Origin of the sequence: Halomonas elongata (genome assembly GCF_029081005.1) — a bacterium.
Lineage (GTDB): Bacteria > Pseudomonadota > Gammaproteobacteria > Pseudomonadales > Halomonadaceae > Halomonas > Halomonas elongata_B.
On the sequence record NZ_JAJQTQ010000001.1, the window covers coordinates 283,159 to 324,588 of the forward strand.

Consider the following 41,430-nt stretch of genomic DNA (forward strand, 5'->3'; position numbering starts at 1 on the left):
CCTGTTACAGCGGCGGATTTTGAAGCCGACGCATACTCATATAAATCAATGTTTTGCGGAGAAAATTGGCGAAAAACCCAATACCCGTCCCAATACCCGAAATGCGCTTGGATGCATCCGGATGCGACTTTTTGCCGGGGGCAGACCCCCCACTTAGGGGGCATGGTGCGTCAGGTCGTGGAAGTGAATACCGGTCGCCTTGATGACGGCGGTCATGGTGCTCAGGGTTGGATTGCCCTTCGGGGACAGCGCCCGGTACAGGCTTTCGCGCGACACCTGGGCCCGTTCGGCCACAGCCGCCATGCCGCCCCTGGCCTCCACCACATGGCGAAGCGCCATCAGAAAGGCCGATTCGCCGCCCTCCTCGTCCAGCTCGTCAAAGGCGGTGCGCAGGTAATCAAGCGCCATGTCCGGCTCATCGCGCAGCATTTGGGTTACAGCATCGTCATGACTTTTCATGTGCGGGCTCTCCTTCGGTGGTCTGCCAGAAACGCTTTCGCCTGCTCTATGTCGGCTTGCTGGCGCTTCTTTGTACCGCCGATCAACAACATCACCAGGCGCTGGCCTACCTTGGCGTAGTAAACGCGATAGCCAGGTCCGTAGTCGATGCGCAGCTCGAGCACCCCGTTACCCACGGCCTTGGTATCACCGGCATTGCCTGCCGCCAGTCGGTTGAGGCGAGTCAGCACCCGCATGGCGGCCTGACGATCCTTGATCTTGGTCGCATCCAGCCAGGCCTGAAATGGATCATGGCCGTCAGCGGTCAGGTAGTGCGTCAGCTCCATCATGGAGCTATTGTAGCTTAAAAGCTACGAAAAGGGGCCGGCTTATCGTCCGATACCAGAATATCCGGCTTCGAATGGGCACAACTCAAGTTCGCACCAAAGCTCCATTGACATGATGTTGACACTGGAGGGAGTTCCAAATGAACCAAGACGCAAGAGGAAGGGAAAGTAAGCGCTTGATGTAAAGTGGTGCCGGTGGTCGGACTCGAACCGACACGCCTGTTACAGCGGCGGATTTTGAATCCGCTGCGTCTACCAATTCCGCCACACCGGCAACGGCGTTGCATTATACGGAGCCAGCGAGGCAGGTCAATCTCCACCCTGACTTCGCTGTCGCGAAGCGGTATCCTATGCGGCTTGCCAGCCTGGCTGGTGGTTCCGTCCATGCTTCATCCTGATCAACCGAGTCACGCCATGCAGCGCGCCGATTTCCATTACGAGCTTCCCGAGGCGCTGATCGCCCGTTACCCCTCCGAGCAACGCAGCGACTGTCGCCTGCTGTGCGTCGACGGCGCCAGTGGTGCACTCGATCATCGTCGTTTCCCCGAGCTGGTCGACAAGCTCGAGCCCGGCGATCTGCTGATCTTCAACGACACCCGCGTGATCCCGGCACGGCTGCATGGCCACAAGGCCAGTGGCGGCCGCGTGGAGATGCTGCTCGAGCGCCCTCTGGATGCCCACCGTGGCCTGGCCCACCTGCGCTCGAGCAAATCGCCCGGGGTAGGCACCGAGCTGACCTTCGAGGGCGGTATCCAGGCCGTGGTCGAAGGCCGGCGCGAGGCGCTGTTCGAGCTGCGTTTCCTCGGCGAGACGCCATTGATCGCGCTGCTGGAGCGTCACGGCCACATGCCGTTGCCGCCCTACATCACCCGAGAAGATGAGCTTTCCGATCGAGACCGCTATCAGACCGTCTACGCCAGGCGCGATGGGGCCGTGGCCGCTCCCACCGCCGGCTTGCATTTCGATGAGCCGCTGCTGGAACGTCTCGCCGCCAACGGTATCGAGAGCGCCTTCGTGACCCTGCATGTGGGCGCCGGCACCTTCCAGCCGGTGCGCGTCGACGACATCCGCGAGCACGAGATGCACAGCGAATGGATCGAGGTCTCCGAGGCGGTCTGTGAGCAGGTGCGGGCCACTCGCGCCCGGGGCAATCGCATCATCGCCGTTGGCACCACCAGCGTGCGCTGCCTGGAAAGCGCCTGCCTGAAGAGTGACGATGGCGAGATCGCGCCCTACAGCGGCGAGACCGATATCTTCATTTACCCGGGCTATGAATGGCGCGTGGTCGACGCCCTGGTCACCAACTTCCACCTGCCGGAGTCGACCCTGCTGATGCTGGTGTCCTCATTTGCCGGCTACGACACGGTAATGAACGCCTATCGAGAGGCGGTGCGCGAAGCGTACGCCTTCTTCAGCTATGGCGATGCCATGTTCCTTACACGCAAGACGCCTTGAGGTCGGCCATGCTGCGTTAAACGCTGTCTCAAAACCCTCATTTACTTCCGTAAACTCCGAGTTTTTCGACAGCGTCTGCCTTGCCTGACCTTCCTCAGGGCGCCTTGTCACAGCGTTGAGATCTTCCATGCGAGACGAATGCTTCATGAACTTCGAACGCCTGGCCAGCGATGGTCGGGCGCGCCGCGGCCGGCTGACCTTCCCCAGAGGGACAGTCGAGACGCCCGCTTTCATGCCGGTCGGGACCTATGGCACCGTCAAGGGCATGACGCCCCAGTCAGTGAAGGAGATCGGTGCCGAGATCATCCTCGGCAATACCTTCCACCTGTGGCTGCGCCCGGGCACCGAGGTCATCGAGGCCCACGGCGATCTGCACGACTTCGCCCAGTGGGACAAGCCGATTCTCACCGACTCGGGCGGTTTCCAGGTGTTCTCGCTCGGCGAGATGCGCAAGATCACCGAGCAGGGCGTGCATTTCCGTTCGCCGGTGGATGGCGCCAAGGTCTTCATGGGCCCGGAGGAGTCCATGGCAGTGCAGCGTTCGCTCGGGTCCGACATCGTGATGATCTTCGATGAATGCACGCCCTATCCCGCAACCTTCGAGGACGCCAGGCGCTCCATGGAAATGTCGCTGCGCTGGGCACAACGCTCGCGCGATGCGCACGGGGACTCGCCCTCGGCGCTGTTCGGTATCATTCAGGGCGGCATGTACCCGGCACTGCGCGAGGCCTCCCTGAAGGGGCTCGATGACATCGGTTTCGACGGCTATGCCATCGGCGGCCTGTCGGTGGGCGAGCCCAAGGAAGAAATGCTCGAGGTGCTCGACTACCTGCCGGAATGGATGCCGGACGACAAGCCACGCTACCTGATGGGCGTCGGCAAGCCGGAAGACCTGGTCGAAGGCGTGCGTCGCGGGGTCGACATGTTCGACTGCGTGATGCCGACCCGCAACGCCCGCAACGGTCACCTCTTCACGGCCAAAGGCACCGTCAAGATCCGCAACGCCAGGCATCGTCACGACACCGGGCCTCTGGAAGAGGGGTGCGATTGCCATACATGCCAGAACTTCTCGCGCGCCTACCTGCATCATCTGGATCGCTGCGGCGAAATGCTCGGCTCGATGCTCAATACTGTCCATAACCTGCGCCATTATCAGCGCCTGATGGCTGGTTTGCGCGGTGCCATCGAAGCGGGTACATTGGCCAACTTCGTGGAAGGGTTCTACGCGCAGCGCGGCCTGCCGGTACCTCCCGCACCGAATTGACGGTTGGCCGGCCCCGGAGGCCAGCCGCCGGGCGCCGCCACGGCGCCACTTTGTTTACCACGACTCAGGAGATTGTCGTAAATGCTGGACTTCTTCATTTCCCCGGCCCTGGCCCAGGACGCCGGTGGCGCGCCGGGCGGTGGCATCGCCCAGATCGTGATGCTGGTCGGCTTCGTGCTGATCTTCTACTTCCTGCTGTGGCGCCCCCAGGCCAAGCGGGCCAAGCAGCACAAGAAGTTGATCTCCGGCCTCTCCAAGGGTGACGAGATCGTCATCGGCGGTGGCATGCTGGGCCGTATCACCAAGGTCAGCGAGGACAGCGAGTTCCTGTCCATGGAAATCGCCGAGGGCACCGAGGTCAGCGTGCAGAAGAACGCCGTGGCCACCGTCCTGCCCAAGGGCACGCTCAAGTCCATCTGATCGGACATGCCCGCGCCGCCATGCTGCGCGGGCTGCCCTGCGACCACCGAGGCGGGGCCCGGCCGACCGGCTCCGCCCGGTGCTCGTGATGACGCAACGCCCGTCTCCATCATCAGCAACCTGAGGGCAGGGCCCCCATGCTCAACCGTTACCCCCTGTGGAAGTATCTGCTGATACTCCTCGTCCTCGTCGTCGGCCTGATCTACGCCCTTCCCAACCTCTTCCCCGAGGATCCGGCGGTGCAGATCAGCAGTGACAGCGGCGAATTCACGCTCGACGAACGACGACTCGATCGTCTCGAGACCTCCCTGGAGGAATCGGGCATCGCCATCCAGTCCGCCGAACGCCAGCCCAAGAGTGTCCTGATCCGGATCAAGAACGCCGACGACCAGGCCAGAGCACGTGACCTGCTCAGCGACTCGCTCGGTGAAGACTATGTGGTGGCGCTGAACCTCGCCGAATCCACGCCTTCCTGGCTGGAGTCGCTGTCCGCCTCGCCCATGACACTCGGCCTCGACCTGCGCGGCGGCGTCCACTTCCTGCTCGAAGTCGACATGGATGCCGCCATCACCCAGCGCCTGGAATCCGACGCCAGCGCCATGCGCACCACCTTGCGCGACGAGCGGCTGCGTTATCGCAATACCGATCTCGGCGAGCGTTCGATCAGCATGGACTTCATGAACGCCGAAGACCGCGACGAGGCGCGCCGGTTGATCGCGCCCGAATATCCCGAGTTCGATTACAGCAACGTCGAGCGGACGCGTGGTGCCGGCCTGGAGATGACCCTGACCGACGCCTCCATCGACGAGATCCAGGACTACGCGGTCAACCAGAACCTGACCACACTGCGCAACCGGGTCAACGAGCTGGGCGTTTCCGAGCCGCTGGTGCAGCGCCAGGGACCGAATCGCATCGTCGTCGAACTTCCCGGGGTTCAGGATACAGCCGCCGCCAAGCGCATCATCGGTGCCACGGCCAACCTGGAGTTCCGCCTCGAGGCAAGACCCGACACCCCGGAGCCCGAAACCGAGACCTTCCCGTTCCGCAATAATGAGGCGCGCACCGCGACCCTGATGCAGGACGTGATCATTACCGGCGACCGGGTCTCGAACGCCAACCGCAGCTTCGATGAAAATGGTCGCCCCCAGGTCAACATCGACCTCGACGGCACGGGTGGCACCCTGATGAACCGCGCCACCCGCACCAACATCGGGCGCAACATGGCGGTGCTGTTCATCGAGCACAATTCCCGCGAGCGCACGGTGATGGAGAACGGCGAGGCAACCACCGTTCGCACGCAGAGCACCGATCGCGGCATCATCAGCCTGGCCACCATCCAGAGCGCACTGGGCAACAGCTTCCGCATCACCGGCCTGGAATCGCCCACCGAGGCGGCCGACCTGGCGCTGCTGCTGCGCTCCGGCTCGCTGGCCGCGCCGATGTACTTTGCACAGGAACGCACCATCGGCCCGAGCCTCGGCGCCAAGAACATCGAACGCGGCATCCTGTCCGTTCAGGTCGGCCTGCTGCTGGTGGTGCTGTTCATGCTGGTGCGTTACCGGGTGTTCGGGGTGTTCGCCAATATCGCCCTGGCGCTCAACCTGACCTTGCTCGTCGCCGCCATGTCACTGCTCGGCGCCACCCTGACCCTGCCGGGCATCGCCGGTATCGTGCTGACGCTCGGCATGGCAGTGGACGCCAACGTCTTGATCTTCGAGCGTATCCGCGAGGAATTGCGCAACGGACTCTCGGTGCAGCAAGCCATTCACGCCGGTTACGAGCGCGCCTTCTCGTCGATCGTCGACGCCAACATCACCACCCTGCTGGTGGCGTTGATCCTGTTCTCGATCGGCACCGGGCCGGTCAAGGGCTTCGCCGTGACCCTGTCACTGGGCATTCTGACCTCGCTGTTCACCGCACTGCTGGTGACCCGCGCCATGGTCAACCTGTGCTACGGCGGCAAACCGCTCAAGAAGCTCTGGATATAAGAGGTGGTCATGCAATCCCTCATCAATCGACAGTTCGACTTCATGGGCAAGCGCCGCTATGCCTTCATCGTCTCGGCGGCACTGCTGCTGGTGTCGGTGGTCGCGATGCTGCTTCAGGGCCTCAACCTGGGGCTCGACTTCACCGGCGGCACTCTGGTCGAGGTCCGCTACGCCACGGCACCGGCGCTGAACGCCGTACGTGAAACCCTGGAGGCCGCCGGCTTCCAGGACGTTGCCGTGCAGACCTTCGGCGCCTCCACCGAGGTACTGATTCGCCTGCAGCAAGCCTTCGATGCCGGCGTCGGCGACCAGGTCGTCGAACTGCTCCGCCAGGGCGGCAGCAACGTGGACCTGGTACGCGCCGAGTTCGTCGGCGCCCAGGTCGGCGACCAGTTGCGCGACCAGAGCGGCATGGGCATGCTGGTGGCACTGGGCATCGTCATGCTCTACGTGGCCTTCCGCTTCCAGTACAAGTTCGCCATCGGCGCCCTGCTGGCCCTGGTGCACGATGTCATCATCGTGGTCGGCGCCTTTGCACTGTTCGGCTTCGAGTTCGATCTGACGGTACTGGCCGCGATATTGGCGGTGATCGGTTACTCGCTCAACGACACCATCGTGGTCTACGACCGCATCCGCGAGAACATCCGCAAGTCGCGTATCGACGACATGCCGGCGATCTTCAACGAGTCCATCAACCAGACCCTGTCTCGCACCCTCGCGACATCCGGCACCACCCTGCTGGTGCTGCTGGCCCTGGTGTTCCTGGGCGGCGACATGATCCACTTCTTCGCCGTGGCCCTGCTCATCGGCATCACGGTCGGGACCTTCTCGTCCATCTATGTCTCCGCCGCCCTGCTGCTGCCGCTCAAGCTGCAGCGCGTGGACCTGATGCCGGCGCAGAAGGAAGACACGGAAGCCGAGGAAGAGCTGCCCTGATCGATCTCTCGCGGACGGCCTGACGAAAAAGAGCCACCCGGCATGCTGCCGGGTGGCTCTTTTTTCATCTCGATATCTCGACGGTGGCGCCGGGGCGCCACCGCGCGACCCTAGGCGACGCCCTGGGCGTCGGCATCGGGACGAAACACTTCCCGGGCATGGTGGTACAGCACACCGGCATAGCCATTGCGCTGCATCACCTTGAGGATCTTGGCGGGGTTCTCGTCATCGAGGGCGCGACGCAGCTTGTCCCGCTGCTCGTCATCGAGGGCCTCGTGCCAATGGTACGGCTCGCCATTCGCGCTGGCCGCCTCGGCACGACGCATCAAGTCCATCTCGACGCGTCCACCGTAGCGGTACAGGAGGTCATAGCCTTCCTGGAGGTGCAGAGCAGGCACATCACAGGGCTTGTCCAGGCTTTCCAGCACGTTGTAGTAGTAATAGCTGAGCGGTTGCATCGTCACTCCTCTCGCGGGTGGTGTTCATGATCCGGCGAGGCCGGGGGGCATGAAACCGACGACCCGAAAGGTCGCCGGATACCTTCAACGTACACCGACTCACCGATCTCGAACAGTCTCGAGAACGTTACGAGATGTTGTCACGACGCCCTGCCCCGACAGAGGCCAATCAGAAATGAGGCTTGAGCTGTTTCACCAGCGCCTTGTAAAGGCGCGGACCGGCCGCCATCAGCGGCTGGCTGGCCGACACCGACGGCTGACCGTCCGGCGTTCCCATCAAGGCGCCGGCTTCCTTGAGCAGCAGCGAGCCGACCTGCAGGTCCTGCTCATCGAGGCCGAGAACGAAGGCAGCATCGGCGCGTCCCGACGCCAGCTCGGCCATATCCAGCAGGCCACTGCCGGACGCCCGCATCTGCTCGACGCGGGGCGCCAACTGCTGTGTCAGGGTCAGGTGAGCAGGCAGCAGCCGGGAGCGCAGCTCGCTCTCGGGCAGCCCCATGGCGATGCGCGCACCGTCGATCGTGTAATGCTTGGGGACACGAATACGCTTGCCATTGAGCTGGGCACCACGCCCACGGCTCATCAGGTATTCGTCATCGCTGAAGGGACAGATCACCACCGCATGCTCCGGACGGCCCTTGACCAGGCATACCAACGACAGAGCGAAGCCGGGGGCGGCAACCGTGAGGTTGGAATATCCATGGACGGGTTCGATGCGCCACAACACGTCGCGGCCTTCGCCCTCGCCTTCGCGATGCGGCGTATAGCGGCCAACGACACCGTGTTGTGGATAGCCTCGCGCCAGCTGACGCAGGATCAGCGTCTCGGCATTACGGGCCGTATCCTCGAGCAACTTGTCGAGATTGTGTTCTTCATGAGCGTTTTCGATGCGCTCGCGAATGCGCAGGAATTGCTCGCCGGCACTGCGCGAGGCACGCAGTGCGAATTGGACCATCGGATGCATGATCGGGCCTTGGGGAGTCTCGGTGATGTTAAAGAACGGATCGGCGCGCATCCTAGCAGAAGCACGAGTCCTGCGCCACGCGCTCGAAGCTCGAAGCTCGAAGCCAACATGCTAGACTGCGGCTTCTCCGACCTTCAACAGCCCCAACCGGAAGTTCCCCATGCTCGAGCGCATACGCATCGTCCTGATCGGCACCAGCCACCCCGGCAACATCGGCGGCACCGCGCGTGCCATGCACAACATGGGACTCGAGGACCTGGCCCTGGTCGCGCCGCGCTGCGAACCGCTCACGGCGGACACCGTCTCCAGAGCCTCCGGCGCCGACACTCTGGTCCATGGCGCCAGAGTGGTCGACAACCTGGAAGATGCGGTCGGCGACTGCACCCTGGTGGTAGGCGCCAGCGCTCGCTCGCGCACCCTCCCCTGGCCGATGATCACCCCGCGCGAGTTGGGCGAACGCTTGCCGACCGAACTCGCAGCAACACAGGGTCGGGTCGCCCTGGTCTTCGGTCGCGAGGACAGCGGCCTGACCAACACCGAGATGCAGCGCTGCCATGCCCATGTGCACATCCCCACCAATCCGGACTTCAGCTCCTTGAACCTGGCCGCCGCCGTCCAGGTGCTGACCTATGAATGCCGCCTGGCCTGTCAGGCCGAGGCGCCCGATACAGCCGAACCGGATCCGGCTCCACTGGCGACCCACGAGGAGCTCGAGCACTACTTCACGCACCTGGAACGCACCCTGATCGCCATCGGCTTTCACGATCCGGCCATGCCCCGCCAGTTGATGGCGCGGCTGCGTCGCTTCACCCTGCGGGCTCGCCCGGAACGCATGGAGCTCAATATCCTGCGCGGCGTCCTCTCCGCCACGGAGCGCCAGGTCGAACATCGCAAGGACGAGTGAACCACTGCTTGAACCCCGCTCGAGCGGCCCTCACTATGAAAGACAACGACTCGCCCCTACCCAAGGATCGCCGCATGTTTCAACGTCTGCGCGAGGACATCAACAGCGTATTCGCCCGTGACCCGGCGGCACGCAACTTTCTGGAAGTGCTGACCAACTACCCGGGCCTGCATGCGCTGCTGCTCCACCGCCTGAGCCATTGGCTCTGGCACCGTGACCTCAAGTGGCTGGCCCGCACCCTCTCGACCCTGGGACGCTGGTTGACCGGCATCGAGATCCACCCGGGGGCCAGCATCGGCCGACGCTTCTTCATCGACCATGGCATGGGGGTGGTGATCGGTGAAACCGCCGATGTCGGCGACGATGTCACCCTCTATCAGGGCGTGACCCTGGGGGGAACCAGCTGGAACCATGGCAAGCGCCACCCGACCCTGGGTGACGGCGTGATCGTCGGCGCCGGCGCCAAGATCCTCGGCCCCTTCACCGTGGGTGCCGGTGCCAAGGTCGGCTCCAACGCCGTGATCACCAAGGAGGTGCCGGCCGGCGCCACCGTGGTGGGCATTCCCGGCAAGGTGGTGCAACGCAGCGACCCCGACCAGGATGAAGCCCTCCAGGTCGACCCCGAGCGCCGCGAAGCCATGTGCCGCAAGTTCGGCTTCGACGCCTATGGTGTCAGCCAGGACATGCCCGACCCCGTGGCGCGCTCCATGCAGGCGATGCTCGACCACATGCATGCCGTGGACGAGCGCATCGAGCGCATGTGCTCCACCCTGCACCAGATCGACGCCAGCTTCCGCGACGGCCGGCTGCCGGAACTGCGTGACGAGGATTTCGCCGACATCCTCGACGACGTCGACAGCTGCTGCCCACCGCCCGAGAAGGATACAGACGCCGACACGCCACACCGCGAGAAAGACACGGCGAGTGATCGCCATGGCAATGGTTGACCACAACACTGGGTCTTTATCATAATGCCCTATCCACCCGGCGCCTTCATCGGCGCCGGGACGATCAACGACCACCGACGTCCGCACCGGTGCCGAGGTGAATGCCCCATGCGCCTGACCACCAAGGGACGCTACGCCGTCACCGCCATGCTCGACCTGGCGATGCATGCCGACGAGGGGCCGATCTGCCTCGCCGATATCGCCAGGCGTCAGGACATCTCGCTGTCCTATCTCGAGCAGCTGTTTGCTCGGCTACGGCGCAACGGCCTGGTGGACAGCGTGCGAGGCCCCGGCGGCGGTTACCTGCTGACCCTGTCGCCGGAAGCCATCTCGGTGGCACAGGTGATCGACGCCGTGGACGAGTCGGTGGATGCCACCCGTTGCGGCGGCCTGTCGGATTGCCAGCAGGGCGACACCTGTCTCACCCACCACCTGTGGAACGAGCTGTCCGAACAGATCCACGGATTCCTCGACGGCGTCACCCTGGGCCACCTGGCCCGTCGCGACGAATTCCGGGCCATCGCCACGCGCCAACGCCGCGTCGCCGATGATCAGATCCCGGCCTCATCGCCCTGAGCCGACGGCCCGGCCGTCTCCGATTCGCTATCACCGTTCCGAGCCCATGAGCGCACCCATCTATCTCGATTATGCCGCCACCACCCCCGTCGACCCCCGAGTCGCCGAGGTCATGAGCCGTCACCTCACGCTCGACGGTGTCTTCGCCAATCCGGCCTCGCGCAGTCACATGCCCGGCTGGCAGGCCGAGCAGGCCGTCGAGAGCGCACGGCGCCAGGTCGCCGACCTGATCGGCGCCGATCCCCGCGAGATCGTCTGGACCAGCGGTGCCACCGAGGCCGACAACCTGGCGCTGACCGGCATCATGCGCGCCAACAGGGAAAAGGGCCGCCACCTGGTGACCTCGACCGTCGAACACAAGGCGATCATCGACACGGCCCGGACCCTGGAATCGGAAGGCGTCGAGGTCACCTGGCTGACGCCCGGAGAGGACGGCCGCATCGCCCCCTCGGCACTGCATGACGCCCTGCGCGACGACACCGTACTGGTCTCGCTGATGGCGGTGAACAACGAACTGGGCACGATCAACGACCTGGCGGACCTGGCCGAAGTGACGCATGCTGCAGGCGCCCTCTTTCACACCGACGCCGCCCAGGCGGTGGGGCGCCTGCCGCTGGATGTGGCGCAGACCGGCACCGACCTGATGTCGCTCTCCGGCCACAAGGCCTATGGCCCCAAGGGCATCGGGGCGCTCTACGTGAAGCGCGACCCGGACATCCGCGTGGAAGCACTGATCCATGGCGGCGGGCATGAACGCGGCATGCGTTCAGGCACGCTGCCGACTCATCAGATCGCCGGCATGGGGGAGGCCTTCGCCATTGCCGGACGCGAGGGCAAGACCGACCAGGCACGCATCCAGGCCCTGCGCAGTCGCCTTCTCGCCGGGATCGACGACCTCGACGGCATCCGGCTCAATGGCGCCGGAGAGGTCTCGGTGCCCAACATCCTCAACCTGGCCTTCACCGGAGTCGACGGCGAATCGCTGTTGATGGCACTGCGCGACATCGCCGTGTCCACCGGCTCGGCCTGCAACTCTGCCAGCGTCGAGCCATCCTATGTATTGAAGGCGATCGGCGTTCCCCGGCAGCTGGCGCTGGCCTCATTGCGTTTCAGCCTCGGCCGCTTCACCACCGAAGACGATATCGACCGTACCATCGCCACTCTGCGGCATGCCCTGACCGGGCTACGCCGCTAACTCATCGAGCAGGAGGCCACCATGGCGAACCTTTCCATCACTACCGCCGCCGCCGAACAGATCCACCGAGTGCTCGACGAGCGTGGACACGGCCTGGGCCTGCGCGTCACCGTCAAGCCCAGTGGCTGCTCGGGCTACAGCTATGTACTCGACTTCGCCGACGAGGCATCGAACGATGACGTGGCCTTCGAGGAACACGGCGTCAAGGTCTTCGTCGCGCCGGACGCCCTGGAAATGCTCGATGGCAGCGAGGTCGACTATGTTTCGGAAGGCCTCAACCGCTTCTTCCGCTTCAACAACCCCAACGTCAAGGATGAATGCGGCTGCGGCGAGAGCTTCAGCGTCTGAGCGCACCATGTGACGCGAATTGTCCATCACCACCTCGGGGCGGTATACTCTGCGCCCATTCGGCTTCGGCGCATGGCGCCGAACCGCACGAACCACAAGCCCAGCGCCGCCCTGGTTCCCCCGGGGCGGCGCTGGGCTATCACTGCCTGATACCCAGACTGGAGAGCACGCCACATGGCCACTGAACGCACCCTGTCCATCATCAAGCCCGACGCCGTCGCCAAGAACGTCATCGGCGAGATCGAAAGCCGTTTCGAGAAGGCCGGCCTGCAGATCGTCGCCGCCAAGATGCTTCACCTCTCCCGGGAGCAGGCCGAGGGCTTCTACGCCGAGCACAAGGAGCGTCCCTTCTTCGGTGACCTGGTCGGCTTCATGACCTCCGGTCCGGTCGTGGTTCAGGTGCTCGAAGGCGAGAACGCCATCGCCGCCAATCGCGACCTGATGGGGGCCACCAACCCCAAGGAAGCCGAGGCCGGCACCATTCGCGCCGACTATGCTCAGTCCATCGACGCCAACGCCGTCCATGGCTCCGACTCGCCGGAGTCCGCGGCACGCGAAATCGCCTACTTCTTTGAAGACGGCGAGATCTGCTCCCGCTGAGGGAAGGCTGATTTATTGCTGCGCTCCGGCGGTGGCCAACCCGGCATCGCTTGCGACATGAATCAGCAGTTCCCTTGTGGAATGGCAGGTATTCTGCCGAGCGGGGGCGAAGCGCCCCCGCACCTTGCCCCAACGACCCGCTGACTGCCCATGACCGCTGATACCGTCCCACAACGCCTCAACCTGCTCGGCATGACGCGCGAGGAAATGGAAGCCTTCTTCCTTTCCATCGGCGAGAAGAAGTTCCGCGCCGCCCAGGTGATGAAATGGATTCACCAGGAGGGCTGCAGCGACTTCGCGTCCATGACCAACCTGTCCAAGGCCCTGCGTACGCACCTTTCCGAGGTCGCCGAAATACGCGGACCGGGCGTGGTCTACGAAGGCACCTCCACTGACGGAACCCGCAAGTGGGTCCTGGAAGTCGAGGATGGCAGCTACGTCGAGACGGTGCTGATCCCGGCCGATAACGGTAAGCGCCGCACGCTGTGCGTCTCTTCCCAGGTCGGCTGCTCGCTGGACTGCAGCTTCTGCTCCACGGGCAAGCAGGGCTTCCAGCGCAATCTCACCGCCGCCGAGATCATCGGTCAGGTGTGGGTCGCCAGCAACAGCTTCGGGCCGCGCCACGATACGGCCAATCGTCCCGTCACCAATGTGGTGATGATGGGCATGGGCGAGCCGCTGCTGAATTACGACAACGTCGTGCCGGCGATGAAGCTGATGCTCGACGACAACGGCTACAGCCTCTCCAAGCGCCGCGTCACCCTTTCCACCTCCGGGGTGGTGCCGATGCTCGATCGCCTGGGCGACGAGCTCGACGTGAGCCTGGCCATTTCTCTGCATGCCGCCAACGACGAGCTGCGCAGCGAACTGGTGCCGCTCAACCGCAAGTACAACATTCGCACCCTGCTCGATGCCTGCCAGCGTTACCTGGCCAAGTGCGATGACACCCGAATGGTCACCATCGAGTACACCCTGATCAAGGACGTCAACGATCAGCAGGAACATGCCCGCCAGCTCGCCGAGCTGCTGCAGGAGCTGCCCAGCAAGATCAACCTGATCCCGTTCAACCCTTTCCCGCATTCAGGGTACGAGACACCGTCGCGCAACCAGGTGAAGCGCTTCCAGCAATGGCTCGCCGATCTCGGTTACACCGCACCGATCCGTTCCACCCGTGGCGACGACATCGACGCGGCCTGCGGACAGTTGGTGGGGCGCGTCAAGGACCGTACGCGTCGCCACGAGCGCTACATCCAGTCGATCCAGCTCGACGCCGATTGAGCCGGGTCACGTCTTGACTTCAATCGGGCACGACGCTTTGATGGTCAAGCTTTTTTCACCATCGGCCAGGCGTCGTGCCGCCCGCCGCCACGACGCCCCAACGAGGATGCCATGACGGGTCGCCCGAGTCTCGCCGGCTACCGACAGTACCGCATCGCGGTCCTCTTGATCGGCGCTCTCTGGTTGAGTGGTTGCGCCATGCGCGCCGACCAGCCCCCGCGAGATGCCGACCCGGCCGGTGCCTACACGCGTCTCGGCGAGGCCTATCTGGCCCGTGGCGATCTGCCGCGCGCCTCCGAGGCTCTCGGTCGTGCCCTGGAACTGGCACCCGGCGACGCCGAAGCGCGACAGGCGATGGCCATCGTGCATCAGCGCCGGGGCGACGACGCCCTGGCCGACGAAAGTTTTCGTGCGGCGCTGCGCGATGCTCCCGATCTTGCCCGGGCACGCAACAACTACGCCGCCTTCCTGTATGATCAGGGACGTATTCGAGAGGCGTGTCATCAGTTACAACGCGCGAGCGAGGACAACCACTACGCCAACCGGGCCCAATTGCTCGTCAATCTGGGGCGCTGCCAGCACGCGGCCGGCGACGAAGCGGCGGCACGAGCCAGCTTCGAACATGCCTTGCGCCTCGACCCCGGCCGGCCCGACGGTCATCTGCGCCTCGCCGAGCTCGATGTCGCGCAAGGGCGATTCGCGAGCGCCGAACGGCACCTGGAACGTTATCGGCGCCAAGCGGGATCGGACGCGGCATCGGCTCGTCTGGCCGACGATATCGCTCGCGCCCATGGCGAGCATGATCGGCCGGCAATCTCGCGAGGCACGCCCTGAGCCCTGTTTTCCAATGAAGGATGCCACGCCATGAGCGACACACCCCTCCAGGAACCCGACGCTGTCACGCCCCAGGCCTCGCCTGGCGAGCTGTTGCGTCGGGAGCGGGATACCCTGGAACTATCGCGCGAGGAGGTCGCCGCGGCCCTCAACCTGCGCCCGGCCGTGATCGATGGCCTGGAGCGCGACAGTTACGAGGAGATCCCGATCGCCACCTACCGGCGCGGCTACCTGCGTAGCTACGCCAATCTGCTCGGCCTCGACGAGGAGCGGGTACTGGCGGCCTACAAGGCACACTTCGGGAAGGATGACCTCGAGCAGAAAGTCACTCCCGTGCACATCGTCAACAAGCCCCCCTCACGGATCGGGGCCTGGCTGTTTCGCCTCGCCACCCTGGTGGTCATCGCCGGCCTGATCGGCCTGACGCTGATGTGGTGGCAGAGTCGTGGCGGCAGTCAGCCGCCGTCGCCCAGCGACAGCGCGCCGGTCGCCGTCGACGGCCTCGACGGCAGCTCCGCCGTCACCGAGAGCGGTACCAGTGGCACGACGCCCCCGGCTCCCGAGGAAACCACCGAGGCGTCGCCCCCCACTCAGGCGCCGGCCGAGGACGAGACCGATGCCTCGGAGGCACCGACGGACGGCGAGCCGAATCTGCTGGGAACAACCGACCAGGCAGCGGTCGCCGAGGCACCGTCCGAAGCCACGACGGCTGACGCGTCAACGACAGAGGAAGAGGATGCAACGGCGGAGGGCGACGACACCTCTGCCGGCGATGCCGCCACCGACGATGCCTCCGCCGACGACGAAGGCACGGACGTTGCCGAGTCCGACCAGGCGACGCAGGCCGATCCTCGGGTGCTGAACCTGACCTTCAACGAACAGTCCTGGACCGAGATCTTCGACGCCAACGAGCAGCGTGTCTTCGTCGGTCTGCAGGAACCCGGCACCACGGCACGGGTCGAGGGCGATCCGCCCTTTCGCCTGACCGTGGGCAATGCGACCGGCGTCGAACTCAGCTGGGGTGGCGAAACCGTCGACCTGAGCGAGCGCGCCGGGGCCAACAATGTCGCTCGCTTCACCCTGGGAGAGTGAGTCTCATGCACGCACCATCGCCCATCCAACGACGTCAATCTCGCCGCATCCATGTCGGTGACGTACCGGTCGGAGGCGGCGCCCCCATCTCCGTGCAGAGCATGACCAATACCGACACGCTCGATGTGGACGCCACCGTGGCGCAGATCCAGCAACTGGAGAACGCCGGCGCCGATATCGTGCGCGTCTCGGTGCCGACCATGGACGCCGCCGAAGCCTTCGGGCGCATCAAGCGCGCCTCGCAGGTTCCCCTGGTGGCCGATATCCACTTCGACTACCGGATCGCCCTGCGCGTTGCCGAGCTCGGTGTCGACTGCCTGCGCATCAACCCGGGCAACATCGGCCGCGAAGATCGTGTCGCCGCGGTGGTCGGCGCCGCCCGCGACAACGGCATCCCGATTCGCATCGGGGTCAATGCCGGTTCTCTCGAGAAGGATCTGCAGAAGAAGTACGGCGAACCGACCCCGGCGGCACTGGTCGAATCCGCCATGCGTCACATCGACCACCTCGACCGCCTCGACTTTCCTGATTTCAAGGTCAGCGTCAAAGCGTCCGATGTCTTCATGGCAGTGGCCGCCTATCGCGAGCTCGCCACGCGCATCGAGCAGCCGCTGCATCTCGGCATCACCGAAGCCGGTGGCCTGCGTTCGGGCACCGTCAAATCCTCCATCGGACTGGGCATGTTGCTGATGGACGGCATCGGCGACACCATTCGTGTCTCGCTTGCCGCCGACCCGGTCGAGGAGGTCAAGGTCGGCTTCGACATGCTCAAGAGCCTGAGCCTGCGTGCCAAGGGCATCAACTTCGTCGCCTGCCCGAGCTGTTCGCGACAGAACTTCGATGTCATCGGCACCATGAACGCCCTCGAGGAGCGCCTGGAAGACGTGCTCACGCCGCTGGACGTCTCGGTCATCGGCTGCGTGGTCAACGGCCCGGGCGAGGCCAAGGAAAGCGACATCGGCCTGACCGGCGGCACCCCCGCCAACCTCGTCTACATCGACGGCAAGCCGGCCAGCAAATTGCGCAACGACCATCTGGTCGACGATCTCGAACGATTGATCCGTGACAAGGTCCGCGAGAAGCAGCAGGCGGAAAAGGACGTGATCGCCCGGGACGCCTGATCCCGGCACGTGAAGGAGCCATCATTGAGCAAGAACATCCAGGCCATTCGAGGCATGAACGACCTGCTGCCGGCGCAAGCGCCCCTGTGGCAGTACTTCGAGCAACAGGTTCGCGCGCTGATGGGGCGTTACGGGTATGACGAAATCCGTACCCCCATCCTCGAGCAGACCGCACTCTTCAAGCGCTCCATCGGCGAAGTCACCGACATCGTCGAAAAGGAGATGTATACCTTCGATGACCGCAACGGCGACAGCCTGACGCTGCGACCCGAGGGCACGGCAAGCTGCGTGCGTGCCGCCATGGAGAACGGTCTGCTGCACAACCAGACCCAGCGCCTCTGGTACCAGGGCCCGATGTTCCGCCATGAACGCCCCCAGAAGGGCCGCTATCGCCAGTTCCACCAGATCGGCGTGGAGACCTTCGGCCTCGAGGGACCGGATATCGATGCCGAAGTGATCCTGCTGTCGGCCCGCCTGTGGAAGCAGCTCGGCCTGTTCGAGCACGTCACCCTGGAGCTCAATTCCCTGGGGTCGCCGGAAGCCCGCGCCGCCTATCGCGACAAGCTGGTGAACTACTTCGAGACGCACATCGATGTGCTCGACGAGGACTCCCGCCGGCGCCTGTCCACCAACCCGCTGCGCATCCTCGATTCCAAGAATCCGGCCATGGCGGACATGCTGGCCGACGCGCCGCGCCTGATGGACCACCTGGACGATGCCTCCCGGGACCACTTCGAGCGCCTCACGGCCATCCTCGACACCGCCGGCATCGAGTACGTGATCAATCCTCGCCTGGTACGCGGGCTGGACTATTACTCGCGTACCGTCTTCGAGTGGACCACCGAAGCGCTGGGCAGCCAGGGCACGGTGTGTGCCGGCGGTCGCTACGACGGTCTCGTCGAGCAGCTCGGCGGCAAGCCGGTGCCGGCGGTCGGCTTCGCCATGGGCATCGAGCGGCTGATCCTGCTGCTCGAGACCCTGGAGCTCGTTCCCGAGGCCGTCCTCGATACCCTGGATGTCTACCTCTTGCCGATGGGCGACGCCGCCGAGGCCGCGGCCCTGGAGCTGGCCGAGCAGTTGCGCGACGAGCTGCCGACGCTGCGCCTGCAACTCCACTGCGGTGGCGGTGGCTTCAAGAGCCGCATCCGCAAGGCCGACAAGAGTGGCGCACGCCTGGCACTACTGCTCGGCGAAGAGGAACTCGCCGAGAACGCCGTCACTCTCAAGTTCCTGCGCGAGCAGCGTGAGCAGCGCCGTCTCGACCGCAACGCACTCGCCCCGGCCCTCGCCGACCTCTTGTCGGAAGCCTGACGGACCGCACATCGAATAAGGAGGCCGCCCGTGGCGGAACTGAGAACCGAAGAAGAACAGCTGGAAGCCATCAAGCGCTGGTGGAAGGAAAACGGCATTTCCTTGCTGGCCGGCGCGGCGATCGCCGCCGCCGGTGTCTTCGGCTGGAAGGCCTGGCAGGATTATCAGGCCGGCCAGGCCGAGGCCGCCTCCCAGCGTTACCAGCAACTGCTGACCCTGAGCAGCCAGGAGCAATTGGATGACGCGGCCCGTGGCCGGGCGGAGGAACTGGTCACTACCCTCACCGAGGAGCATGACGGCAGCCTCTATGCCGACATGGCCCTGCTGCTGTCGGCACGCCTGTCGGTAGAAGGTGGCGATCAGGCCGCGGCACGCGAGGCCCTGGAAGGGCTGATCGCCGACAGTGAACACGCCTACCTCACCGGCCTGGCACGACTCCGGCTGGCGCGTCTTCAGGTTGCTGCCGATGAGGCCGACGCGGCCCTGGAGACCCTCGACGGCGCGATCCCCGCCACCTTGTCCGCCCAGCAGGCGGACATCCGCGGTGATGCCCATTTCGCCCTGGGCCGGACCACCCAGGCCCGTGATGCCTGGCGCGAAGCCCTGCGGCTCGCCGAAGACGGCGATCGTCCGCTCTACGGCGTACAACTCAAGCTCGACAACCTGGGCGTTCAGGAGACCACGTCATGAAACCGACTCTGGCGATCGCCGCAACCGCGGCACTGGGGCTGCTGGCAGGCTGCGCCGGCAAGGTGGATTCGCAGGATCCGCCCCGCGAACTGCAGGACATCTCTCACAGCACGTCCGTGAACACTCTCTGGGACGAGCAGATCGGCGACGGCCTGGGGATGGGCGGTTACACCCTCTCTCCCGCCCGGGACGACGATACGCTGTTCGCCGCCGACCAGCACGGTCTGGTGATGGCACTCGACGCCAACACCGGCGAGGTTCGCTGGGAGCAGGAACTCGGCGATGGTGCATCCAGTGGCCTGACCGCCGAATCCGGCAAGGTCTATCTCGGCACCCGCAACGGCGATGTCGTGGCCCTGGACCAGTCCAGCGGCGAGGAAGTCTGGCGGTCGCGCGTCAGCAGCGAGGTGCTCTCCGCCCCCCAGATCAACAATCAATTGGTGGTGGTGCAGACCATCGACGGTAATGTCACCGCCCTGGAACGCGGCAGCGGCGCGGAACGCTGGGTCTATACGGCATCACGCCCCTCGTTGACCCTGCGCGCCACCGGCACGCCGCGGATCATCGACGCGGTCACCTTCGCCGGCCTGGCCAACGGTCAACTGGTCACCATCGAGAACGGCAGTGGCCGGGCCCTCTGGGAGCGTCGCATCGCCACGCCCGAAGGGCGCAGCGACATCGAGCGCTTGGTCGACCTGGCCGGTCAGCCGGTGCTGACCCCCGATGGCCGCCTCTATGTCACCAGCTACAATGGCCGCCTGGTCGCTCTTCAGGCGACCAGTGGCCAGGTGTTGTGGTCCCGGGACGTATCCAGCTACCAGACACCGGTTCTGGTCGGCGAGACCCTCTACGTCGTCGATGCTGACAGCCACCTGGTCGCCCTGTCGGCCAGCAACGGCGACGAACAGTGGCGCCTCGACGATCTCGAGGACCGCCAGCTGACAGCCCCTGCCTTCGCCGATGGCCGCCTGGTAGTGGGCGATTTCGAGGGCTATCTACACTTCATCGACGCCGAGAACGGCACCCTGGTCGGCCGTACCGAGATCGACGGCTCCGGTGTCAGCGTACGCCCGCTTACCGATGGCAAGCGCGTCTATGCCCTGGCCGACGACGGTAGCCTGGAGGCTCTGGAACTCAACCCATGAATCCCGTGATCGCCCTGGTCGGGCGCCCCAATGTGGGCAAATCGACCCTGTTCAACCGCCTGACCCGCTCGCGCGACGCGCTGGTCGCCGACTTTCCTGGCCTGACCCGGGATCGCAAGTACGGCAACGGCCTGCTCGGCGGCAAGTCGTATACGGTCATCGACACCGGCGGTATCAGCGGTGACGAGGACGGCATCGACGCGGCCATGGCCGAACAGTCCCTGCAGGCCATCGACGAAGCCGACATCGTGCTGTTCATGGTCGATGGCCGCAGTGGCCTCAACGTGGCCGACGAGGCCATCGCCAATCACCTGCGTGTCAACCAGAAGAAGACCTGGCTGGTCGTCAACAAGACCGACGGCCTCGAGGAACACTCGGCCATGGCCGACTTCTGGCAGCTCGGCATCGGCGAACCGCGCTCCATCGCCGCGGCCCATGGCCGCAATGTCACCGCCCTGATCGAGGAGGTACTCGCGCCCTTCCCCGAGCGAGATGCAGACCTCCCCGCCGATACCGGCACCTCCGGCATTCGCATCGGGGTGATCGGCCGCCCCAACGTCGGCAAGTCGACCCTGGTCAATCGACTGCTGGGCGAAGAACGCGTGGTGGTCTTCGATGAGGCGGGCACCACCCGCGATGCCATCGAAATTCCCTTCGAGCGTCGCGGCAAACCCTATGTGCTGGTCGACACGGCCGGCGTGCGACGCCGCAAGAACGTCCGCGAAGTGTCCGAGAAGTTCTCGATCATCAAGACCCTGGAAGCCATCAAGGAGTGCCATGTCGCCATCATGGTACTGGATGCCAGGAGCGGTCTGGTCGAGCAGGACCTGCACCTGCTCGATTACGTGCTGACCAGCGGTCGGGCCCTGGTGCTGGCGGTCAACAAGTGGGATGGCCTGGAGAGTGAGGCCAAGGAACGCATGCGCGCCGAGGTCAAGCGCCGCCTGGGATTCGCCGACTATGCCGAGCTGCACTTCATCTCGGCGCTGCACGGCACCGCAGTAGGCGACCTCTATCCCTCGGTCGAGCGGGCCTTCGAATCGGCCAACAGCCACTGGTCGACCAACCGCCTGACCAACATCCTTCAGGATGCGGTAGAGCAACACCAGCCGCCGATGATCCATGGCCGCCGCATCAAGCTGCGCATGGCCCACCAGGGCGGCACCAACCCGCCGATCATCGTGGTTCACGGCAACCAGACGGCCTCGCTGCCCGAAGCCTACAAGCGTTACCTGACCAACACCTTCCGCAAGGTGCTCAAGGTGCGCGGCACGCCGATGCGCTTCGAGTTCCGTTCGGGCAAGAACCCCTACGACAACATGGCCGGCGCCAACGATCGCGAGAAGGCCAAGAAACGCGAGCTGGACCGTACCCGGTCGGCGCGACGCGGTCGACGCTGAGCCCCGTCCGCCTCGCACACGATATCTTCTCTTTTTCCCTCCCCACGCAGAAAAAAGCCTTGGCCCGCACGCCGACCATTGCCCCTGGTGAAGGGTCGGCGGCGCCATTCGTTTTGCGCGGCCCCGGCATGACTTGACGATTTTTCTGCTGCGCACGCCTTTCGAGGCCCACCCCCCGACGCGCCATGAGAATTCACCGTGAAGCGTGATTTCTCCGTGCGCTTCCGCTTTATAGCGCCACCCCATCACCACTTGTAGACTGCTTTCGTCATCGGTCGGCCATGGTTGGCCAACCTCCCTCCAGACGCTGCTGTACCAACAAGAATGCGGAGGCATCTACATGGAAAAACTCGCGAAACAGCTAGGATTGCGCACCGATCCCACCATCTTCTTCGTGTCGGCGGGCCTGATGCTGCTGTTCCTGCTGGCCCTGGTCATCGCACCGGACATCATTGGCGATATCTTCGCCGACGGTCGTGAATGGGTCGTCACCAACCTCGGCTGGTTCTTCATCTTCGGCGTGAGCATCTGGCTGATGTTCCTGCTGTGGGTGGCGCTTAGCCGTTACGGCAACATCCGCCTCGGCGGCGACGATGACCGCCCCGCCTATGGCAATATCTCATGGTTCACCATGCTGTTTGCCGGCGGCATCGGCACCGTGCTGATGTTCTGGGGGGTGGCCGAACCCATCTTTCACTTCTCCACACCGCCGCATGGCGAGATCGAGCCTCACTCGGTGGAGGCCGCCCGGGAAGCCATGGGCTTCTCCCTCTACCATCTGGGCCTGCATACCTGGACGATCTTCACCCTGCCGGGCCTTGCCTTCGCCTACTTCGTCTATCGCTATGACCTGCCCGTCAGGGTCAGTTCGGTCTTCTATCCGCTGATCAAGCAACGCATCTACGGACCGATCGGCAAGACCATCGATATCTTCGCGGTGCTCGGCACCCTGTTCGGCGTCGCGGTTTCCATCGGGCTCGGCACCTCGCAGATCAACGCGGGGCTGTCGGAGCTGTTCGGCGTCTCGGACGGCGTGACCACCAAGGTCATCATCATCATCGTGCTCACGGCGGTGGCCGTAGGGTCCATCGTCGGCGGGCTCGACAAGGGGGTGAAGATGCTGTCGAACCTCAATATCGGCATGGCGACGGGGCTGATGGTCTTCGTACTGCTGACCGGTTCGACGGTCTTCCTGCTGCGCGGCATCATCGAGACGCTGGGGATCTACATCTCCAATATCGTACCGCTGGCGTTCTGGAACGATACCCTGGCGCAGTACACCAGCGAGGACGGACGCTGGGGCTGGCAAGGCAGCTGGACGGTCTTCTACTGGGCCTGGACCGTGACCTGGTCGCCCTTCATCGGCCTGTTCGTGGCACGCATTTCCAAGGGACGCACCATTCGCGAGTTCGTGCTCGGCGTGCTGTTCGCCCCCTCGCTGTTCACCCTGGTGTGGTTCGCCATCTTCGGCTGGTCGGCCATGCAGATCGACGGCATCGGCGAGATTGCCCGGGCCGAGCTAGGTGAACAGGCCGGAGCCATGACCGCCGCCGTCATGGAGAGCGTCCCCCTGGCGATGTTCGCCTTCTTCGAGCATTTCCCCGCGGCGACCCTGATCCAGGGGCTGGCGGTGGTGATCGTGGCGATCTTCTTCGCTACCTCGTCGGATTCCGCCTCGCTGGTGATCGACCTGCTGTGCACCGGTGACACCGACCCGGGCCCGGTCCATCAGCGCGTGTTCTGGGGCGTGTCCGAGGGTGCGGTGGCCGCCATGCTGATCGTGCTGGCCGGCGATGCCGGACTGGAGGCGTTACAGCAGGTCATCACCGTCATCGGACTGCCGATCTTCGTGATGACCTTCGCCATGGTCTTCGCCCTGCTCAAAGGCTTCTTCAACGAGGACATGGCGGTCGTGCGTCCCAAGCGAGCGCCCTCGCTGGACAACTTCTAGCCGCTTCGAGGCTGACTCTGGATGTCAGCGCAGCGAGACAAGCGCCGCCCACCCGGGCGGCGCCTTGTGTTCGGGGCGACGCGTCACGCCTCGAGACGCAACCGGCCGACCCATTGGCAGGCGAACTGCCAGGCCACTCGGCCACTTCGCCCCCCGCGCAGGGTGGCATAGCGAATCGCCTCGGCACGGGCCTCGTCGTTCCAGTCGCCCTCATCACCCAGCCAGTCGACCCAATGCGCGCAGGCGTCCAGATAGGTCGCCTGATCGAAGGGCCTGAACCCCAGCCAGAGCCCGAAGCGATCCGAGAGCGAGATCTTCTCCTCCACGGCGTCACCATGATGCAGTTCTTCGCCCACCAGGCGAGAGTCATCATTATCGTTCATCGACTCCGGCAACAGGTGCCGACGATTGGACGTGGCGTAGAGCAGGACATTCTCGGGTGGGCCGGTCAAGGTACCGTCGAGCACGCTCTTCAGGGCCTTGTAGGCGTCGTCATTCCCCTCGAAGGAGAGATCGTCGCAATAGACCACGAAACGATGGGGCTCACCACGCAAGCGTTCGACCAGTACCGGCAGGGCCGCCAGGTCATGGCGATCCACCTGCACCAGCCGAAGCCCCTCCTCGGCCAGATCATTGAGCAGTGCCCGTACCAGCGACGACTTTCCACCGCCCCGGGCTCCCCACAGCAGGGCGTGATTGGCCGGATAGCCACGCAGAAAGGCTCTCGTATTGTCGACCAGTGCCCGCTTCTGCCGCTCGATCCCCAGCAGATCATCCAGGCGAAGGGCATCCCTGGGCGGCACCGGTGTCAGGTTGCCACCCAGGGGGTGCCGCTGCCAGAGGGCCGCGACGTCGCGGCGCCAGTCGACCTCTACCGGCGTCGGCGGCAACCAGGGTTCCACTCGCTCCAGCACGCCGAGCAGACGCCTGGCCAGTTCATCATCCATCACGCAGTTCTCCGTCCAGCTGTCGTGTTTCCTGCTGTCACATCTCCCCGGGCAAGGCGGTCGTCGCGACAGGCATCAGGGGGGCATGATGCCATATTCTGAATGAGCCCCTGCCGTGCGCGATACGCTTCACGCGTCTGGTTGACCCGCCAGACAGGCACGGTATCTTGTCACCAAGCACAGCCCCGTTCCGGGGCCGATCCACGGAGGAAATCATCATGCGCTGGATGCACTGCCTCGCCGTGGGAGCGCTCGGCGTTTCCCTGGCGGCCTGTACGACCTCGCCGACCGGACGTTCGCAGCTGATGCTGATGTCCGACCAGGAGCTCGACCAGATGGGCGCCAAGGCCTTCGCCCAGTACCAGAGCGATCGACCCACCGTCGGCGGTGCGTCGTTGCAATATGTGCAGTGCATCACCGATGCCGTCGTGAAGGTACTGCCGGCCGAAGCCCGTCAGGAACAATGGCAGGTCCGCGTCTTCGAGGACGATGCGGCCAACGCCTTCGCCCTGCCCGGCGGCTACGTCGGCGTGAACACCGGCCTGCTCGACATCGCCGCCAATCAGGATCAGGTCGCCTCGGTCATCGGCCACGAGATCGGGCACGTGCTGGCCCACCATGCCAACGAGCGCGCCTCGACCCAGAGCGCCACCCAGATCGGCATTACGGTTGCCTCGGTGGCGGCAGCCGCCGCCGGCATCCAGGGGCCGACTCATGACGCGGCCATGTCGGCGCTGGGCATGGGGGCCCAGTATGGTGTCCAGTTGCCCTTCTCGCGCAGCCACGAGAGCGAAGCCGACGAGATCGGCCTGCAGTTGATGGCCCAGGCCGGCTTCGACCCCCGCGCCAGTATCGAACTGTGGCGCAACATGAGCCAAGCAGGGGGAGGCCAGCCACCGGAGTGGATGTCCACTCACCCTAGCCACGGTAGCCGCATTGCCGACCTGCAGGCCAACATGGATCCGGCCCTGGCCCGTTACCAGCAGGCCCGGCAGTCGGGTCGTACGCCCAACTGCCAGTAGGTTTCAGCGCAGGCGTACCACGCGCTTGCCGACGCCCCTGATGCCGCCGTCGCCGAAGAGCCCGCAGAAGGCCAGGGGCCAGTCGGCGAAGCCATCCACCACATCCAGGGGCGCCACCACCTCCGTCCACGTCGCCATGTCCTCCTGGAAGCGCGCCCAGTAGGCCGTCTCGTGTCCCGGTACCACGAACGGCTGCAGGTGCCCGCCCAGCGCCGCCACTCGGGATAGATTACGGGGCGCGCGTCGTGGGTCGGGCGAATGGTACTGTCCGACCAGTCCGCACAGCACCACGCGCCCCTCCGGCGCCAGGGCGTCGATAGCCGCCTCGAAGACATCGCCTCCCACATTCTCGACGTTCAGGTCGATGCCCTGCGGTGCGGCCTCCGCCAGTCGCGACGCGATGTCACTGTCGTGGTGGTCCAGCGCCGCTGCCACGCCCAGCCGCTCGACCAGCCAGTCTCGCCTGACGGCATCGCCGGCGGTGGCAATGACCCTCGCCCCGGCGCGGTGTGCCCATTGGATGGCCAGGCTACCTACCGCGCCCGCCCCGGCGGACACCAGCACGGTCTCGCCGGCCCGGGGAAGGCCATAACGGCGCATGGCGAGCCAGGCGGTGAAGCCGGTCATGCCGCGGGCATGCAGCCAGCGTTCAGGAGCGGGCGTATCGGCGGGTAGCGTCAAGGGCGGCAGGTTCGGCGATGCTCCCGGCCCAAGCCGGCAACGCTCGGCCACGGGCATGTGACCCACCACCCAATCGCCCTCGCGCCAGGGCCCGCGCGAGGCGACGACCCTCGCCAGTCCCCAAGCGGACAGGGCATCGCCGGGCCGCCATCGTGTCAAATAGTCATACCCCGAGGGCTGCATGCGCGTGCGCATGTAGGGGTCCACCGACAGCCAATGGGGTTCCAGCCAGGCCTCGCCCGGCGCGGGCGCCTCGAGAGGAACGCAACGCCAGGCGAAGTCCCCGGGCGCGGGGTGCCCCCGAGGCGTCCGCGCCAGATGCCAGGCGCGGACGACCTCATCCCGACCGGGTGTCACAGCGAGCGACGCAACCTGTCCAGCACCGGGGCCACATCGGGACGCTTGCCGCGCCACAGCAGGAAGGATTCGGCCGCCTGGCCGACCAGCATGCCCAGGCCGTCGATGCCTCTGGCACCGCGTTGACCAGCCCAGCGCAGGAAGACGGTTGGCTCGCTGCCGTACATCATGTCGTAGGCGACCCCGCCCTCGGCGAAGAGATCGTCGGGTAGTGGCGGCAGGTCGCCGGCGAGGCTGGCGCTGGTGCCATTGATGACCAGGTCGAAGGGACCGCGCACGACATCGAAGCCGCCACCGGCCACCTCGCCGAGATCCGCGAAATCGGCGGCCAGGGCCTCGGCCTTGGCCGCCGTGCGATTGGCGATCAACAGGCTGGCCGGGGCCGCCTCGAGCAGCGGCTCCAGCACGCCGCGCACCGCGCCTCCGGCGCCCAGCACCAGGATGCGGGCGCCGGCCAGGACGACATCCTGCCGACGCAGGTCGCCGACCAGCCCCAACCCATCGGTGGTATCGCCTCGTGTCTGGCCGTCCGCGTCCAGTACCAGGGTATTCACCGCCCCGGCCCGGCGGGCTCGATGACTGAGGGTGTCACAGAGTCGATGCGCCTCTTCCTTGAACGGCACCGTGACATTGGCCCCCCGACCGCCGTCGACCGTGAAGGCTCGCCAGGCACCGGCAAAGTCGTCCAGTGGCGCCTCGATGGCGACGTATTCGAGCGCCTCTCCGGTCTGCGCGGCGAAGGCGGCATGGATGGCCGGCGACTTCGAATGGCCGATGGGGTGGCCGAAGACACAGTACCGATCGCTCATTGGGCTTGCTCCTCCCGGGCCGCCTCACCGAGCCAGTCCCGGGGGCGTAGATAGTCATTCAATTCGGCTTCGGGGCTGCCCGTCTCGGGCTCCCAGCCGTATTCCCAGCGCGCCAGGGGCGGCATCGACATCAGGATCGACTCGGTACGCCCTCCGCTCTGCAACCCGAACAGGGTGCCGCGATCCCAGACCAGATTGAATTCCACGTAACGCCCACGACGGTACAACTGGAAATCGCGCTCGCGCTGCCCCCAGGGCGTCTCGCGCCGCCGTCGCACGATGGGCAGGTAAGCATCGAGGAAGCTGTCGCCCACCGCACGCTGGACGTCGAAGCAGCGTTCGAAGCCGCCCTCGTTCAGATCGTCGAAGAAGAGGCCACCGACGCCCCGGGTCTCGTCGCGGTGCTTGAGCATGAAGTAATCGTCGCACCACGCCTTGTAGCGCGGATAGACGTCATCGCCGAAGGGCGCACAGGCGTCCCTGGCGACACGATGCCAATGGCGCACATCGTCGAGGACGGGATAGAAGGGTGTCAGGTCATAGCCGCCTCCGAACCACCAGACCGGTGCCTCGCCCGCCTTCTCGGCGATCAGGAAGCGTACGTTGCCATGGCTGGTGGGCACGTGAGGATTCTCCGGATGCAACACCCAGGAGACGCCCACCGCATGAAAGCCCCGCCCCGCCAGCTCCGGTCGTGCGGCCGAGGCGGCGGCCGGCAGCGCCGCCCCATGTACATGGGAGAAGTTGACGCCTCCCTTTTCGAACACCGCGCCGTTCTCGATCACCCGGGAACGGCCGCCCCCTCCTTCTTCGCGATGCCAGCTATCCTCGCGGAAACCGGCCTGCCCATCCTCGGCGGCCAGGGCATCGCACAGGCGATCCTGCAGGTCGAGCAGGTAAGTCTTGACGTCATCGAGATGCGCGTGGGCCACGAAGCCTCCTCGGAATGCGACAGGTTGAAAAGCACGGTATGACACAAGGGGAAAACGCATCAGGCCCGCAGGATCCGACCGGTGACCAGGTCGCGGATGGTACTGGGACGCGCATGGCCCCCCAGGGGGCCATCGAGCAGGGCATCCAGCTCGTCGCCGAAAATGCGACGCACCGCATCGGCGCTCATCGCCGAGGACTCTCCGGCCCGGTTGGCCGAGGTCGACACCAGCGGGCCACCGAAGGCACGGCACAGCTCGACGACCCGCGGATGATCGCTGACACGCAATGCCACCCTGTCGTGTTCTCCCCTGACCAGTGCGGCAGCGCGTCCATTATCGGGCACCAGCCAGGTCGTGGGTTGTGTCTGCGGCTCGGCAAGCACCTCACGGTGCTCATCCGGCAGGCCCTCCAGCCAGGGCGCGAACTGGTCGAGGTCGGCGGCCACCAGGATCACGCCCTTGGCGGACTCTCGCCGCTTGATGTGCAGCAGGCGAGTCAGGGCCGAGGCATCGTCGGGGTCGCACCCCAGCCCCCAGACGGCTTCGGTGGGATAGGCGATCACGCCGCCCTCTCGCAAGGCGGCCACGGCGGTGTCGAGGGAACTGGCCTCAAGCATGGCGTTACATCCAACGAACTGACGACGACGGCCGATTCTAGCATGGCCCCGGCGACGTCGGCAGGCGTACCCAGCCGCCTGCCGCCTGACTCGCCCGTCCTTCCAGCTCCAGCGCCAGCAGGCGACGCTGGCAGTCCCCCACCGAAAATCCGGTCAGATCGACCAGGGCATCCACGGGTGTAGGCGTATCGCTGAGCCAGGCCAGCAGCGGATCGGTGTCGATTGCCTCCTCCGAGGTGCGACGATTCACCACGGGCGAGACGCGCCATTGAGCGAGTTCGCCGAGGATGTCATCCAGGCCCCTCACCAGGGCGGCCCCCTCCCGGATCAAATGCAGGCATCCGCGTGCCTGGGGATTGTGGATCGAGCCGGGCAGGGCGAAGACATCGCGTCCCTGCTCGGCCGCCAGCCGGGCGCTGACCAGCGAGCCACTGCGCTCGGCGGCCTCCACCACCAGCACGCCCCGCGACAAGCCGGTAATGAGGCGGTTACGGCGGGGAAAGAACGCCGCCCTTGCCCGGGTGCCCGGCGCATGCTCGGAAAGCAACAGGCCGCCGGGCTCGCGCAGCCGTTCGTAGAGGCGTCGATGACGGGCCGGATAGATCACGTCCACGCCGCATCCCAGCACCGCGATGCTGCGGCCGCCGGCCTCCAGGGCCGTCTGCTGGGCGATGCCGTCGATGCCGAGTGCCATGCCGCTGACCACACACCAGCCTCGTTCGGCGAGCCCACGGGCAAAACCGGCAGCGTTACCACTGCCCTCGCGGGTCGGGCGCCGGGTGCCCACCAACGCCAGGCGCGGCGCTTCCAGGGCATCGAGGTCTCCCAGTGCCCAGAGCACCGGTGGCGGGTCAGCGATCTGATCCAACACCTCGGGCCAGGACGGATGGCCGGGATACAGCAGATGGCGATCGGGCGAGGCATCGAGCCAGTCGAGCTCGGTGGCGATTCTCGCCGCCAACGGACTCTGCGCGGGATGTTCGAGGCATAACCGCAGGGCCTGGGCAGCCGGCCGCGGCAAGGCAGCCAACCAGCCATCCGGCCAGGGTGGATCGCTCGCCGCCAGTTCGGCGAGCCGCGCGGCTCCCATGCCCGGTAACAGGGACAAGGCCAGCCAGTCCGTGGCGCTGCGCTGCATGGGCGAATCTCCTTGTCCGGGTCGTGACGGTCCCCGGAACATCGCCGAGATGCTATAGTCGAATCCTATCGAGACGATGCATGGCGGGTGGTTTCCCCCGCGCACCTCGCCTCCTAGAATAGACGTATATTTCGTATGACTGTACAACGGTGACCCTACGCCATGGCCAAACTCCCCATCCTCGAATTCCCCGACGAACGGCTGCGCACCGAGGCCGCCGAAGTCGAGACGGTCGACGACGAGGTGCGCCGGCTGGTCGACGACATGCTCGAGACCATGTATGACGCCCGAGGCATCGGACTGGCCGCCACCCAGGTGGACGTGCATCGCCGCGTCATCGTCATGGACGTCAGCGATGACCAGAGCACGCCCCTGGTGCTGATCAACCCCAAGGTCACCCCGATCGGCGACGAGCGTGAGCCGATGCAGGAAGGCTGCCTGTCGATTCCCGAGTACTACGCCGAAGTTCCCCGGGCCCTCAAGGTCCGCCTCGAGGCCCTCGACCGCCAGGGCGAGCCCTATGAGCTCGAGGCCGAGGGGCTGCTCGCCCATTGCATTCAGCACGAATGCGATCACCTGCGCGGCGTGCTCTTCGTCGATTACCTGTCGCCGCTCAAGCGCGACCGGGTGATGAAGAAGATGCAGAAGCGTCACAAGCAACAGCAGCCGGCCTGACCGCCGCCCCCGCCATATTGCCTCGCCATCCCGCATGGGGCAGTGCTGTCGTTGACGGCACTGCCCTTCGTCGTTTGCGGTCGGCTCCGTTATCATAAGGGGCATCCATTTCGGCAAGGCCCCTCGACATGTCCCGATCCCTGCGCGTCATCTTCGCCGGCACACCCGACTTCGCCGCCGCGAGTCTGGAAGCCTTGCTGGCGAGCCATCACCGCGTCGTCGGCGTCTATACCCAGCCCGACCGAGCCGCCGGTCGTGGTCGCAAGCTGACCGCGAGCCCCGTCAAGGTCCTGGCCCGGTCACACGACCTGCCGGTCTACCAGCCGGCATCCTTGCGGTCCCCCGAGGCCCGATCACAGCTGGCGGCCCTGGACGCCGACCTGATGGTGGTGGTCGCCTACGGTCTGATCCTGCCTCGCGAGATCCTCGACACCCCCCGGCTGGGCTGCATCAATGTGCATGCGTCGTTGCTGCCGCGCTGGCGCGGGGCGGCGCCGATCCAGCGGGCCATCGAGGCCGGCGACACCCAGAGCGGCGTGACGCTGATGCAGATGGACGAGGGCCTGGATACCGGCGACATGCTGCTCACCCGGCAAACGCCCATCACGGCCACCACCACCGGGGGAAGGCTCCACGATACCCTGGCCGAACTGGGCGGCGAGGCCCTGGTCGAGACCCTGGACGCCCTCGCCGGTCCCGGTCTCGTCCCCAGCCCCCAGCCCGACGACGGCGTCACCTATGCCGCCAAGCTGTCCAAGGCCGAAGCCGAACTGGATTTCCGCGAGACCGCCGCGACCCTCGCCGCACGGATTCGCGCCTTCAACCCCTGGCCGGTGGCCTGGTGCTCGCTCGGTAACGAGCGCCTGCGCCTGTGGCTGGCCGAACCCGACGAATTCGCAAGCCACGAAACAAGCGTCACACCGGGCACCCTGCTCGAACCCGCCGATGACGCCCTGCGTGTCGCCTGTGGTGATGGGGTACTGCGCGTGACCCGGGCACAACTGCCCGGTGGCAAGCCCCTGGACATCGCCGAATTGCTGCGGGCCCGAGTGGACCGCTTCACCGTCGGAACACGACTCGGAACACCTGATCGGGAGACACCCGCATGAGCCAGCAGCGACGCAACGCCGGACGCAGCAAGTCCCTCGACAATGGCCTGGCCGTGCGTGCCGCCGCCGCTCGGGCGATCGCACCGGTGATCACCGGCAAGAAGTCACTGAACGATCTCGACGAGCACCAGGTCGTGGCCCGGGACCGGGGGCTCTTCAAGGAACTCTGCTTCGGCACCTGCCGAGCCCTGCCCCGCCTGGAGGCCCTGGCGGGGCAACTGCTGGAAAAGCCCTTCAAGACGCGCGATGCCGACATCCAGGCCCTGTTGCTGGTGGGCATCTACCAACTGCTGTATCTACGTGTCCCCGCCCACGCCGCCGTGGGAGAGACCGCCGGCGCCGCACGGCTGCTGAGCAAGGCCTGGGCCACCCGCGTGCTCAACGGTTGCCTGCGACGCCTTCAGCGAGACAGCGCGGCGCTGCAGGCCGAGGTGGATCGCGACCCGGCGGTGGCCATGCTGCATCCGCGGTGGTGGGTGAAGACATTCCGCCAGGCCTGGCCCGACGACTGGCGGTCGATCTGCGACGCCAACAACCAGCCAGGCCCCATGACGCTCAGGGTCAATCGTCGCCACGGCGACCGAGAAATGTACCTGGAACGCCTCGACTCGCCCGGTGCGCGACTCTGTCCCCATGCCCCCGATGGCCTGACCCTGGAGACACCCTGTGATGTCGCCGACTTGCCGGGCTTTCGCGAAGGTCATGTCAGTGTTCAGGACGAATCCGCCCAACTGGCCGCCGTGCTGCTGGGACCGGTGATCGCCCCCCGGCCCGGCGCGCGGGTGCTGGACGCCTGCTGCGCCCCCGGCGGCAAGGCCGCACACCTGCTGGAACTGTTCGACATCGACCTGCAGGCGATCGACAGCGACGATGCCCGCCTGGCGCGGGTCGAGGACACCCTGGCACGGCTCGGTCTGGGGGCCTCCCTGGCCCATGGCGATGCCACCGATCGGGACTGGTGGGATGGCACCGCCTTCGACGCCATCCTGCTCGACGCCCCCTGTTCCGGCAGCGGCGTGATCCGGCGTCATCCCGACATCAAGCGCCTGCGCCGTCCATCGGACATCGCCAAGCTCGCCGACTTGCAGGCACGCCTGCTGGACAACCTCTGGCCCCTGCTCGCGCCGGGCGGCACCCTGCTCTATGCCACCTGCTCGGTGCTGCCGGAGGAAAATGCCGATCAGGTCCAGGCCTTCCTCGAACGCACCCCGGACGCCGAAGTCACCACCCCGGACGGCCTCGCCTGGGGGCGTCCCGCCGGTGCGGGACGCCAGCTTCTGCCGAGTCCCGACAGCCACGATGGCTTCTTCTATGCCAGACTGAGGAAAGTCACCATCTGACGCTGCATCGCAACCAGAGGATTGTCATATGCACCACACCTACAAGCACATCGAGTTGACCGGCTCCTCCGACAAGGGCATCGAGGACACCATCCAGGGCACGTTGAGCAAGGCGTCGGAAAGCCTGCACGGCATGCGCTGGTTCGAGGTCATCGATACCCGTGGACATATCGAACATGGCCGGGTGGCCCATTGGCAGGTGACGATCAAGGTCGGTTTCACCCTCGACTGAGCCCCTCGCCTGTTCTTCCTTCGGCGACTGGTTTAGGCTTTCCGCCACCAAAAACGGCGGTGCCCATAGCGCCCCCTCATCCCTGCGGACTGTGATACGCGATGAAGATCATCATCCTCGGTGCCGGCCAGGTCGGCGGCACCCTGGCCGAACACCTGGCCCGCGAAGAAAACGACATCACGGTGGTGGACACCGATGCCGACCGCCTTCGCGAACTGCATACTCGCCTGGACATCCGCACCGTGACCGGCGCCGGTTCCTACCCCATGGTGCTTCGCCAGGCCGGCGGCGAGGACGCCGACATGCTGATCGCGGTGACCAACACCGACGAGGTCAACATGATCGCCTGTCAGGTGGCCCACACCCTGTTCCGCACGCCGACCAAGATCGCCCGGGTGCGTGCCACCGCCTACCTGACCCGCAAGGGGCTCTTTGCCCATGAAGCAGTGCCCATCGATGTGCTGATCAGTCCCGAGCAGGTGGTGACCGACCATATCCGCCGCCTGATCGAGCACCCCGGCGCCCTGCAGGTCCTGGAGTTCACCGGTGGCCTGGTACAGCTCGTCGCGGTCAAGGCCTACTACGGCGGCCCCCTGGTCGGTCAGGAGCTCGGCTTCCTGCGTCGCCACATGCCCAGCGTCGACACCCGTGTCGCTGCCATCTATCGCCGCAACCGTCCCATCATTCCACGTGGCGACACCGTCATCGAGGCCGACGACGAGGTCTTCTTCATCGCCGCCCGTCGCGACATCCGTGCGGTGATGAGCGAGCTGCGTCGCCTGGAACGCGATTTCCGTCGCATCGTCATCGTCGGCGGCGGCAACATCGGCGAGCGTCTGGCCGAGCATCTGGAGCACAGCCACCAGGTCAAGATCGTCGAGCGTAGCCTCGAACGCTGCACCCAGCTCTCCGAACGTCTCGACCGCACCGTGGTGCTGCACGGCAGCGCCACCAGCAAGCGCCTGCTGGAAGAAGAGAACATCGAGGACTGCGATATCTTCTGCGCGCTGACCAACGACGACGAGGTCAACATCATGTCGTCGATGCTGGCCAAGCGAATGGGCGCCAAGAAAGTGCTGACGCTGATCAACAACGCCGCCTACGTGGACCTGGTCCAGGGTGGCGAGATCGACATCGCCATCTCCCCCCAGCAGGCCACCATCGGTAGCCTGCTGACCCATGTGCGACGCGGCGACATCGTCAATGTGCACTCGCTGCGGCGCGGGGCCGCCGAAGCCATCGAGGCCATCGCCCACGGCGACACCCAGTCGTCCAAGGTCGTGGGCCGCGCCATCGGTGACATCGATCTGCCCAGCGGCACCACCATCGGGGCCGTGGTCCGGGGCAAGGAGGTCTTGATCGCCCATGATGATGTGGTCGTCGAATCCGGCGACCACATCATCCTGTTCGTCATCGACAAGCGCCGCATCCGTGATGTCGAGCGACTTTTCCAGGTGGGACTGACCTTCTTCTGATGGAGTTCACCATGTCGACAGGGACGACGAGGGGGATCATCGCATGAGCCTGCGCATGATCCTGCGCATCCTGGGCCTGCTGCTGATGATGTTCAGCCTGACCATGGTGCCGCCCATCCTGATCTCGCTGCTGTTCGCCGATGGCATGTGGCAGGCCTTCGTGGTGGCCCTGGCCATTACCGTGGCCACCGGCGCCCTGATGTATCTGCCCAACCGCCATGCACGCAAGGAGCTGCGAACCCGCGACGGCTTCCTGATCGCGGCCCTGTTCTGGAGCGTGCTGGGACTCTTCGGCTCCCTGCCGCTGATGCTCACCGGCGCCTCGGCGCTCTCGCCCACCGACGCGGTCTTCGAGTCCTTCTCCGGCCTGACCACCACCGGTGCCACCGTGATCACCGGCATCGACCTGCTGCCCGAGGCGATCCTCTACTATCGCCAGCAGCTCCAGTGGCTCGGCGGCATGGGGATCGTGGTGCTGGCGGTGGCGATCCTGCCGACGCTCGGCGTCGGCGGCATGGCGCTGTACCGCACCGAGATCCCCGGCCCCCTCAAGGATTCCAAGCTGACGCCGCGCATCACCGAGACGGCCAAGGCCCTGTGGTACATCTACGCCACCCTGACGGTCACCTGCACCCTGGCCTACATGGCTGCCGGGATGAACTGGTTCGATGCCCTGGGGCACAGCTTCTCCACCGTGGCCATCGGCGGTTTCTCCACGCATGACGCCAGCATCGGCTACTTCGACAGCGCCGTGATCGAGCTGATCTGCGCCGCCTTCCTGCTGATCTCGGCCTTCAGCTTCAGCCTGCACTTCGTGGCCTGGCGGGAACGCCGCCTGACCCACTATTTCCAGGATCCGGAAGCACGCTTTCTGATGCTGTTCCTGGCCGGCCTGATCGTCATCACCTCGGTCTCGCTCTGGCTCACCAGCGACTACGAGACCGTCGAGGGCCTGCGCCACGCCGTCTTCGAGGTCGTGTCGGTGGCCACCACTGCCGGCTTCTCGGTGGCCGACTTTTCCACCTGGCCCGGCGCGCTGCCCTTCCTGCTGTTCGTGGCCGCCTTCGTCGGCGGCTGTTCCGGCTCCACCGGCGGCGGCATGAAGGTGATTCGCATCATCCTGATCCTCAAGCAGGGCATGCGCGAGGTAATGCGCCTGATTCATCCCAGCGCGGTGATCACGGTGAAGATCGGCAAGGTCAGCGTGCCGGATGGCATCGCCCAGGCGGTGTGGGGATTCTTCTCGGCCTATGTAATGCTGTTTTTCCTGATGCTGGTCGGCGTGATGGCCACCGGCGTCGATCAGGTCACCGCCTGGTCCACGGTGGGGGCGACCCTGAACAACCTGGGCCCGGCACTCGGCGATGCCTCGGCCCACTACGGCGACCTGCCGAACATGGCCAAGTGGATACTGGTCGTCGCCATGCTGCTCGGGCGCCTGGAAATCTTCACCGTGGTGGTGCTGTTTACCCCCGCTTTCTGGCGCAAGTAGCAAAGCCAATGCAAGTGCCGCGTCGGGTTTGGCCCGCCGGCGGCCTTCGTGGATAATCGACCCTTCACATTTTCAAGGCCCGAGCGCCCATGACCGACACTCAGGACTGCGCCATCGCCGAACCGCCCGCCGAGACCCTCGGCCCGCGCCGAACCCTGCAGGTGGGCGAGACCCGCTATACCCTGCTGGGCACTGCCCACGTCTCCGCCCGGAGCGCTGACGAAGTACGCGGGCTGATCGATTCCGGCGAATTCGACGCCGTGGCCATCGAACTGTGCGATTCACGCCATCAGAACCTCTCCAATCCGGACGCCCTCGGCGAGCAGGACCTGTTTCAGGTCTTCCGCCAGGGCAAGGCCGGCATGGTGGCGGCCAGCCTCGCCCTGGGCGCCTTCCAGCAACGCGTCGCGGAACAGTCGGGCATCGAACCCGGGGCCGAAATGCGCGCCGCCGTCGAGGGCGCACGTGCCCATGACCTGCCGCTGTCGCTGATCGACCGCGATGTCGGCGTGACCCTCAAGCGCATCTATCACAATGTGCCCTGGTGGCAACGCTTCTCGCTGTTCTCGGGCCTGCTCGGTGGCGTGCTGTCCCGCCAGGATGTCTCCTCGGAAGACATCGAGCGACTCAAGGAAGGCGACGTGCTGGAATCCACTTTCCGCGAGTTCGCTACCCAGTCCGAGTCGCTCTATACCCCGCTGATCAGCGAACGCGACCGCTACATGGCGCTGCGACTGGCCGAGCTTTGCCCGCCCGGCCGCTATCGCCATGTGCTGGTGGTGATCGGCGCCGGGCACCTGCAGGGCATGGCCGAACACCTCGAGGCACCGTTGCCCGAATCGCCGACCAGCGAGCGCGAGCATCTGGAGGTCACCCCGCCTCGCTCCAGGGTCTGGAAGGCGATCCCCTGGCTGATCACGGCGCTGGTCCTCACCGGCTTCGCCATCGGCTTTTCGCGCAACACGGAGCTGGGCTGGCAACTGGTCGGCGAATGGTTCCTGATCAACGGCCTGCTGTCCGGCGCGGCCACCCTGGCGGCCCTGGCCCATCCCCTTACCGTACTGGCCACGGTGTTCGCCGCGCCCCTTACCTCGCTGAACCCCACCATCGGCGCCGGCTTCGTCGCCGCCGGTGTGGAACTGGCCCTGCGCAAGCCCAAGGTCCGCGACTTCGCCACCCTTCGCCATGACGTCACCGACTGGAAAGGCTGGTGGCGCAATCGGGTGGCCCGCACCCTGCTGGTGTTCTTGACCGCCACGCTCGGCTCCGCCGCCGGTACCTGGATCGCCGGACTGCGCATCGCCGGCACCCTGTTCGGCTAGGCGTCCTGCCGCGCCGCCAGCAGCCGACGCATCGCCGGCGTCGGCTCCGTCCGCCTGGTGTGGCGGCGGCTGGCGGCGTAGTTGTCGTTGAAGACGTCGAAATAGTCGTCGAGCACCTCGGCGGCCCACTCGTCACCGGCCTGGCGCAACAGTTCCGCCGCCACCTCGGCGGTGCACAGATGGTCCCTGGAGGCCGGTTTGCGCAGTCGATAGCGGGTCTGTCGATCGGTGACCAGCGGCAGCACCGGCAGGGTCGCCAGATAGGGGCTGCGGCGAAAGATGCGGCGAGCCTGTCGCCAGGTACCATCGAGGAGAAGGAAGACGGGAATTCGACCGGCATCCTGATCCTCGATCACACGATCCATGCCCACCACCCGCTCGGCATACCCCTCCTGATCGTCGGGGAAGACGACGAAGGGCGCATAGCGCGCGTCCGCCAGCAGCTCGAGCAGCCGTTCGTCCGGCGCCGTGCGGTACCAGGTGAAGACCTCGGTGTCCGGCAGGACATCGCGGATCAGACGGCCGGTATTGGTGGGCTTGTAGTGCTCGAGCGGATGCGTCAACAGCCATACCCGGGAGCAACTCTCGGCGCGCACCCGGTAAGGGCACAGGCAGTTGAGGTGCGGCAGATTGCACGACTCGCAGCGCACCACGAAGCTGCCGCGCGCCTTGAACTCGCGTCGTGGCGGCGATTCGGGGCCAGAGGGCGAGTCGGTATCGGGGGAGAATGGCGTCGAGGAATCGTCCTGCATGCTTCACTGGCGTGTCGGTGATAAGGAAGGGCGGCATTCTAGCATGCCTGCCAATCGCTCTATCCGCCGAACACCCCCTCGGGCAGCCACAGGCGGCCCTCGCGCCGCCAGTGGCGCGCCAGCAGGGGCACGCCTTCTCCGGCGGGCAGGGCCAGCCCCTGCACACCGGTTGCCGTCAGCTCATGAGCCTCGGGGTCGACCAGCACCCGAGGCGCCGCCATGGGCGCCTCATCGATCAATGAAGCGGCCGGCATCACCGCCAGCGACGTCCCCACCACCAGCAGCAGATCGGCGTCGGCGACGACCTCACGGGCCTCGTCGAAACGAGGCACCGCCTCGCCGAACCACACCACATCGGGCCGCAGCTGACTGCCCTTGTCGCAGACATCGCCCAGGGCGATGCCGCCGCGAGGCAGCGGATAGCGCATGCGACTATCCACCGAGGAGCGCGCCTTGAGAATCTCGCCATGCAGGTGCACGACCCGACGTGAACCGGCTCGCTCGTGCAGGTCGTCGATATTCTGGGTGACGATGCTGACCCGGAAGCCCCCGGCCTCGAGCCGCGCCAGTGCCTTGTGGGCCGCATTGGGACGCGCGCGACGCACCTGGTCGCGACGTGCATTGTAGAAGCGCAGGACGCGCCCGGGATCCCGGGCCCAGGCTTCCGGGGTCGCGACCTCCTCGATGGGATGGTCGGCCCAGAGTCCGTCGGCGGCGCGAAAGGTCTGGATACCGCTCTCGGCGCTGATGCCAGCACCGGTCAGTACCACCAGATGAGCGGTCGAACGAGACTCCATCACGTGTTGTCCTCCTGACAGGCGTCAGACATCAAGGCCATGCTCCACCCTTCCGGCCACATCAACCGGCAGGATACGAACCGCCTGCCATGATGACCACCATGGATGACATCCGCGCACCGCGCAGCGACAATGGCGCCTTCATTGTCAGCCGATGCCACCATGACCGAAGCATTGCCCATCCTCCATCGCGATGACCACCTGATCGCCGTGCACAAGCCGGCGGGCATGCTCGTGCACCGCAGCGCCCTGGCCAGGGGCGAGCGGCACTTCCTGCTGCAGACCCTGCGCGACCAGATCGGTCAGCGTGTCTATCCGGTCCATCGTCTCGATCGCCCCACGTCGGGCTTGATGGTGTTCGCCCTCGACTCGGAAATCGCCGGCCACCTGGCGGATGCCTTCGCCGCGCATCGAGTGACCAAACGCTATCTGGCAGTCGTGCGTGGCCTGGGGCCCGAGTCCGAACGCCTCGACTACGCCCTGCGTGACGAGGATGGGCGCCGCCCCAAGGCCGAGATGCCGGCACGAGAAGCACGCACCGACGTGCGCCGCCTGGACAGCGTGGAGTTGCCGGTCAGCGTCGATCGCTACCCGAGTGCTCGCTATTCATTGATGGAGGCCTGCCCGCGCACCGGTCGACGCCACCAGATCCGTCGCCACCTGTCGCGCCGCGGCTACCCCATCATCGGCGATGCCAAGCACGGCAAGGGCGTCCACAACCGCTTCTTCGCCGACCAGCTGGCCTGTCCCCGCCTGCTGCTCGCCGCTGTGGAGCTGGGCTTCGATCACCCGGTCGACGGCCGTCGCCTCACCATCGGTTGTGCCCTCGACGCGTCAATGACCGCCCTTTTCCAACGCTTCGGCTGGTCGGGCCACCTGCCCGCCAATGACCGCAATACCTCAACTTCACCTCATACGATGACGATGCCATGAACGATCCCTTCATGCCTTCCACGCCCTCGCAGAGCGACGACCACGAACTGCGCTTCGGCGGCATCCGGCGTCTCTACGGCACGCGAGCCGCGGCACGCTTCCGGCAGGCCCATGTGGTGGTAGCCGGGGTGGGTGGCGTGGGCAGCTGGACCGTCGAGGCTCTGGCCCGCTCCGGCATCGGTCGGTTGACCTTGATCGACCTGGACGACGTCTGTGTCTCCAACGTCAATCGCCAGTTGCACGCCCTGGACGGCACCATCGGGCGTCCCAAGGTAGAGGTACTCGCCGAACGCTGCCGCGCGATACAACCCGGGATCGAGGTCATCGCCGACACCGCCTTCGTCACGCCCGGCAACCTGGCCGAGCGCCTGCCCGAGGACACCGATCATGTGGTCGACGCCATCGACAGCGTGGTCGCCAAGGCAGCGCTGATCGCCTGGTGCAAGCGACGCAAGCTGCCGATCACCGTTACGGGTGCCGCCGGTGGCCAGACCGACCCTACACGGATTCGCACCGCCGACCTCACGCGTACCGAGCACGACCCGCTATTGGCCAAGGTCCGCGCTCGCCTGCGCCGCGATCATGGCTTCTCGCGCAATCCTCGGCGCCGCTTCTCGGTGGAGTGCGTCTATTCCGACGAACAGCTGATCTACCCCGACGCCGACGGCGAGGTGTGTCACACCAAGCCCGGCGCCGGCGAATCGACACGCCTCGATTGCGCTTCGGGCTTCGGCGCCGCCACCTTCGTCACCGGCAGCTTCGGCTTCACGGCCGCCAGTCGCGTCCTGGCACGACTGGCCCGCGACGCCGTCCCCGCTCACTGAACACGGAGATCCACGATGGAAGCGCAACGCCCCGTTCCGGGTATCTATCGTCACTACAAGGGTCCGCTCTACGAGGTCATCGGCGTGGCCCATCACAGCGAGACCGAAGAACCCCTGGTGGCCTACCGCGCCCTGTATGGCGACTACGGCCTCTGGGTGCGTCCCCTGTCGATGTTCATGGAAATCGTCGAGATGCAGGGGGAACCGCTGCCGCGCTTCGCCCTGGAGAAAAGGTTTTAAGCTGGAAGCTGGAAGCTGGAAGCTGGAAGCTGGAAGCTGGAAGCTGGAAGCTGGAAGCTGGAAGCTGGAAGCTG

At 65.7% G+C, this 41,430-nt stretch carries 43 protein-coding genes and 1 tRNA gene; 31 read left to right on the top strand and 13 right to left on the bottom strand.

Annotated features, from left to right (window positions below):
- Nucleotides 1-153 precede the first annotated feature (153 nt).
- The 3 genes from LU493_RS01305 to LU493_RS01315 form a co-directional block, all read right to left on the bottom strand.
- Entirely contained in the window at nt 154-459 is a 306-nt protein-coding gene (locus tag LU493_RS01305) for an addiction module antidote protein (protein WP_275285968.1), read from the bottom strand.
- Nucleotides 456-788, bottom strand: a complete 333-nt coding sequence (locus LU493_RS01310) for a type II toxin-antitoxin system RelE/ParE family toxin (protein ID WP_275285969.1) — start codon at nt 786-788, stop codon at nt 456-458. The genes LU493_RS01305 and LU493_RS01310 overlap by 4 nt, the downstream gene beginning before the upstream one ends.
- Before the next feature lie 184 nt (nt 789-972).
- Nucleotides 973-1,059: transfer RNA gene (locus LU493_RS01315), tRNA-Leu, on the bottom strand.
- 140 nt (nt 1,060-1,199) lie between these two features.
- Here LU493_RS01315 and queA point away from each other — a divergent pair.
- The 5 genes from queA to secF all read left to right on the top strand — a co-directional run bounded on the left by queA (nt 1,200) and on the right by secF (nt 6,848).
- Nucleotides 1,200-2,240: a tRNA preQ1(34) S-adenosylmethionine ribosyltransferase-isomerase QueA gene (gene queA / locus LU493_RS01320; protein ID WP_275285970.1), complete on the top strand. Its 1,041-nt coding sequence runs from the start codon at nt 1,200-1,202 to the stop codon at nt 2,238-2,240.
- 145 nt (nt 2,241-2,385) lie between these two features.
- Nucleotides 2,386-3,504, top strand: a complete 1,119-nt coding sequence (gene tgt, locus LU493_RS01325) for a tRNA guanosine(34) transglycosylase Tgt (protein ID WP_275285971.1) — start codon at nt 2,386-2,388, stop codon at nt 3,502-3,504.
- Nucleotides 3,505-3,585: 81 nt separating this feature from the next.
- Nucleotides 3,586-3,924 (top strand): preprotein translocase subunit YajC, encoded by a 339-nt coding sequence (gene yajC / locus LU493_RS01330; RefSeq protein ID WP_275285972.1) that lies wholly within the window; start codon nt 3,586-3,588, stop codon nt 3,922-3,924.
- 137 nt (nt 3,925-4,061) lie between these two features.
- A complete protein-coding gene (gene secD / locus LU493_RS01335; protein ID WP_275285973.1) occupies nt 4,062-5,912 on the top strand; it encodes a protein translocase subunit SecD in 1,851 nt (616 codons plus the stop codon).
- A gap of 9 nt (nt 5,913-5,921) precedes the next feature.
- Nucleotides 5,922-6,848 carry a protein translocase subunit SecF gene (gene secF / locus LU493_RS01340; RefSeq protein WP_275285974.1) on the top strand — a complete coding sequence of 309 codons (927 nt, stop codon included), beginning with the start codon at nt 5,922-5,924 and terminating at the stop codon, nt 6,846-6,848.
- Between the two features lie 110 nt (nt 6,849-6,958).
- Here secF and LU493_RS01345 read toward each other — a convergent pair whose 3' ends face one another.
- The gene (locus LU493_RS01345; protein ID WP_275285975.1) at nt 6,959-7,306 is read right to left on the bottom strand and encodes a hypothetical protein; all 348 of its coding nucleotides are present in this window, start codon (nt 7,304-7,306) and stop codon (nt 6,959-6,961) included.
- Nucleotides 7,307-7,475: 169 nt separating this feature from the next.
- On the bottom strand, nt 7,476-8,270 hold the full coding sequence (locus LU493_RS01350) for an inositol monophosphatase family protein (RefSeq protein ID WP_275285976.1): 795 nt from the start codon (nt 8,268-8,270) through the stop codon (nt 7,476-7,478).
- Between the two features lie 160 nt (nt 8,271-8,430).
- Here LU493_RS01350 and LU493_RS01355 point away from each other — a divergent pair, with 160 nt between their 5' ends.
- The 15 genes from LU493_RS01355 to LU493_RS01425 all read left to right on the top strand — a co-directional run bounded on the left by LU493_RS01355 (nt 8,431) and on the right by LU493_RS01425 (nt 23,662).
- Nucleotides 8,431-9,174, top strand: coding sequence for an RNA methyltransferase (locus tag LU493_RS01355; protein WP_275285977.1), 744 nt, complete (start codon nt 8,431-8,433; stop codon nt 9,172-9,174).
- Between the two features lie 74 nt (nt 9,175-9,248).
- Nucleotides 9,249-10,121, top strand: coding sequence for a serine O-acetyltransferase (cysE, locus tag LU493_RS01360; protein ID WP_428994503.1), 873 nt, complete (start codon nt 9,249-9,251; stop codon nt 10,119-10,121).
- 108 nt (nt 10,122-10,229) lie between these two features.
- Nucleotides 10,230-10,697 (top strand): Rrf2 family transcriptional regulator, encoded by a 468-nt coding sequence (locus LU493_RS01365; protein ID WP_275285979.1) that lies wholly within the window; start codon nt 10,230-10,232, stop codon nt 10,695-10,697.
- Nucleotides 10,698-10,743: 46 nt separating this feature from the next.
- A complete protein-coding gene (locus LU493_RS01370) occupies nt 10,744-11,892 on the top strand; it encodes an IscS subfamily cysteine desulfurase (protein WP_275285980.1) in 1,149 nt (382 codons plus the stop codon).
- A gap of 21 nt (nt 11,893-11,913) precedes the next feature.
- Nucleotides 11,914-12,240 (top strand): HesB/IscA family protein, encoded by a 327-nt coding sequence (locus LU493_RS01375; RefSeq protein ID WP_275285981.1) that lies wholly within the window; start codon nt 11,914-11,916, stop codon nt 12,238-12,240.
- A 174-nt stretch (nt 12,241-12,414) separates the two neighbouring features.
- Nucleotides 12,415-12,840 carry a nucleoside-diphosphate kinase gene (ndk, locus tag LU493_RS01380; RefSeq protein WP_275285982.1) on the top strand — a complete coding sequence of 142 codons (426 nt, stop codon included), beginning with the start codon at nt 12,415-12,417 and terminating at the stop codon, nt 12,838-12,840.
- Nucleotides 12,841-12,990: 150 nt separating this feature from the next.
- Nucleotides 12,991-14,118, top strand: a complete 1,128-nt coding sequence (rlmN, locus tag LU493_RS01385; protein ID WP_275285983.1) for a 23S rRNA (adenine(2503)-C(2))-methyltransferase RlmN — start codon at nt 12,991-12,993, stop codon at nt 14,116-14,118.
- Between the two features lie 111 nt (nt 14,119-14,229).
- Nucleotides 14,230-14,952 carry a type IV pilus biogenesis/stability protein PilW gene (gene pilW / locus LU493_RS01390; RefSeq protein ID WP_275285984.1) on the top strand — a complete coding sequence of 241 codons (723 nt, stop codon included), beginning with the start codon at nt 14,230-14,232 and terminating at the stop codon, nt 14,950-14,952.
- Nucleotides 14,953-14,982: 30 nt separating this feature from the next.
- Nucleotides 14,983-16,044 carry a RodZ domain-containing protein gene (locus LU493_RS01395; protein WP_275285985.1) on the top strand — a complete coding sequence of 354 codons (1,062 nt, stop codon included), beginning with the start codon at nt 14,983-14,985 and terminating at the stop codon, nt 16,042-16,044.
- Between the two features lie 5 nt (nt 16,045-16,049).
- Nucleotides 16,050-17,165 (top strand): flavodoxin-dependent (E)-4-hydroxy-3-methylbut-2-enyl-diphosphate synthase, encoded by a 1,116-nt coding sequence (gene ispG, locus LU493_RS01400; RefSeq protein ID WP_275285986.1) that lies wholly within the window; start codon nt 16,050-16,052, stop codon nt 17,163-17,165.
- A gap of 24 nt (nt 17,166-17,189) precedes the next feature.
- Complete coding sequence (gene hisS, locus LU493_RS01405) at nt 17,190-18,476, top strand: histidine--tRNA ligase (RefSeq protein WP_275285987.1); 1,287 nt, start codon at nt 17,190-17,192, stop codon at nt 18,474-18,476.
- A 30-nt stretch (nt 18,477-18,506) separates the two neighbouring features.
- A complete protein-coding gene (locus LU493_RS01410) occupies nt 18,507-19,166 on the top strand; it encodes a YfgM family protein (protein ID WP_275285988.1) in 660 nt (219 codons plus the stop codon).
- Nucleotides 19,163-20,311, top strand: a complete 1,149-nt coding sequence (gene bamB, locus LU493_RS01415) for an outer membrane protein assembly factor BamB (protein ID WP_275285989.1) — start codon at nt 19,163-19,165, stop codon at nt 20,309-20,311. Before LU493_RS01410 ends, bamB begins: the two co-directional genes overlap by 4 nt.
- Nucleotides 20,308-21,711 (top strand): ribosome biogenesis GTPase Der, encoded by a 1,404-nt coding sequence (gene der, locus LU493_RS01420; RefSeq protein WP_275285990.1) that lies wholly within the window; start codon nt 20,308-20,310, stop codon nt 21,709-21,711. Before bamB ends, der begins: the two co-directional genes overlap by 4 nt.
- Nucleotides 21,712-22,051: 340 nt before the next feature.
- The gene (locus tag LU493_RS01425) at nt 22,052-23,662 is read left to right on the top strand and encodes a BCCT family transporter (RefSeq protein ID WP_275285991.1); all 1,611 of its coding nucleotides are present in this window, start codon (nt 22,052-22,054) and stop codon (nt 23,660-23,662) included.
- Between the two features lie 83 nt (nt 23,663-23,745).
- On the opposite strand, the gene LU493_RS01430 is transcribed toward LU493_RS01425, so the two are convergent.
- On the bottom strand, nt 23,746-24,609 hold the full coding sequence (locus LU493_RS01430) for an ATP-binding protein (RefSeq protein WP_275285992.1): 864 nt from the start codon (nt 24,607-24,609) through the stop codon (nt 23,746-23,748).
- Between the two features lie 218 nt (nt 24,610-24,827).
- Between LU493_RS01430 and LU493_RS01435 the strand changes: the two genes are divergently transcribed.
- Entirely contained in the window at nt 24,828-25,631 is an 804-nt protein-coding gene (locus LU493_RS01435) for a M48 family metallopeptidase (RefSeq protein ID WP_275285993.1), read from the top strand.
- Nucleotides 25,632-25,634: 3 nt separating this feature from the next.
- Here LU493_RS01435 and LU493_RS01440 read toward each other — a convergent pair whose 3' ends face one another.
- Genes LU493_RS01440 through dprA form a run of 5 tightly spaced genes read right to left on the bottom strand, consistent with a single transcriptional unit; the run spans nt 25,635 to nt 30,165 of the window.
- A complete protein-coding gene (locus LU493_RS01440) occupies nt 25,635-26,669 on the bottom strand; it encodes an MDR family NADP-dependent oxidoreductase (RefSeq protein WP_275285994.1) in 1,035 nt (344 codons plus the stop codon).
- Nucleotides 26,666-27,478, bottom strand: a complete 813-nt coding sequence (aroE, locus tag LU493_RS01445) for a shikimate dehydrogenase (RefSeq protein WP_275285995.1) — start codon at nt 27,476-27,478, stop codon at nt 26,666-26,668. The genes LU493_RS01440 and aroE overlap by 4 nt, the downstream gene beginning before the upstream one ends.
- A complete protein-coding gene (hemF, locus tag LU493_RS01450) occupies nt 27,475-28,410 on the bottom strand; it encodes an oxygen-dependent coproporphyrinogen oxidase (RefSeq protein ID WP_275285996.1) in 936 nt (311 codons plus the stop codon). Before hemF ends, aroE begins: the two co-directional genes overlap by 4 nt.
- A gap of 59 nt (nt 28,411-28,469) precedes the next feature.
- A complete protein-coding gene (locus LU493_RS01455) occupies nt 28,470-29,027 on the bottom strand; it encodes an L-threonylcarbamoyladenylate synthase (protein ID WP_275285997.1) in 558 nt (185 codons plus the stop codon).
- 37 nt (nt 29,028-29,064) lie between these two features.
- A complete protein-coding gene (dprA, locus tag LU493_RS01460; protein WP_275285998.1) occupies nt 29,065-30,165 on the bottom strand; it encodes a DNA-processing protein DprA in 1,101 nt (366 codons plus the stop codon).
- Between the two features lie 162 nt (nt 30,166-30,327).
- Between dprA and def the strand changes: the two genes are divergently transcribed.
- The 7 genes from def (at nt 30,328) to LU493_RS01495 (ending at nt 37,810) form a co-directional block, all read left to right on the top strand.
- Nucleotides 30,328-30,840, top strand: a complete 513-nt coding sequence (gene def / locus LU493_RS01465) for a peptide deformylase (RefSeq protein WP_275285999.1) — start codon at nt 30,328-30,330, stop codon at nt 30,838-30,840.
- A 128-nt stretch (nt 30,841-30,968) separates the two neighbouring features.
- Nucleotides 30,969-31,949, top strand: coding sequence for a methionyl-tRNA formyltransferase (fmt, locus tag LU493_RS01470; protein ID WP_275286000.1), 981 nt, complete (start codon nt 30,969-30,971; stop codon nt 31,947-31,949).
- Complete coding sequence (gene rsmB / locus LU493_RS01475; RefSeq protein ID WP_275286001.1) at nt 31,946-33,289, top strand: 16S rRNA (cytosine(967)-C(5))-methyltransferase RsmB; 1,344 nt, start codon at nt 31,946-31,948, stop codon at nt 33,287-33,289. Before fmt ends, rsmB begins: the two co-directional genes overlap by 4 nt.
- Nucleotides 33,290-33,317: 28 nt before the next feature.
- Nucleotides 33,318-33,521 (top strand): dodecin, encoded by a 204-nt coding sequence (locus LU493_RS01480; protein ID WP_275286002.1) that lies wholly within the window; start codon nt 33,318-33,320, stop codon nt 33,519-33,521.
- 101 nt (nt 33,522-33,622) lie between these two features.
- The gene (gene trkA, locus LU493_RS01485) at nt 33,623-34,996 is read left to right on the top strand and encodes a Trk system potassium transporter TrkA (protein ID WP_275286003.1); all 1,374 of its coding nucleotides are present in this window, start codon (nt 33,623-33,625) and stop codon (nt 34,994-34,996) included.
- Nucleotides 34,997-35,039: 43 nt separating this feature from the next.
- Nucleotides 35,040-36,488 (top strand): TrkH family potassium uptake protein, encoded by a 1,449-nt coding sequence (locus LU493_RS01490; RefSeq protein ID WP_275286004.1) that lies wholly within the window; start codon nt 35,040-35,042, stop codon nt 36,486-36,488.
- An 89-nt stretch (nt 36,489-36,577) separates the two neighbouring features.
- Nucleotides 36,578-37,810: a TraB/GumN family protein gene (locus LU493_RS01495; RefSeq protein WP_275286005.1), complete on the top strand. Its 1,233-nt coding sequence runs from the start codon at nt 36,578-36,580 to the stop codon at nt 37,808-37,810.
- On the opposite strand, the gene LU493_RS01500 is transcribed toward LU493_RS01495, so the two are convergent.
- Nucleotides 37,807-38,562 carry a tRNA-uridine aminocarboxypropyltransferase gene (locus LU493_RS01500; protein WP_275286006.1) on the bottom strand — a complete coding sequence of 252 codons (756 nt, stop codon included), beginning with the start codon at nt 38,560-38,562 and terminating at the stop codon, nt 37,807-37,809. The genes LU493_RS01495 and LU493_RS01500 overlap by 4 nt on opposite strands.
- A 59-nt stretch (nt 38,563-38,621) precedes the next feature.
- On the bottom strand, nt 38,622-39,359 hold the full coding sequence (locus LU493_RS01505) for an SIR2 family NAD-dependent protein deacylase (protein WP_275286020.1): 738 nt from the start codon (nt 39,357-39,359) through the stop codon (nt 38,622-38,624).
- Between the two features lie 162 nt (nt 39,360-39,521).
- Between LU493_RS01505 and LU493_RS01510 the strand changes: the two genes are divergently transcribed.
- Genes LU493_RS01510 through LU493_RS01520 form a run of 3 tightly spaced genes read left to right on the top strand, consistent with a single transcriptional unit; the run spans nt 39,522 to nt 41,356 of the window.
- Nucleotides 39,522-40,292: a pseudouridine synthase gene (locus tag LU493_RS01510; protein WP_275286007.1), complete on the top strand. Its 771-nt coding sequence runs from the start codon at nt 39,522-39,524 to the stop codon at nt 40,290-40,292.
- Nucleotides 40,289-41,116 (top strand): tRNA cyclic N6-threonylcarbamoyladenosine(37) synthase TcdA, encoded by an 828-nt coding sequence (tcdA, locus tag LU493_RS01515; RefSeq protein WP_275286008.1) that lies wholly within the window; start codon nt 40,289-40,291, stop codon nt 41,114-41,116. Before LU493_RS01510 ends, tcdA begins: the two co-directional genes overlap by 4 nt.
- A gap of 15 nt (nt 41,117-41,131) precedes the next feature.
- A complete protein-coding gene (locus LU493_RS01520) occupies nt 41,132-41,356 on the top strand; it encodes a DUF1653 domain-containing protein (RefSeq protein WP_275286009.1) in 225 nt (74 codons plus the stop codon).
- Nucleotides 41,357-41,430 lie beyond the last annotated feature (74 nt).

Coding starts and splice junctions, on each gene's coding strand:
- LU493_RS01305 (WP_275285968.1), bottom strand. CDS start 459: ATGAAAAGTCATGACGATGCTGTAACCCAAATGCTGCGCGATGAGCCG.
- LU493_RS01310 (WP_275285969.1), bottom strand. CDS start 788: ATGATGGAGCTGACGCACTACCTGACCGCTGACGGCCATGATCCATTT.
- queA (WP_275285970.1), top strand. CDS start 1,200: ATGCAGCGCGCCGATTTCCATTACGAGCTTCCCGAGGCGCTGATCGCC.
- tgt (WP_275285971.1), top strand. CDS start 2,386: ATGAACTTCGAACGCCTGGCCAGCGATGGTCGGGCGCGCCGCGGCCGG.
- yajC (WP_275285972.1), top strand. CDS start 3,586: ATGCTGGACTTCTTCATTTCCCCGGCCCTGGCCCAGGACGCCGGTGGC.
- secD (WP_275285973.1), top strand. CDS start 4,062: ATGCTCAACCGTTACCCCCTGTGGAAGTATCTGCTGATACTCCTCGTC.
- secF (WP_275285974.1), top strand. CDS start 5,922: ATGCAATCCCTCATCAATCGACAGTTCGACTTCATGGGCAAGCGCCGC.
- LU493_RS01345 (WP_275285975.1), bottom strand. CDS start 7,306: ATGCAACCGCTCAGCTATTACTACTACAACGTGCTGGAAAGCCTGGAC.
- LU493_RS01350 (WP_275285976.1), bottom strand. CDS start 8,270: ATGCATCCGATGGTCCAATTCGCACTGCGTGCCTCGCGCAGTGCCGGC.
- LU493_RS01355 (WP_275285977.1), top strand. CDS start 8,431: ATGCTCGAGCGCATACGCATCGTCCTGATCGGCACCAGCCACCCCGGC.
- cysE (WP_428994503.1), top strand. CDS start 9,249: ATGTTTCAACGTCTGCGCGAGGACATCAACAGCGTATTCGCCCGTGAC.
- LU493_RS01365 (WP_275285979.1), top strand. CDS start 10,230: ATGCGCCTGACCACCAAGGGACGCTACGCCGTCACCGCCATGCTCGAC.
- LU493_RS01370 (WP_275285980.1), top strand. CDS start 10,744: ATGAGCGCACCCATCTATCTCGATTATGCCGCCACCACCCCCGTCGAC.
- LU493_RS01375 (WP_275285981.1), top strand. CDS start 11,914: ATGGCGAACCTTTCCATCACTACCGCCGCCGCCGAACAGATCCACCGA.
- ndk (WP_275285982.1), top strand. CDS start 12,415: ATGGCCACTGAACGCACCCTGTCCATCATCAAGCCCGACGCCGTCGCC.
- rlmN (WP_275285983.1), top strand. CDS start 12,991: ATGACCGCTGATACCGTCCCACAACGCCTCAACCTGCTCGGCATGACG.
- pilW (WP_275285984.1), top strand. CDS start 14,230: ATGACGGGTCGCCCGAGTCTCGCCGGCTACCGACAGTACCGCATCGCG.
- LU493_RS01395 (WP_275285985.1), top strand. CDS start 14,983: ATGAGCGACACACCCCTCCAGGAACCCGACGCTGTCACGCCCCAGGCC.
- ispG (WP_275285986.1), top strand. CDS start 16,050: ATGCACGCACCATCGCCCATCCAACGACGTCAATCTCGCCGCATCCAT.
- bamB (WP_275285989.1), top strand. CDS start 19,163: ATGAAACCGACTCTGGCGATCGCCGCAACCGCGGCACTGGGGCTGCTG.
- der (WP_275285990.1), top strand. CDS start 20,308: ATGAATCCCGTGATCGCCCTGGTCGGGCGCCCCAATGTGGGCAAATCG.
- LU493_RS01425 (WP_275285991.1), top strand. CDS start 22,052: ATGGAAAAACTCGCGAAACAGCTAGGATTGCGCACCGATCCCACCATC.
- LU493_RS01430 (WP_275285992.1), bottom strand. CDS start 24,609: ATGGATGATGAACTGGCCAGGCGTCTGCTCGGCGTGCTGGAGCGAGTG.
- LU493_RS01435 (WP_275285993.1), top strand. CDS start 24,828: ATGCGCTGGATGCACTGCCTCGCCGTGGGAGCGCTCGGCGTTTCCCTG.
- aroE (WP_275285995.1), bottom strand. CDS start 27,478: ATGAGCGATCGGTACTGTGTCTTCGGCCACCCCATCGGCCATTCGAAG.
- LU493_RS01455 (WP_275285997.1), bottom strand. CDS start 29,027: ATGCTTGAGGCCAGTTCCCTCGACACCGCCGTGGCCGCCTTGCGAGAG.
- dprA (WP_275285998.1), bottom strand. CDS start 30,165: ATGCAGCGCAGCGCCACGGACTGGCTGGCCTTGTCCCTGTTACCGGGC.
- def (WP_275285999.1), top strand. CDS start 30,328: ATGGCCAAACTCCCCATCCTCGAATTCCCCGACGAACGGCTGCGCACC.
- fmt (WP_275286000.1), top strand. CDS start 30,969: ATGTCCCGATCCCTGCGCGTCATCTTCGCCGGCACACCCGACTTCGCC.
- rsmB (WP_275286001.1), top strand. CDS start 31,946: ATGAGCCAGCAGCGACGCAACGCCGGACGCAGCAAGTCCCTCGACAAT.
- LU493_RS01480 (WP_275286002.1), top strand. CDS start 33,318: ATGCACCACACCTACAAGCACATCGAGTTGACCGGCTCCTCCGACAAG.
- trkA (WP_275286003.1), top strand. CDS start 33,623: ATGAAGATCATCATCCTCGGTGCCGGCCAGGTCGGCGGCACCCTGGCC.
- LU493_RS01490 (WP_275286004.1), top strand. CDS start 35,040: ATGAGCCTGCGCATGATCCTGCGCATCCTGGGCCTGCTGCTGATGATG.
- LU493_RS01495 (WP_275286005.1), top strand. CDS start 36,578: ATGACCGACACTCAGGACTGCGCCATCGCCGAACCGCCCGCCGAGACC.
- LU493_RS01500 (WP_275286006.1), bottom strand. CDS start 38,562: ATGCAGGACGATTCCTCGACGCCATTCTCCCCCGATACCGACTCGCCC.
- LU493_RS01505 (WP_275286020.1), bottom strand. CDS start 39,359: ATGGAGTCTCGTTCGACCGCTCATCTGGTGGTACTGACCGGTGCTGGC.
- LU493_RS01510 (WP_275286007.1), top strand. CDS start 39,522: ATGACCGAAGCATTGCCCATCCTCCATCGCGATGACCACCTGATCGCC.
- tcdA (WP_275286008.1), top strand. CDS start 40,289: ATGAACGATCCCTTCATGCCTTCCACGCCCTCGCAGAGCGACGACCAC.
- LU493_RS01520 (WP_275286009.1), top strand. CDS start 41,132: ATGGAAGCGCAACGCCCCGTTCCGGGTATCTATCGTCACTACAAGGGT.